General features: G+C 63.2%; 52 protein-coding genes, 1 other RNA gene and 1 pseudogene (2 of these 54 cut by a window edge). 40 read left to right on the plus strand and 14 right to left on the minus strand.

Going from position 1 to position 57671, the window contains the following annotated elements:
* Together A9K68_RS14675 and A9K68_RS14680 are read right to left on the minus strand one after the other, a co-directional pair.
* On the minus strand, positions 1-829 hold the 5' portion of the coding sequence (locus A9K68_RS14675; protein WP_065010465.1) for a lytic murein transglycosylase. It extends 350 nt beyond the left edge of the window; 829 of the gene's 1179 nt are visible here — the first part of the coding sequence; the start codon lies at positions 827-829; the stop codon falls past the left edge of the window.
* A gap of 80 nt (positions 830-909) precedes the next feature.
* Entirely contained in the window at positions 910-1701 is a 792-nt protein-coding gene (locus tag A9K68_RS14680) for a GH25 family lysozyme (RefSeq protein WP_065010327.1), read from the minus strand.
* A 310-nt stretch (positions 1702-2011) separates the two neighbouring features.
* On the opposite strand from A9K68_RS14680, the gene A9K68_RS14685 reads away from it, so the two are divergent.
* The gene (locus A9K68_RS14685) at positions 2012-3391 is read left to right on the plus strand and encodes a serine hydrolase (RefSeq protein WP_065010464.1); all 1380 of its coding nucleotides are present in this window, start codon (positions 2012-2014) and stop codon (positions 3389-3391) included.
* 3 nt (positions 3392-3394) lie between these two features.
* On the opposite strand, the gene A9K68_RS14690 is transcribed toward A9K68_RS14685, so the two are convergent.
* The 3 genes from A9K68_RS14690 to A9K68_RS14700 all read right to left on the minus strand — a co-directional run bounded on the left by A9K68_RS14690 (position 3395) and on the right by A9K68_RS14700 (position 9330).
* Positions 3395-4081, minus strand: a complete 687-nt coding sequence (locus A9K68_RS14690; protein WP_065010326.1) for a class I SAM-dependent methyltransferase — start codon at positions 4079-4081, stop codon at positions 3395-3397.
* Entirely contained in the window at positions 4078-5325 is a 1248-nt protein-coding gene (locus tag A9K68_RS14695) for a DUF3419 family protein (RefSeq protein WP_065010325.1), read from the minus strand. The genes A9K68_RS14690 and A9K68_RS14695 overlap by 4 nt, the downstream gene beginning before the upstream one ends.
* 81 nt (positions 5326-5406) lie before the next feature.
* Entirely contained in the window at positions 5407-9330 is a 3924-nt protein-coding gene (locus A9K68_RS14700) for a hydantoinase B/oxoprolinase family protein (RefSeq protein WP_065010324.1), read from the minus strand.
* 200 nt (positions 9331-9530) lie between these two features.
* Between A9K68_RS14700 and A9K68_RS14705 the strand changes: the two genes are divergently transcribed.
* The 6 genes and pseudogenes from A9K68_RS14705 (at position 9531) to A9K68_RS14730 (ending at position 13365) form a co-directional block, all read left to right on the plus strand.
* Positions 9531-9722, plus strand: coding sequence for a hypothetical protein (locus tag A9K68_RS14705; protein WP_029351485.1), 192 nt, complete (start codon positions 9531-9533; stop codon positions 9720-9722).
* Positions 9723-10013: 291 nt separating this feature from the next.
* The gene (locus A9K68_RS14710; RefSeq protein ID WP_065010323.1) at positions 10014-10733 is read left to right on the plus strand and encodes a DnaJ family molecular chaperone; all 720 of its coding nucleotides are present in this window, start codon (positions 10014-10016) and stop codon (positions 10731-10733) included.
* Positions 10730-11491, plus strand: coding sequence for an N-acetylmuramoyl-L-alanine amidase (locus A9K68_RS14715; RefSeq protein ID WP_065010322.1), 762 nt, complete (start codon positions 10730-10732; stop codon positions 11489-11491). Before A9K68_RS14710 ends, A9K68_RS14715 begins: the two co-directional genes overlap by 4 nt.
* A 184-nt stretch (positions 11492-11675) precedes the next feature.
* Positions 11676-12455 carry a transglycosylase SLT domain-containing protein gene (locus A9K68_RS14720; protein WP_065010321.1) on the plus strand — a complete coding sequence of 260 codons (780 nt, stop codon included), beginning with the start codon at positions 11676-11678 and terminating at the stop codon, positions 12453-12455.
* 58 nt (positions 12456-12513) lie between these two features.
* Positions 12514-12912: RNase P RNA component class A (gene rnpB, locus A9K68_RS14725), an RNA gene on the plus strand.
* A gap of 178 nt (positions 12913-13090) precedes the next feature.
* A pseudogene (locus A9K68_RS14730) lies at positions 13091-13365 on the plus strand (type II toxin-antitoxin system ParD family antitoxin).
* A 291-nt stretch (positions 13366-13656) separates the two neighbouring features.
* Here the strand turns inward: A9K68_RS14730 and A9K68_RS14735 are convergent.
* Positions 13657-14772, minus strand: a complete 1116-nt coding sequence (locus A9K68_RS14735) for a cystathionine gamma-lyase (RefSeq protein ID WP_065010320.1) — start codon at positions 14770-14772, stop codon at positions 13657-13659.
* Positions 14773-15200: 428 nt separating this feature from the next.
* Here A9K68_RS14735 and mraZ point away from each other — a divergent pair, with 428 nt between their 5' ends.
* The 23 genes from mraZ (at position 15201) to A9K68_RS14850 (ending at position 42280) form a co-directional block, all read left to right on the plus strand.
* Positions 15201-15659: a division/cell wall cluster transcriptional repressor MraZ gene (gene mraZ / locus A9K68_RS14740; RefSeq protein WP_065010319.1), complete on the plus strand. Its 459-nt coding sequence runs from the start codon at positions 15201-15203 to the stop codon at positions 15657-15659.
* On the plus strand, positions 15656-16687 hold the full coding sequence (rsmH, locus tag A9K68_RS14745; protein ID WP_065010318.1) for a 16S rRNA (cytosine(1402)-N(4))-methyltransferase RsmH: 1032 nt from the start codon (positions 15656-15658) through the stop codon (positions 16685-16687). The genes mraZ and rsmH overlap by 4 nt, the downstream gene beginning before the upstream one ends.
* A gap of 4 nt (positions 16688-16691) precedes the next feature.
* A complete protein-coding gene (locus A9K68_RS14750; RefSeq protein ID WP_065010317.1) occupies positions 16692-17087 on the plus strand; it encodes a hypothetical protein in 396 nt (131 codons plus the stop codon).
* Positions 17084-18808, plus strand: a complete 1725-nt coding sequence (locus tag A9K68_RS14755) for a penicillin-binding protein 2 (RefSeq protein WP_203546908.1) — start codon at positions 17084-17086, stop codon at positions 18806-18808. Before A9K68_RS14750 ends, A9K68_RS14755 begins: the two co-directional genes overlap by 4 nt.
* 54 nt (positions 18809-18862) lie before the next feature.
* Positions 18863-20317 carry a UDP-N-acetylmuramoyl-L-alanyl-D-glutamate--2,6-diaminopimelate ligase gene (locus tag A9K68_RS14760; RefSeq protein ID WP_065010316.1) on the plus strand — a complete coding sequence of 485 codons (1455 nt, stop codon included), beginning with the start codon at positions 18863-18865 and terminating at the stop codon, positions 20315-20317.
* Positions 20314-21747 (plus strand): UDP-N-acetylmuramoylalanyl-D-glutamyl-2,6-diaminopimelate--D-alanyl-D-alanine ligase, encoded by a 1434-nt coding sequence (locus tag A9K68_RS14765; RefSeq protein ID WP_065010315.1) that lies wholly within the window; start codon positions 20314-20316, stop codon positions 21745-21747. Before A9K68_RS14760 ends, A9K68_RS14765 begins: the two co-directional genes overlap by 4 nt.
* Before the next feature lie 24 nt (positions 21748-21771).
* Positions 21772-22854 (plus strand): phospho-N-acetylmuramoyl-pentapeptide-transferase, encoded by a 1083-nt coding sequence (gene mraY, locus A9K68_RS14770; RefSeq protein ID WP_065010314.1) that lies wholly within the window; start codon positions 21772-21774, stop codon positions 22852-22854.
* Positions 22855-22862: 8 nt separating this feature from the next.
* Positions 22863-24266: a UDP-N-acetylmuramoyl-L-alanine--D-glutamate ligase gene (gene murD, locus A9K68_RS14775; RefSeq protein WP_065010313.1), complete on the plus strand. Its 1404-nt coding sequence runs from the start codon at positions 22863-22865 to the stop codon at positions 24264-24266.
* Positions 24266-25417, plus strand: coding sequence for a putative lipid II flippase FtsW (gene ftsW, locus A9K68_RS14780; protein ID WP_065010312.1), 1152 nt, complete (start codon positions 24266-24268; stop codon positions 25415-25417). The genes murD and ftsW overlap by 1 nt, the downstream gene beginning before the upstream one ends.
* Before the next feature lies 1 nt (position 25418).
* Positions 25419-26546: an undecaprenyldiphospho-muramoylpentapeptide beta-N-acetylglucosaminyltransferase gene (gene murG / locus A9K68_RS14785; RefSeq protein WP_065010311.1), complete on the plus strand. Its 1128-nt coding sequence runs from the start codon at positions 25419-25421 to the stop codon at positions 26544-26546.
* Positions 26543-27949 (plus strand): UDP-N-acetylmuramate--L-alanine ligase, encoded by a 1407-nt coding sequence (murC, locus tag A9K68_RS14790; protein WP_065010310.1) that lies wholly within the window; start codon positions 26543-26545, stop codon positions 27947-27949. Before murG ends, murC begins: the two co-directional genes overlap by 4 nt.
* On the plus strand, positions 27946-28911 hold the full coding sequence (murB, locus tag A9K68_RS14795; RefSeq protein WP_065010309.1) for a UDP-N-acetylmuramate dehydrogenase: 966 nt from the start codon (positions 27946-27948) through the stop codon (positions 28909-28911). Before murC ends, murB begins: the two co-directional genes overlap by 4 nt.
* 305 nt (positions 28912-29216) lie before the next feature.
* Positions 29217-30143 (plus strand): D-alanine--D-alanine ligase, encoded by a 927-nt coding sequence (locus A9K68_RS14800; RefSeq protein WP_065010308.1) that lies wholly within the window; start codon positions 29217-29219, stop codon positions 30141-30143.
* Complete coding sequence (locus A9K68_RS14805) at positions 30131-31072, plus strand: cell division protein FtsQ/DivIB (RefSeq protein WP_065010307.1); 942 nt, start codon at positions 30131-30133, stop codon at positions 31070-31072. Before A9K68_RS14800 ends, A9K68_RS14805 begins: the two co-directional genes overlap by 13 nt.
* Positions 31069-32376, plus strand: a complete 1308-nt coding sequence (gene ftsA, locus A9K68_RS14810) for a cell division protein FtsA (protein WP_065010306.1) — start codon at positions 31069-31071, stop codon at positions 32374-32376. Before A9K68_RS14805 ends, ftsA begins: the two co-directional genes overlap by 4 nt.
* A gap of 67 nt (positions 32377-32443) precedes the next feature.
* Positions 32444-34108 (plus strand): cell division protein FtsZ, encoded by a 1665-nt coding sequence (ftsZ, locus tag A9K68_RS14815; protein WP_065010305.1) that lies wholly within the window; start codon positions 32444-32446, stop codon positions 34106-34108.
* 272 nt (positions 34109-34380) lie between these two features.
* Complete coding sequence (gene lpxC, locus A9K68_RS14820; RefSeq protein ID WP_029351446.1) at positions 34381-35328, plus strand: UDP-3-O-acyl-N-acetylglucosamine deacetylase; 948 nt, start codon at positions 34381-34383, stop codon at positions 35326-35328.
* 203 nt (positions 35329-35531) lie between these two features.
* The gene (locus tag A9K68_RS14825) at positions 35532-36401 is read left to right on the plus strand and encodes an outer membrane protein assembly factor BamD (RefSeq protein WP_023798747.1); all 870 of its coding nucleotides are present in this window, start codon (positions 35532-35534) and stop codon (positions 36399-36401) included.
* Positions 36402-36414: 13 nt separating this feature from the next.
* The gene (gene recN, locus A9K68_RS14830) at positions 36415-38085 is read left to right on the plus strand and encodes a DNA repair protein RecN (RefSeq protein WP_065010304.1); all 1671 of its coding nucleotides are present in this window, start codon (positions 36415-36417) and stop codon (positions 38083-38085) included.
* Between the two features lie 138 nt (positions 38086-38223).
* Positions 38224-40431 carry an NAD-dependent DNA ligase LigA gene (gene ligA, locus A9K68_RS14835; RefSeq protein ID WP_065010303.1) on the plus strand — a complete coding sequence of 736 codons (2208 nt, stop codon included), beginning with the start codon at positions 38224-38226 and terminating at the stop codon, positions 40429-40431.
* Positions 40431-41123 carry a TIGR02453 family protein gene (locus A9K68_RS14840; RefSeq protein WP_065010462.1) on the plus strand — a complete coding sequence of 231 codons (693 nt, stop codon included), beginning with the start codon at positions 40431-40433 and terminating at the stop codon, positions 41121-41123. Before ligA ends, A9K68_RS14840 begins: the two co-directional genes overlap by 1 nt.
* A 135-nt stretch (positions 41124-41258) precedes the next feature.
* Complete coding sequence (locus A9K68_RS14845; protein WP_065010302.1) at positions 41259-41987, plus strand: AzlC family ABC transporter permease; 729 nt, start codon at positions 41259-41261, stop codon at positions 41985-41987.
* On the plus strand, positions 41984-42280 hold the full coding sequence (locus A9K68_RS14850; RefSeq protein ID WP_065010301.1) for an AzlD family protein: 297 nt from the start codon (positions 41984-41986) through the stop codon (positions 42278-42280). The genes A9K68_RS14845 and A9K68_RS14850 overlap by 4 nt, the downstream gene beginning before the upstream one ends.
* 29 nt (positions 42281-42309) lie before the next feature.
* Here A9K68_RS14850 and A9K68_RS14855 read toward each other — a convergent pair whose 3' ends face one another.
* The gene (locus tag A9K68_RS14855) at positions 42310-44154 is read right to left on the minus strand and encodes an aminopeptidase P family protein (RefSeq protein WP_065010300.1); all 1845 of its coding nucleotides are present in this window, start codon (positions 44152-44154) and stop codon (positions 42310-42312) included.
* A gap of 266 nt (positions 44155-44420) precedes the next feature.
* Here A9K68_RS14855 and A9K68_RS14860 point away from each other — a divergent pair, with 266 nt between their 5' ends.
* A complete protein-coding gene (locus A9K68_RS14860; RefSeq protein ID WP_029351430.1) occupies positions 44421-44606 on the plus strand; it encodes a hypothetical protein in 186 nt (61 codons plus the stop codon).
* Between the two features lie 35 nt (positions 44607-44641).
* Here the strand turns inward: A9K68_RS14860 and A9K68_RS14865 are convergent, their stop codons facing one another.
* Positions 44642-45514: a 50S ribosomal protein L11 methyltransferase gene (locus tag A9K68_RS14865; RefSeq protein WP_065010461.1), complete on the minus strand. Its 873-nt coding sequence runs from the start codon at positions 45512-45514 to the stop codon at positions 44642-44644.
* 65 nt (positions 45515-45579) lie between these two features.
* On the minus strand, positions 45580-46158 hold the full coding sequence (locus A9K68_RS14870; protein ID WP_065010460.1) for an SCO family protein: 579 nt from the start codon (positions 46156-46158) through the stop codon (positions 45580-45582).
* Positions 46159-46362: 204 nt separating this feature from the next.
* Here A9K68_RS14870 and A9K68_RS14875 point away from each other — a divergent pair, with 204 nt between their 5' ends.
* The 3 genes from A9K68_RS14875 to A9K68_RS14885 all read left to right on the plus strand — a co-directional run bounded on the left by A9K68_RS14875 (position 46363) and on the right by A9K68_RS14885 (position 48089).
* Positions 46363-46866 carry a CreA family protein gene (locus A9K68_RS14875; RefSeq protein WP_065010299.1) on the plus strand — a complete coding sequence of 168 codons (504 nt, stop codon included), beginning with the start codon at positions 46363-46365 and terminating at the stop codon, positions 46864-46866.
* Positions 46867-46935: 69 nt separating this feature from the next.
* Positions 46936-47577, plus strand: a complete 642-nt coding sequence (locus A9K68_RS14880; protein WP_029351421.1) for a DapH/DapD/GlmU-related protein — start codon at positions 46936-46938, stop codon at positions 47575-47577.
* Between the two features lie 83 nt (positions 47578-47660).
* Positions 47661-48089, plus strand: coding sequence for a low affinity iron permease family protein (locus tag A9K68_RS14885; RefSeq protein WP_065010298.1), 429 nt, complete (start codon positions 47661-47663; stop codon positions 48087-48089).
* A 3-nt stretch (positions 48090-48092) separates the two neighbouring features.
* Here A9K68_RS14885 and A9K68_RS14890 read toward each other — a convergent pair whose 3' ends face one another.
* Positions 48093-48959 (minus strand): SDR family NAD(P)-dependent oxidoreductase, encoded by an 867-nt coding sequence (locus tag A9K68_RS14890; protein WP_065010297.1) that lies wholly within the window; start codon positions 48957-48959, stop codon positions 48093-48095.
* Positions 48960-49093: 134 nt separating this feature from the next.
* On the opposite strand from A9K68_RS14890, the gene A9K68_RS14895 reads away from it, so the two are divergent.
* Complete coding sequence (locus tag A9K68_RS14895; protein ID WP_029351415.1) at positions 49094-49375, plus strand: hypothetical protein; 282 nt, start codon at positions 49094-49096, stop codon at positions 49373-49375.
* Positions 49376-49481: 106 nt separating this feature from the next.
* Here the strand turns inward: A9K68_RS14895 and A9K68_RS14900 are convergent, their stop codons facing one another.
* The 3 genes from A9K68_RS14900 to A9K68_RS14910 all read right to left on the minus strand — a co-directional run bounded on the left by A9K68_RS14900 (position 49482) and on the right by A9K68_RS14910 (position 51612).
* Positions 49482-50057 carry a TMEM175 family protein gene (locus A9K68_RS14900; RefSeq protein WP_065010296.1) on the minus strand — a complete coding sequence of 192 codons (576 nt, stop codon included), beginning with the start codon at positions 50055-50057 and terminating at the stop codon, positions 49482-49484.
* A 143-nt stretch (positions 50058-50200) separates the two neighbouring features.
* Positions 50201-50590, minus strand: coding sequence for a hypothetical protein (locus tag A9K68_RS14905; RefSeq protein WP_163602973.1), 390 nt, complete (start codon positions 50588-50590; stop codon positions 50201-50203).
* Entirely contained in the window at positions 50587-51612 is a 1026-nt protein-coding gene (locus A9K68_RS14910; protein WP_065010294.1) for a LacI family DNA-binding transcriptional regulator, read from the minus strand. The genes A9K68_RS14905 and A9K68_RS14910 overlap by 4 nt, the downstream gene beginning before the upstream one ends.
* A gap of 196 nt (positions 51613-51808) precedes the next feature.
* On the opposite strand from A9K68_RS14910, the gene A9K68_RS14915 reads away from it, so the two are divergent.
* From A9K68_RS14915 to A9K68_RS14935, 5 genes are all read left to right on the plus strand, one after another.
* Positions 51809-52843: a Gfo/Idh/MocA family oxidoreductase gene (locus A9K68_RS14915; RefSeq protein ID WP_065010293.1), complete on the plus strand. Its 1035-nt coding sequence runs from the start codon at positions 51809-51811 to the stop codon at positions 52841-52843.
* The gene (locus A9K68_RS14920) at positions 52840-53748 is read left to right on the plus strand and encodes a sugar phosphate isomerase/epimerase (protein ID WP_065010292.1); all 909 of its coding nucleotides are present in this window, start codon (positions 52840-52842) and stop codon (positions 53746-53748) included. The genes A9K68_RS14915 and A9K68_RS14920 overlap by 4 nt, the downstream gene beginning before the upstream one ends.
* Before the next feature lie 103 nt (positions 53749-53851).
* Positions 53852-54865 (plus strand): substrate-binding domain-containing protein, encoded by a 1014-nt coding sequence (locus A9K68_RS14925; RefSeq protein WP_065010291.1) that lies wholly within the window; start codon positions 53852-53854, stop codon positions 54863-54865.
* An 89-nt stretch (positions 54866-54954) separates the two neighbouring features.
* A complete protein-coding gene (locus A9K68_RS14930) occupies positions 54955-55752 on the plus strand; it encodes an ATP-binding cassette domain-containing protein (protein ID WP_065010290.1) in 798 nt (265 codons plus the stop codon).
* Positions 55749-56798: an ABC transporter permease gene (locus A9K68_RS14935; RefSeq protein ID WP_065010289.1), complete on the plus strand. Its 1050-nt coding sequence runs from the start codon at positions 55749-55751 to the stop codon at positions 56796-56798. Before A9K68_RS14930 ends, A9K68_RS14935 begins: the two co-directional genes overlap by 4 nt.
* An 18-nt stretch (positions 56799-56816) precedes the next feature.
* On the opposite strand, the gene A9K68_RS14940 is transcribed toward A9K68_RS14935, so the two are convergent.
* Positions 56817-57671 carry the 3' portion of a UvrD-helicase domain-containing protein gene (locus A9K68_RS14940; RefSeq protein WP_065010288.1) on the minus strand. The gene runs 1806 nt beyond the window's last position, so 855 of the gene's 2661 nt are visible here — the last part of the coding sequence; its start codon lies off the right edge, out of view — the gene reads right to left on this strand; the stop codon is at positions 56817-56819.

Raw genomic sequence — 57671 nt, forward strand, 5'->3', positions numbered from 1 at the left:
TTAGGCCGTTGTCGACAAGCGGCGTGCCGTTGGGGTTGGTGACACCCCACTGGGCCCACTGCGTCAGCGGCAGCTTGTTGGTGCGGCCGGTCTGGTCCCATGGCATGTCCTCGGGCACGCGGACTTCCTCGATCCAGGGCTGGTCGCGTTTCCAGCCGCGCGACATGATCTTGTTGGCGGTGGTCATGATCACATCCGGCGCGCTGCTGCGCAGGTCGACCAGACCGTCGCCGTCGCCGTCGACGCCGCGGCCGAGATAGTCGGACGGCAGCATCTGTGTCTGGCCGATTTCCCCCGCCCAGGCGCCGGTGACATCGGCCGGCACGACGCCGCGATCGATGAGGGTCAGCAGCGGCGTGATCTGCGGGCGAAAGAGTTGCGGGCGGCGGCAATCATGCGAGAGCGTGACCAGTGCGTTCAGTGTGTGGAAATCGCCCTGCACGGCGCCGAAATCGGTTTCCAGCGCCCAGAAGGCGGCGATGATCGGCGGTTGGACGCCGAATTCCTGGTCGGCGCGGGCAAAGACGTCGGCGTATTTTTTCAGATTGGCGGCGCCCTGCTTCAGCCGGTAAGCCGAAATCATCCGGTTCGAGAACTCGATGAAGGTCTGGGTAAAGACGCTTTGGGCGCGGTCGCGCGCCAGCACCTTTTTGTCGGCGGTGGCCTTTTCCAGCGCCTCAAGGCCGGCAGTGCCGACCCCGGCGTTCCTGGCCTCCGCCGCTACACCCTGCTTCCATGCCTCGAAATCGCCGCCGCATTGCTGTGCCACCGCCGGCGCCGCCGTAGCGGCCAGAAGCAGCGCCGCGAGAATTTCCAAGCGCAATCGCATCGCCATCCCCCAAGAAGATCACCAGCGGTTGCAAGCATCCTTCATTTGGCTGTGTCGAAAAGCAGGCGGCAGGCCCGCTGTCAACGGGTGTTCTGCCGCAGCCACTTGTTCCAGGCGGCTTCGGTGCCGTTGAACACGTTGATATCGGCCTTGCCGGGGATGCCCGGCACAATACCGGTTCCGGTGTACTGCCAGAAGGTGAACGGGTGACTGCCGTATCTCTTGCGCGGGTGGCCGGCCACCGAACGCAGCCAGTAGGGATAGCCACGGAAGGCCGATAGGCCGTTGTCGTCGAAGAAATCGATCGAGGTGTAGATGATCGGCTTCTTGCCATAGTGTTTTTCGACGATTTCGAGGAATGTGCTCATCTCGCTGCGCACCGTGGCCGCATCGGGCCGCAGCTTGCAGGTCGGCGATTGCGGGTTCCATTCCATGTCGAGAACCGGCGGCATCGCCGAACGGTCTTTGGGCACGTTCTTGATGAACCACCGCGCTTGCGTGGCGGCCGGCGTGCAAAAATAGTAGAAATGATAGGCCGCGCGGGGGATTCCTGAGGCTTTCGTGCGGCTCCAATGCTCATTGAAATAATCGTCGAAGCGATCGCCGCCTTCCGTCGCCTTGATGAAAACGAAGGAAATGCCGCTGGCCCTGGCCGCCGGCCAATCGACCGAGGTCTGGTATTTCGAGACGTCGGTGCCGTGAACGGCATAGCTCCACGGCGCGCCGCTTTCCCACTTATGGGGGTCGGAGTCGTCAAAACGAGGTGCGCGCACCGTAACGGTCGGGGCGCTCGGCAGCGACGGCGCAAGATCGTCGACGGTCGAGCAGGCGCCCAGCAGCGTCAGCATGATGAAAGCCGCGAAACGGCGCATCGCTACTCCTGAACCGGTTTCAGCCGGCCGCTGATGGGTTGTTGCTGCAGGTGGGCCCCTCGACCGTACCCCCAAGCGATCGCCCCACAGGACCGCTCCCATATTAAAGCGCGCGCTTCGACGCGCTTTAACCTTTGTTTTTTATGCGTGTCGTTATCCCAGAACCGCTGCGCACTTTTGGGCGACACGCATCAGTGATCGCCGATCATGGTTGATATTCCGTTGACGGCGCTCGACAGGAAACGCGATTTTGCCGAAGCAATGGCGGCAAATCGATGGCATACATGAGCGTCCGGGGGGAGTCGGAAAAGTGCAGATTGTTCTGAGGCTGGTGAAATGGCTGCTCGGGCTGGCTGTGCTGGCGGTCGCAGCACTGGCCGCCTGGCTTTACATCGCCCCGCCGGAACTGATCCGCGTCGGCTCGGGTTATACGGCCAAGATCGTCTGTTCGAATGTCTTTATCGCCGGACGCGATGCCGACAAGGTGCTCGCCATCGACGTGCAGGCGCCGGGCCATCCGTTGCTGCGGCTGATGAGGGTCTCCGTCGACAAGGAGCAGGGCACCGTCTCGGCGGGGCTGTTCGGCGTGTTCGGCAAAAGCGTCGCGGTCGTTCGTGACGGGCTCGGCTGTGCTTCGGTTCCGGATGGCGACATCGCCACGGCCAAAGCGGTCGCCGGGCCGGCGCTGACACCGGCGCCGCCGCTCGATGCACTCTGGCCGGAGGGCGACAAGGTCGATGCCTCGCAGAACCCCGAAATCGCGAAAATCCTCGACGACCCTGCCATGACCGGCGCCGGTATGCGGGCGGTGGTAGTAGTCAAGAACGGCCGCATCATCGCCGAGCGTTATGGCGACGGCTTTGCCGAAAAGACGCCGCTGCTTGGCTGGTCGATGACCAAGACGGTAAATGCCGCGATCGTCGGCACGGTGATGAAGGACGGTAAGATGGTGATGACGAACCAGGGCCTGTTCGGACCCTGGAAAGCGGACGGCCGCGCCGCCATCAGTCTCGCCGACATGATGGCGATGTCGAGCGGGCTGGAGTTCAACGAGGACTATGGCGACGTCACAGACGTGACGCGGATGCTCTACCTCGAGCCTGATATGGCGGGCTTTGCCGGATCCAAGTCGCTGACTGGCGAGGTAGGCAAAATGTTTTCCTATTCGAGCGGCACTGCAGTGATGCTGTCGCGGCTCTGGCAGGATGCGATCGGCGACAAGAACAAGGCGCTGGCGTGGCCGAGAGTTGCGCTGTTCGACCCGCTGGCCATGCAGAGCGCGGTGCTGGAGGCCGACGAGTACGGCACCTTCGTCGGCTCGTCCTATCTCTACGCCACCGCGCGCGACTGGGCGCGCTTCGGCCAGTTCCTGCTGCAGGATGGTGTATGGAACGGCCAGCAGATGCTGCCTGGCGGCTTCGTCGCCTGGATGCGGGAAGCCGCACCGGCCTCGAAAGTCTACGGCAGGGGCCAGCTGTGGATCGAGGGGCCGGGCGACGAGCAGAGCCCCGGCGCCGGCATGGCTGCGGGCCTGCCAAGGGATACCTACTGGATGGAAGGCCATGACGGACAGACGGTCGCCATCATTCCCTCGGAGCAGATAGTGGTGGTGCGGCTCGGCCTGACGCCGGCCACGTTCGGCTATCGGCCGCAGATCATGGTGGCAGCGCTGGTGAAGGCGCTGCATTAGCTGCTATTTGCGCGGTCCGATCACTGCGAGCCACGCATAGCCGCGGTACAGTGTTCTGAATCGAAAGCTTGCAACGATCCGCTCGGATTCCGATGCCATAACCGCGCGCAGGGCCTCACGAGGCTCGACATGGAATTTTCTCAGCCAGCCGCGCAGCAATGTGCCAAACCAGCGGGGCAGGGCCTCCTGCTGGCCGAAATCGACGACGTGCAGCGAGCCGCCAGGTGACAGGGCTGCAAGAGCCGCGCAAACGGTCTTCTCCCAACCTGGGATCATCGACAGCGAATACGAGACAAAAATGCGGTCGAAACTTTCGATAGAGAACAGCGCTTTCGCGTCGAAATCGGTGGCGTCGCCGCGCGCCAGCTTGACGCGGCCGGACAGGCCTTCGCGGGCAATGGCAGCAGTGGCCGTTTCCAGCATTTCGGCCGAAATATCGAGACCGAAGAAGCGGGCGTCGGGATAGCGGCGGGCGGCGAGAACGATGTTGCGGCCGGTGCCGCAGCCGAGTTCGAGCACGGTGCCGCCTGTGGGCACATCAAGCCCTGCGATCAGCCGGTCGCGGCCGAGCAGGTAATATTTGCGGGTCAGGTCGTAGATGTGGCGCTGCCAGCGGTAGACGCCGTCCATCAGCTCGGCGTGCCTAGCCGGCGGTTCGGCGTGCCTGGCCGGCAGTTCGGTCGTGCTCATGTGGCCTGCTTCACATAGAGATGGAAGCCGCCATAGATGGCCGACCGGTCGCGGGCCGAGAATTCGCGCGACGCCTCGTCCGCATAATTCCACTGGTCGAGCAGCGAATTCGAGACCCGGCCGGGCAACAGGCTGGGTTCGGCCGCGGTGCGGAAGATGACGCGGGCATCAGTCGACGCGGTCCGGGTGATCTCGGCCCACAGCGCATTGAGCTGGTCGTCGGTCATCCAATCCTGTGCGTCGAGCAGGACGAAGCGGTCGACCGAACCGGCATCCTTGCCGGCGAGGAATTCGATCAGATTGGCATGGCGAATGGCGACGCGGTCGACATTGTTGCGGATCGTCTTGTAGTTGCGCTTTTCGAGATAGGCGGGCAGCGCCGCCTCGCCGGGGTTGGGATAGCGGCGGGCAAAAGCCTGCCAGGCGAAATAGTTGTTCTGTAGCGGAAAATCGCAGGCGAGCTTTTCCAGCCGGGCCTTCAGGACGCTGGCCATGGTGCCGTCGCCCGAGGTGATCAGCGAATCGTACTGGGCCGGCGGAATGCCGAGGCCGAACAGCGAGGCTTTTCGGGAGGTGGCCCATTTCAGCAACGGCTTTTCGAAGATCGGCGCCAGTTCCTCGTCGAAGAAGCGGCGCTGGTCGGCGAGGCTTTTGGCTTGCATGATGCCGGCCGGATCGACACCGAAGAATTTGGCGGTGCGGTGACCCATGGCGATAAACAGCCCGAGCAGCCCGGTCTGGTAGAAATTACGGTCGAAGACGGCGATGCGGCGACGGCCGAGCCAGTTGCGATGTTCCCAGTAATGGCGGCTGACTGGGTCGAGATGCGGCGCGATGAAGCGGTCGTAGGCTTGCGAATTGTGACAGGTCTCGGCAGCGCCGAAGAAACGGAACAAGTCACCCTGGGACGGCAGATGGCGCACCGCTTCGAGCTTCATCCGGTTCAGCGCGATGTGGGCGGCGTTGAGATCGACGGCGTCGATCCTTTCGGGCGACCGGGTGAGATAGGCGAGGATGTTGCAGCCGCCCGAGGCGATAGTGACGACGCGATGGCCCTGGCCAAGCTGCATCGCGTCGATGTCGACATCGGGGTCTTCCCAGATCTGCGGATAGACGAGGCCGGAAAACAGCAACGCGAAGAGCCGTTCGGAGAGGCCGGCCTTCGACAGCGGGCGGTTCTGGTAGACGGCTTTGCCAACTTCCTTGCCGCGGCGAAAAACCAGTTCTCCGGAAAGATCCGTCATGACAAGGCGATTCCCGTTTGCTCTGGCGCAAGCGGGTAGCGCAGGTGGATGACAGGCGGGTGACAGCTTGTTGAGATGAACTCAGGCCTCGCCAAATCCGCCTGGCGTCGGTGTCGTCACAATGACGGCTTCACTGGCCTCCAGCACCGTCTGGTCGCACGCCTTCAGGATTTCGACGCGGCCATTCTTGCGGCGGACCGTGGTCGAGCCGGCCTCGCCATCGCCGCCGCCACCCAGGCCTTGCGGCGGGCGATCGCGGTGCGAGGACAGGATGGCGCATTCCATCTTTTCGAGGAAACGGATGGTGCGCTTGGTGCCGTCGCCGGCACTCCATTTGCCTTTGCCGCCGGAGCCTTCGCGGATGTGGAAATCCTCAAGCAGGACGGGAAAGCGCAATTCCAGCACTTCCGGATCGGTCAGGCGCGAATTGGTCATGTGGGTGTGGACGCCGGAGGTGCCGGCAAAGCCGCGGCCGGAGTTCATCCTGCCTGCCGGCGAGCCGGAGCAGATCGTCTCGTAATACTGGTACTGCTTGTTGCCGAAGGTGAGGTTGTTCATCGTGCCTTGCGCGTTGGCCATCGCGCCCATGGCGCCGAAAAGCGCATTCGTGACATGCTGGGAGGTCTCGACATTGCCGGCGACGACCGCCGCCGGATAGGCGGGTTTCAGCATCGAGCCATCGGGGATGATGATGTTGATGGGTCTCAGACACCCGGCATTCATCGGGATCATGTCCTCGACCATGACGCGGAAGACATAGAGCACGGCTGCGCGGGCGACCGGCTCGGGGGCGTTAAAATTGTTCTTCATGGCCGGCGAGGTACCGGTGAAGTCGACAGTCGCCCCACGCTTTTTCCGGTCGACCGAGATCTTCACCTTGATGACTTGGCCGGTGTCGGTCGGATACTCGTATACGGAACTGTCGGGCAGTCGCTCCAGTACGCGGCGCACGCTTTCGGCCGCATTGTCCTGGACGTGACCCATGTAGGCCTCAACGACGTCGAGGCCGAAATGCGTGACCATCTTGCGAAGTTCGGCGACGCCCTTTTCGTTAGCGGCAATCTGCGCCTTGAGGTCTGCGATGTTCTGATGCGGATTGCGTGCCGGGTAGGGGTGGTCGGTGAGCAGCGTCTCCAGTTCCTTCTCGCGGAACCGGCCGCGATCGACGATGCGGAAATTGTCGAACAGCACGCCTTCCTCGTCGACCGTGGTGGCGAGCGGCGTCATCGAGCCAGGCGCGGTGCCACCGATGTCGGCATGATGACCGCGTGAAGCGACGTAGAAGAGGATTTTTGGCGATTGGCCGATTTCCCCCCCTGCGGGGGAGATGCCCGGCAGGGCAGAGGGGGGCAACGTCGAGCGCTCAGCTTCGCGATACGCCGCCTCGCCAATTGGAGGCGTTGGCGGGGCAGCGCCCCCCTCTGTCGGCTTCGCCGACATCTCCCCCACAAGGGGGGAGATTGGTCGCTCTTCCTCAAACACGGGCGTCACCACGGTGATATCAGGCAGATGCGTGCCGCCATTATAAGGCGCATTCAATGCAAAGACGTCGCCGGGGTGAATGTCGCCCGAGTTGAGCCGGATGATGGTTTCCACCGAACGGTCCATGGAGCCGAGATGCACCGGCATATGCGGCGCGTTGGCGACCAGCGCGCCATTGCGGTCGAAGACGGCGCAGGAGAAATCCAGCCTTTCCTTGATGTTGACGGAGTAGGCGGTGTTCTGCAGCGTCACGCCCATCTGCTCGGCGATCGACATGAACAGGTTGTTGAAGACCTCCAGCATTACCGGATCGGCTTCGGTGCCGAGCGCTGCCTGCCGGCGCTTTTTCTCGACGCGGCGCAACAGCACATGGTTCTTGGCGGTGATTTCGGCTTGCCAGCCCGGTTCGACGACGATGGTCTGGTTCGGTTCGATGACCAGGGCAGGACCGGCAACGCTGTGCCCCGGCTTGAGCGCCTCGCGGCGAAAGATGCCGGCGTGACGCCAGATGCCGTCGGCGAAGATCTGCCGTTTCTCCGAAGGGCTTGGGGTTATGTCCTCAAGAACTGAATCGCTTTCCTCGCAGCCGGCGTCGCCGGTGTCGGTGCCTTCGACGCCGACCGATTCGACGATCATCGGCTTTTTGTCATAGACGAAGCCGAACTGCGCCTTGTGGGCCGTTTCGAAATCGCTCTTGGCTCGTGAAATCGAGCGGTGCTGGAAATTCACCGGCAGTGCGGTGTCGGTGCCGTCATAGCGGACCTGCAGCACCGGTTTCGAGGCGACGGTGTCCTCGGCGATGCCTTGTGCGGCGAGCTCGTCGATGACGGCTTTGCGCAATGTCGCGATAAGCTCGTCGATCGCCGGCTTGGAGTCTTCCGCCAGTGGTTTCAGCAGCGCCTGCTGGCGCGACGAAAAAGTCGAGGACAACCCAATGCCATAAGCCGACAGCAGGCCCGAGAACGGATGGATCAGCACCGCTTCCATGCCGAGTGCGTCGGCAACGAGGCAGGCGTGCTGGCCGCCGGCGCCACCAAAACAGTTCAAGAGATATTCGGTGACGTCGTAGCCGCGCTGCACGGAAATCTTCTTGATCGCGTTGGCCATGTTTTCGACGGCGATGGTGACGAACCCTTCGGCCACCGCCTCCGGCGTGTGGCCGTCGCCGATTTCGGCGGCGAGTGCTGCGAATTTTTCGCGCACGGTTTGCACGTCGAGCGGCTCGTTCTGGCCGGGTCCAAAAATGGCCGGGAAGAAGTCGGGCTGCAGCTTGCCCAGCATGACATTGGCGTCGGTGACGGCCAGCGGGCCGCCGCGCCGGTACGCGGCCGGGCCGGGATTGGCGCCGGCCGAATCTGGCCCGGCGCGGAAGCGGCCGGCCTCGTAATGCAGGATCGAGCCGCCGCCGGCGGCGACGGTATGGATGCGCATCATTGGCGCGCGGATGCGCACGCCGGCAACCTCGGTGTCGAAGGCGCGCTCATAGTCGCCGTCATAATGGGCGACGTCGGTGGATGTGCCGCCCATGTCGAAGCCGATGACCTTGTCGAAACCAGCGAGTTTCGCCGTCTCGACCATGCCGACGACGCCGCCGGCAGGACCGGACAGCAACGCGTCCTTGCCCTGGAATATATCGGCGGCGGTGAGACCGCCCGACGACATCATGAACATGAGGCGGGGGGATTCCGTCCCCCTCGAGGGGAGGGTGGCGGCGAAGCCGCCGGGTGGGGTCGTTGCGGCAGTGCTCGACGTTCCTTGAGGCCTCGCGCTGCCTTGGGCGACCCCCTCTGGCCGCTTCGCGGCCATCTCCCCCTCGAGGGGGGAGGAAACGCCCAGCTCTTCAGCCACCCTCTGCACATAGCGCGACAGGATCGGCGACAGATAGGCGTCGACCACGGTGGTGTCGCCGCGGCCGACCAGCTTGATGAGTGGCGAGACCTCGTGGCTGACCGAGACTTGGCGAAACCCCAGTTTTCTGCAGACTTTTGCAGCCGCCTTTTCGTGGTCGGGATATTTCCAGGCATGCATGAAGACGATCGCCACGGCGTCGATACCGTCGGCCTTGGCCTGTTCGATGGCTGGGCGCACGGCGGCGATGTCGAGCAGCCGATCGACGCAGCCGTCGGCGCGCACGCGCTCGTCGACCTCGATGACGCGCTCGTAGAGTTGTTCGGGAAGAATGATCTCCTTGGCGAAGATGTCGGGCCGCGCCTGATAGGCGATCCTCAGCGCGTCGCGAAATCCCCTGGTGATGAGCAGCAGCACGCGGTCGCCCTTGCGCTCCAGAAGCGCGTTGGTGGCAACGGTAGTGCCCATCTTGATGTCGCCGATCAGGCCGGACGGGATCGGCGCGCCGGATTTTAATTCGAGCAGATCGCGAATGCCATGGATGGCGGCGTCGGTATAGGCTTCAGGATTCTCGGAAAGCAGCTTGCGCGGGTGCAGCCCGCCTTCCGGATCACGGCCGATGACATCGGTGAAGGTGCCGCCGCGGTCGATCCAGAAATCCCATTTGGCGGTCACGGCAGCTCTCCCAGGCATTTTATTGATTCAATATGTTAATTCGCCATGGCTTGGTGTTAGTTCGCCAGGGCTTCGCCGGCAACGGCAAAAGCAGATGATGTTACATGCGGAAACGCAACGTTATGAAACTCATAAGCGCCTGATGCATTCTGTCCTCGCTCGTCACCCGGTAGCGGGGGCGTGATTAGAGGAGAGATGTCATGAAGAAACTCATTCTTGCGTCGGTTTCGGCGCTTGCCCTGCTCGGCGTTGCGGCTTGCAGCGACAGCGGCACGGGCGGGGACGCCACAACCACGCAGAGCACCAATCCGCCAGCGAACGAACAGCCGATGCAGCCGGCTCCTGACGCGACGAAGCCGGCCGAGCCGGCTCCGGCTGCGCCGGCGCAGTAGTTCTCAGGTGATGAACAGAAGGCCGGCATCATGCCGGCCTTCTGACTTCAGGACACGCTCCTTGTGGCCGCCGCCGCAAGCGCAGTTTCGCCCGTTCCTTTTTCGCCCAGAGAAGGGGCCGAACGGCAAGGCGACGAAGGCTTGCAGTTTCGCTCGCTGTGGCCGCCGCTGCCGCCTGCTGATTTTCCATGATCGACGGTTACGCCAGCTGGTCAGGCGGCCGCGAAATCGGCTGCCCTGCGGCATTGTCTTCGCTTGATAGCGGTGGCCAGTTAGCCCTAATAGGTGCCCATGTCGATTTGGGATCGCCTTGGCGACTTCATCACGCGCGTTTCGTCCTCAACCTCGTCCGGCGTCGCCGACGTGGTCGAGGCTGTGCGCACGGTTTTCTCCGGCGACCCGGATCTGCGCCGGCGCGTCGCCTTCTCGGTAGCGATGATCGCGCTGTCGGCCAAGATGGCCAAGGCCGACGGCATCGTCACGCAGGACGAGGTGCGCGCCTTCCAGCAGATATTCGATGTGCCGAAGGACCAAACGCGCAATGTGGCGCGGCTCTACGATCTGGCCAAGCGCGACATTGCCGGGTTCGAGACCTATGCCGCGCGCATGGCGCAGCTTTGCGGCTCCGGTCATTCGAACTGCAAGATGCTGGAGGACATTCTCGACGGGCTGTTCCACATCGCCAAGGCCGACGGGCTGGTCCACGAGCGCGAAGGGCAGTTCCTGCATCGTATTGCCGAGATCTTCCGGATCGAGGAGGCGCATTACCAGAGCATTCTAGCCCGGCACGTCGACCTGGGTGCGGCCGATCCCTATGTCGTGCTTGGCATCGAGCGGGGAAAAACGTTCGAGGAGGTCAGGAGGCGTTATCGCAAGCTGGTTTCGGACAACCATCCCGACCGGCTGATCGCACGCGGGCTGCCGCAGGAATTCATCAAGATCGCAACGAGCAGGATAGCGGCGATCAACGCGGCCTATGAGATGATCGAACGAGGCCTGCGGCACGCATGAGCGGCTTCCCGCCCGACGAGCCGAGCGCCGAGGTAAGGGTATCGCCGAATTTCGGTCCACGACGCGAGAAGCCCGACATGATCGTGCTGCACTACACCGGGATGGAGACTGGCGCCGGCGCCGAAGCATGGCTGTGCGATCCGGCCAGCGAGGTTTCGTCGCATTATCTCGTCCATGAGGACGGCCGCATCGTCCAGATGGTCAGGGAAAGCGACCGTGCCTGGCATGCCGGCAAGAGTTCCTGGTTCGGACGCAGCGACATCAACTCCTGTTCGCTCGGCATCGAGATCGTCAATCCGGGGCATTCGCTGGGCTATCGGAATTTTCCGAAACCGCAGATCGATGCCGTCATCGGCCTGTGCAAGGGAATTGTTCAGCGCCATACGATTCCAGCCCAACGGGTGCTCGCCCATTCCGACGTGGCGCCGGGACGCAAGATCGACCCCGGCGAGAAATTCCCTTGGAAAGCGCTGTTCGAGGCCGGTGTCGGCCATCTCGTCGAAGCGGCACCCCTCAGGCGCGGCGCGGTGCTGAAGGCCGGCGATGCGAATGCCGAGGTCGAGGCGTTGCAATCGATGCTGGCGCTCTACGGTTATGGCGTAGAGATATCAGGCAATTTTGACCGGCATACCGAAATCGTGGTCGAGGCTTTTCAACGGCATTTCCGCCAACGCAAAGTGGATGGCGTGGCCGACGGATCGACAATCCGCACGCTGGAAAGGCTGCTTGCTTCCGTGAGGGCAGTTCCGCCCAAGTAGTCTTTTCCTAGCTGTTCAGTTACAGCCTGTCACTCAAAGTGACTTGCCTCGCCCTTTTTGCCGCCAATTCGGCCGTCAAAGGCGATCCGTGCAAATTGTCGGACCTAGAGCGCCCAGATGTTCCGATGTTGATTTAGCGTAGCTGCGTGAACTTCTTCGCGCGGTTCAAACAGAACAGGATCCCATGCAGAAATTGACCGTTTTAACGGCAGCTGTTGCTGCCGGCGTACTGACTTTCGCCATCGGTGCCGCCCATGGCGCGCCGCTGAGCCAGCGGGCCGACCAGGGTTTCATTACCGTGTCCGATAAAACCGCCACGCCGAAAGCCGGCCAAGATGCAAAGGAAAAAAGGACAGCCTCCGCAAAGGCGGTAAAAGCTGCTGCGGTAAAGGTGAAAAAGCCAGCATCCGCAAAGGCGGAAAAAGCTGGGGTAAAGGTAAACAAGCCAGCCTCCGCAAAAAATGCAGTCTCCAAACGGCACGTGAAGCGCAACAGGACCCGCATCGACCAGGCGACGACGGCGTCGATCGGCGGGAAAAGCCGGGCAGCGGCGCCGAACGCGGCGGCCGCTGGCGGCAGTGGCCAGTATTCGGCGATCATCGAGCGTCATGCCGCCAGCAATGGTGTGCCGGTCTCGCTCGCCAAGGCCGTCATCATGATCGAAAGCAGCTTCCGGCCGAACCAGGTCGGCAGCGCCGGTGAGATCGGCCTGATGCAGATCAAGCCGTCGACGGCGCGGATGATGGGTTACAGCGGCTCGATCAAGGGCCTCTACGATCCCGAGACCAACATCAAATACGGCATGAAATACCTCGCCATGGCGCACAACCTCGGCGGCGGCACGACCTGCGGCACGATTCTCAAATACAATGCCGGCCATGGCGCCAAGCGGATGAACCCGATTTCCGCGGCCTATTGCGGCAAGGTCAAGGTGCAGTTGGCCGCGCTTGGAGCGCCGGCGTAATAAGCCCGAACCTGCTTTTTTCTTGCGTTTTCGGCCTTGAACCCCTTTATACGCCTTGCCAGCTGGCCGGGCGGCCGCACCCGCGAAGCCGAAAGGCTGCGGGTGAGGAAAGTCCGGGCTCCATGGAGACACGGTGCCGGTTAATGGCCGGCGGGGGCGACCCTAGGGAAAGTGCCACAGAAAGCAAACCGCCACGGTTCTACCGTGGTAAGGGTGAAAGGGTGGGGTAAGAGCCCACCGCGCGACTGGCAACAGGAGCGGCACGGTAAACCCCACCGGGAGCAAGACCGAATAGGGACGGTGCGAGGGGAAACCCTCGAGGGCTGTTTCCGGCTCACCGTCCGGGTAGGTTGCGTGAGGTGCATGGCAACATGCGCCCAAGATGAATGGCCGCCACGTTCTCGCGCCGCAAGGGGCGAGGGCCATACAGAACCCGGCTTACAGGCCAGCTGGCAATTTCTTCCAGATACTACAAGGACATCCCCTGATATCAGCAGGTTGCGTCATCGGGCGCCTGCTGGTTCAGGCGCTTTACTACTGAACCGGCTTTGCTGGGCAGTGGGCGTAACAAGCGTTTCTTGAAGTCGGTGCGATTAATCGTACCATATAGGCGCGGGCAATATCAGGAGCGCATCATGGGTCAGGTCGACAAACGCAGCATCACGCTTTCGCCGGAACTGGCGGCGGCGGTCGACGTTGTGGTCGCCGCCGGCGAATATGCTCGGCGAGCGAGGTGATCCGCGACGCGCTCAGGCAATGCAAGGACCGCCGCGACCTGCACGGCTATACGGTCGAGGAGTTGCGCAAGCTGGTGCAGGAGGGAATTGACAGCGGACCGGGTCGGTTTGCGTCGATCGACGAAATCAAGGCCGAAGGGCGCAGACGATTGAAATCCGATAACGCGGCATGAATTTGCTGCCCATCATCCGAACTGCAATGCAGAAGAGGATTTGATCGCGACCTGGCTCCATGTTGCGCGAGACGACGAGGCTGTAGCGGACCGGCTGCTCGACCGGAAGCCCGCTGGCGGCAACTGGCGACTTATCCCTTCTCAGGCGCACCGCGCTAAGACATTCGCCCGGCATCCGCCATCTGGTCGTCGGCGCGTATCTCACCTTGTATCGTGTCAGCGAGGATCCTGCGCGGGCTGCATGGCCGGCGCAATATCGAAGCCGACGATCTGGCTCCGTGATCGGTTCGTTCAGCCGCTGATACCGTCCAGCGACGCTTCGATCGCTTGCCAAAGCTCTTCCACCGGTTCGCAGCCGACCGACAGGCGAACGAAGCCGGGCGGAACAGCGTCTCCTCTTTTTGCTCGCCGTTCCGCCGACGTATGCACGCCTCCGAACGACGTCGCCGCCTGCATCAATAAGCAGTTGTTGATGAAATCCTCGGCCTTGTCCTCCGATGCCAGCACAAACGAGATGAGAAAGCCGAAGCGCTCCATCTGGGCGCGGGCGAGATTGTGCGAAGGGTCGCCTACCAGACCCGGAAAGCGCAAGCCGCTGATCGCACGATGGCTCTCCAGACGCCGCGCTATCACCTCGGCGGAAGAACACATGCGGTCGAAACGCACGTCGAGCGTTTCCAAGCCGCGATGCACAAGCCACGCCTCGAACGGCCCGGGAATGGCGCCCGACGTCTCGCGCCAGCCGGACACGGCGGCGATGATGTCGGCATTGCGGCTGGCGACATGGCCGAACAGCACGTCGGAATGGCCATTGGGTGCCTTGGTGTCGGCGGCAATGACGATGTCGGCGCCGAGATCGAGCGGGCGTTGGCCGAAGGGCGTCATTGTCGTGTTGTCGACCACCAGAATCGCCCCCGCTTTGTGCGCCGCTTCGGCGACCGCCGTAATGTCGCAGATATCCAGTCCCGGATTTGCGGGAGTTTCGACGAAGGCCAGTCGATATCCATCGAAGCCGCCGTCGAGGAAAGTCGATGTCGGCCGGATATCGTAGGCGACGCCGAAAGGTTTTAGGAAACCCTCCGCCAGGGCCCGCGTGGTGTGATAGCCGTCCGACGGCAGCAGGATACGGTCGCCGGATTTGAGCAATCCAAAAAACACCGCCGAGATTGCAGCCATTCCAGAGGGGAAGGCGACGCATGGCGCCCCTTCCAGATGCGCCAGCATGTGTTCGACCGCGTCCCAGGTCGGATTGCTGAAGCGGCCATATTGATCGAACCCGGTGGCGTCGCCGGGTGCATGATAAATGGCGGCCATAGTCAGCGGCAGGGGAATTGGGTCGCCCATGGCAAGCCTGCCACGACGCAGATGGGGAAGTGCCGCGGCGCGCGATCTGGCTGTTTCGGACATGGATTTCAACCTTGTTTCTGACCGAGAAAAGAATCTGTTTCTGACCGGGAAAAGACGGGCTGACGCTATGCGCGGTGGCGATCCGCGGCAAGCGGCCTCCGGTAGGCCAGGCGCTCTAAACGCTTCGTTAGGCTTAATGGAGCATAAAGACGGGAGTGCCGTCAGAGCTGCTCTCATCGGTTGTGGCGCGCGCGTTTGTGAAGCCTATTCCCGTTGACGCCCATAGCGCCCCATGATATCCCATTTCGATATTCAAGCCTTCGTTCCGCGTCAGGGTGAAGCGTACGCCAATCGGGCAGCCGCGGCGGCTGCGCGTTCGCCTGTTTTCGCCTTTCAGAACGAAGTGAGTTTTGGGCAGGGCCCGCGCCGCGGCGGCGCGGGCGGGAAGATGCAGAGGGGTGCGGCGGCGCAAGCGGCCGTAACGCGTAATGGACCGGTTTCTGTCAAGCGCGGTGAACAGGATCGATGCGAAGGGGCGGGTGTCCGTTCCGGCGCATTTCCGTGCGGTTGTGCAGAAACGCGGCTATTCGGAACTCTATGCGCTGCGCTGCCTGGACCGTCCGGCGATGGATGTCGGCGGGCTCGACCTGCTCGACCGCTACGAGCAGCGCATCGCGCAGGAAGATCCTTTCCTGCAGGCGGCGGACGACATGTCGTTCTTCTGCCATGGCGATGGAACCTTTCTCAAGCTCGATCAGGACGGCCGCATCTCGATGACCGATTTCATCCGCGAGCACACCGGCATTTCCGCGGAAGCAGCGTTTGTCGGCCGCGGCAATTTCTTTCAGATCTGGGAACCTGGACGGCTCGCCGCCTATGGGGCGCAAGCACGCGCCCGGCTTTTGCAGCTTCGGCAGGGGACGAAGCCTGGGGAGCGGCCGGAATGATGGCGGGCTACGGCGATGACCCTCACGCCGCTGGCGGACCGGCCCGTCACATTCCGGTCCTCCTTGCCGAAGTGCTGGAGGCGCTTTCGCCTAAAGCGGGCGAGGTGATCGTCGACGGCACCTTCGGCGCCGGCGGCTACACCAAAGCCATCCTGGCATGCGGCGCCTCGGTCGTCGCCATCGACCGCGATCCGGATGCGATTGCTACCGGTCGTGCCCTCGAACAACAATCGGGCGGCAGGCTCCGGCTTGTTCAGGCGTCATTCTCGACGTTGGACGAGCATGTCGAAAGCGCCGAGGGTGTCGTGCTCGACATCGGCATCTCATCCATGCAGATCGACCAGGCGGAGCGCGGTTTTTCGTTCCGGGCCGACGGACCGCTCGATATGCGCATGGCCCAGGCTGGTCTCAGCGCCGCCGATGTCGTCAACAGCTTCAAAGTGGGCGACCTTGCCCGCATCTTCGGGTTCCTTGGCGAAGAGCGCCATGCCGGCCGCATCGCCCGCATGATCGAAAGCCGTCGCGAAAAACATGCGTTCGAGCGCACGCTCGACCTTGCCGATGCCATCGAGACGCATGTCGGCCGCGCGCCGAAGGACAAGATCCATCCGGCGACCCGCGTCTTCCAGGCGCTGCGCATTTTCGTCAACGACGAACTCGGCGAACTGGCCAAAGCGCTGTTTGCGGCTGAACGCGTGCTGAAACCGGGCGGGCGGCTGGCCGTCGTGACGTTCCACTCCCTGGAAGACCGTATCGTCAAACGCTTCATCGCTGATCGCGCCGATGCGGCATCCGGATCGCGGCACCTGCCCGAGGCGCAGGCGCGCAGCGCCACCTTCAAAAAGGTGGGCAGCGGCGTGACGCCTGATGAAGCCGAGATATCAGCCAATCCGCGGGCGCGCTCGGCAAGGCTGCGCGCTGCGATCCGCACCGACGCACCGCCGCGCACCGGCGACTTTTCGATTTTCGGGCTTCCTAAGCTTCCTGAGCCAAAACTTCCCGGCGTCAATCGGCCGGGAGAGAGGTGAGCACGTGTTTCGTACCAGCGACATAGTCCTGATCGCCGTCATGGTTTCGGCTGCGGCCTTGACCTACAAGACCAAGCGCGAGGCCGAAGAACAATTGGCGGCGGTGCACAAGATCCAGGCGCAGATCCGCTACGAGGAGGATACGATCGATCTCCTGAAGGCGGACTGGAGCCTGCTGACGCAGCCGTCGCGCCTGCAAAAGCTGGCCGAGATCTATAGATCGCAACTCGAGCTCGAGCCGGTCAGCGCCCGCCAGATCATCGGGCTGGACGATCTGCCGGCAAAACCCCTCACCATCGAGGACCTTTCGTCCGAGCGACTGGGTGGCATGGCCGACAATTCTGGCAAAGGACCCTTGGGTGGCAAGGACCCTGTGGTCACCGGAGGCATCGTCCAATGATTCCCAGACTTCCATTGATCGCCAGACTGCTGAAGCGCCCCGCCAAGTCGGAAGACGGATCGATTGTGGTCGAAGGCGCCCGCAAAGCGACCGGCGGCAAGGGCAGGACCCGCATCGTGATGACGATGGCGGTATTCTTCGGCATCTATTCGATCATCACCGGGCGGCTGGTCTATCTGGGTTTCCAGAACCCCGACCTGTCCGGCGGCCCGCAGAGCCGGGTGACGGCGTCTCGGCCCGATATCGTCGACCGCAACGGCGAAGTTCTGGCGACGGACATCAAGACGGCGTCGCTGTTTGCCGAACCGCGCCGCATTGTCGACGCCGACGAGGCGATCGAAAAGCTGGCGACGGTGCTTCCCGAAATCGACTACGAACAGACCTACCATAAGCTGAAGAGCGGCGCCGGCTTCGTCTGGCTGCAGCGGCAACTGACGCCCAAGCAGCAATCGGATATCATGCAGCTCGGCATTCCCGGCTTCGGCTTCCGCACCGAAAAGCGCCGCTTCTATCCGGCCGGCGAAACCTCGTCCTACATCGTCGGGCTCACCAACATCGACAATCAGGGCATCTCCGGCATGGAGAAATACATCGACGAACAGGGGCTGAGCGACCTTCAGGCGTCGGGACTTGCGGTGGCCAAGGACCTGAAGCCGGTGCAGCTCTCGATCGACCTGCGCGTCCAGCATATCGTGCGCGACGAGGTCGCCGCCGGCATGGAGAAATACCGCGCAATCGCAGCGGGCGCCGTCGTTCTCAACATCAAGACCGGCGAAGTGATGGCGATGGCCTCGGTTCCGGATTTCGATCCAAACAACCCGTACAATGCGCAGGACAAGGACCGCTTGAACCGCATGTCGGCCGGCCTTTACGAAATGGGTTCGACCTTGAAGAGCTTTACCACCGCCATGGCGCTCGATTCCGGCAAAGTGACGCTGGAAAGCCGTTTCGACGCTTCGCGCCCGATCAGGATCGGCCGCCAGACCATCCATGATTTTCATGGCAAGGCCCGGGTGCTGTCGGTGCCCGAAGTGTTCATCTATTCGTCCAATATCGGTTCGGCCAAGGAAGCCGAAGCGGTCGGCATCGAGGGGCACCGCGAATTCCTGCATCGCCTGGGCATCCTCGAGAAGATGCAGACGGAACTGCCTGAAGTCGCCCGCCCGACCGAGCCCAAAGTCTGGAAACAGGTCCATTCGATCACCATCGCATTCGGTCACGGCGTGTCGACGACGCCGCTGCAGACGGCGGTCGGCTGTGCCGCGCTGGTGAACGGCGGCTATCTGATCCAGCCGACATTCCTGAGGCGCGCGCAGGTACAGGCGATGTCGGTGGCCAAGAAAGTTGTCAGCGACAAGACCTCCGAGAGCATGCGCTATCTCTACGCGCTGAACGCCGAGAAAGGCTCAGGCAGGAACGCCAGGGTTCCTGGTTATCGCGTCGGCGGCAAGACCGGAACGGCAGAGAAGGTTGTCAACGGCCGCTACTCAAAGGACAAGAATTTCAACGCCTTCGTCGCGGCTTTCCCGATGGACGATCCGCAATATATCGTGCTTACGATCGCCGACGAACCGCAGCCGGAGAAACCCGGCATGGGTGCAACGGCCGCCTCGAATGCTGGTGTCATGGCTGCAAACATTATCCGACGTTCGGCTTCCATGCTTGGCGTGAAGCCAGATTTCAGCCATGAAAATGGCGCAACGCTGGTTTCCTATCAGTGATTCTTGGGGCGCGCCGGCAACTGCGCGCTATTTTGTTGCTATGAACGGGGTTCGATGAAGCTGAAAGATCTAGCCGGTATCCTGTCTGTCGAGGGGACAGCTTCCTTCGATACGGAGGTTACCGGGATTTCGTCGGATTCCCGCCAGGTAGCACCAGGCGTGGTCTTCTTCGCGCTCACTGGCACCAAGGCCGATGGCACGGCCTATGCCGCCGATGCCGCCAGTCGTGGCGCAGTGGCAATCGTGGCCGGCAAGGGCAGCGCCGTCGCCGGACTGCCGGTGCCGGTTCTCGCCGTCGACGATCCGCGCCTTGCGCTGGCGCTGAGTGCCGCCCGCTACTTCGGCAGGCAGCCGCAAACCATGGTCGCGGTGACCGGTACCAGCGGCAAGACATCGGTTGCGGCCTTCACAAGGCAGATATGGGAGCAGTCAGGGTTTGCCGCTGCTTCGATAGGCACGACCGGCGTGGTGGCGCCGGGCCGCAACGAATATGGCTCGCTGACCACCCCCGACCCGGTAGATCTGCACAGGCTGCTGAGGGAACTGGCGGATGCCGGCGTCACCCACGCATCGATGGAGGCCTCCAGCCACGGCCTCGACCAGCGCCGGCTCGACGGCGTGAAGCTCGCAGCCGGCGGGTTCACCAATCTCGGCCGGGACCACATGGACTATCATCCGACAGTCGAGGACTATCATCGCGCCAAGCTGCGCCTGTTCGACGCGCTGCTGCCGAAGGGCGCGCCGGCCGTCATTTTTGCCGACGATCCGTGGTCGGAGCCGACGATCCGGGCGGCGAGGGCGGCAGGACTGGACGTGCTGACGGTCGGCCGCCACGGCGAGTTCCTGAGACTGAAGCGGGTCGAGCACGAGCGCCACCGCCAGCGCGCCGAAGTGGAAGTCGATCGCGTTCTCCACGAGGTCGACCTGCCGCTGGCCGGGGATTTCCAGATCGCCAATGCCCTGGTTTCGGCTGGCCTCGCCATTTCTACTGGAACGCCAGCCGCCAAAGCCCTGATGGCGTTGGAGAAATTGAAGGGCGCGCCGGGTCGGCTCGACCTTGTTGGGACAACATCCCATGGTGCGCCGGTCTATGTCGATTATGCGCACAAGCCGGACGCGCTGGAAAACGTGCTGGCGTCGGTGCGGCCGTTCACCACCGGCCGAGTCATCGTCGTGTTCGGCTGTGGCGGCGACCGCGACCGGGGCAAGCGTCCGATCATGGGTGAAATCGCTACGCGGCTCGCCGATGTCGTTATCGTCACCGACGACAATCCGCGTTCGGAAGTGCCTGAAACGATCCGTGCCGCGATCCTTGCCGCTGCACCCGGCGCTATCGAGATCGGCGATCGGCGCAAGGCGATCCACGAGGCAGTCGCCATGCTCCATGCCGGCGACACGCTGATCGTGGCCGGCAAGGGCCATGAGGAAGGCCAGACCATCGGCGCCGAGACGCTGCATTTTTCCGACCATGAGGAAGTCCGCGCCGCGCTTCAGGAGCGCGCCGCATGAGCTTTCTGTGGACCTCCGAGGATCTCGTCGCCGGTATGGGCGGACGACCCCTTGGCCCGATGCCGGAGGGTATCAGCGGCATCTCGATCGACAGCCGCAGCCTTGAGCCGGGCGATGCTTTCTTCGCCATCAAAGGCGAGGCGATGGACGGCCATGATTTCGCGACCGCCGCCATCAAGGCCGGCGCCGGCGTGCTGGTCGTCGCCGAGGGCAAGCTGCCGTCGCTCGGGCGGCTGACCGCGCCGATGATCGTCGTGCAGGACGTGCTGGCCGCGCTGGAAAAGCTCGGGCTGGCCGCCCGCGCGCGCTCGAACGCCAAGATCATCGCGGTGACCGGTTCGGCGGGCAAGACCACCACCAAGGAAGCGCTGCGCCATGTGCTGTCCGCGGTCGGCAAGGTGCACGCATCGGCCCAGTCTTTCAACAACCACTGGGGCGTCCCGCTGACGCTGGCGCGGATGCCGGTGGATTGCGACTATGCCGTGTTCGAGATCGGCATGAATCATCCCGACGAGATCCGGCCGCTGGCCAAGATGGTCCGGCCGCATGTCGCCATCGTCACGCTGATCGCCGCGGCACATCTCGGCTTCTTCCGCAATCTGGACGAGATCGCCAGGGCCAAGGCCGAGATTTTCGAGGGGTTGGAACCGGATGGTGCTGTCCTTCTCAACCGCGACGACCCGCGCTGGAAGCTTCTGGACAAGATGGCAAGAGCCGCCGGTGTCGAGCACATTTACGGCTTTGGCGAGAATGCCCGGGCGACATTCAAACTGCTCGAATGCGCGCTGCATGCCGATCATTCTATCATCACCGCCAAGATTGGCGGTCAGGAAATCACCACCAGGGTTGGCGCGCCGGGCCGACATATGGTGCAGAACGTGCTGGCCGTGCTGGGCGCCGCGCATCTGGTCGGCGCCGACATCGCCAGGGTGGCGACGGCGCTGGCCGATCTTTCGGCCGAACGCGGACGCGGCAAGCGCCACGTGCTGCGTCACCCGAAAGGTCCGATCACGCTGATCGACGAGAGCTACAACGCCAATCCGGCGTCGATGAGCGCTGCAATGGCGCTGCTCAATGCGACGCCGGTGTCGGGCGAAGGGAGGCGCATCGCGGTGCTCGGCGACATGCTCGAACTCGGAGACCATTCCGCGAAGCTGCACGCAGCCCTTGCCGATCTCATCGCCGGCACCGAAACGCGCACGGTCTTTCTCGCCGGCCCGGAAATGCGGGCGCTGGCCGACACCCTTCCTGATGAGATCGAGACGGAGTATCGCGCCGGCGCAGAGGATCTGAAACTGGTGCTTCTGTCGGCGCTGAAGCCTGGCGACGTGGTGATGATCAAATCGTCGAAAGGCATCGGGTTCTCCAAATTGGTCGACGCATTGCTCAGCAAATTTCCGGCGGTAGCCACAACCGCCAAACAGGCCTAGAGCCAGGTCCGGGGACCGAATCGCATGTTCACACTGCTCGTCGAATTCGCGGACAAGATCTCGGTCTTCAACGTCTTTCGCTACATAACCTTCCGTACCGGCGGCGCGCTGATCACCGCGGCGCTGATCGTCTTCATCTTCGGGCCGGCTATCATCAATTCGCTGAGGCTGCGGCAGGGCAAGGGCCAGCCGATCCGCGCCGATGGGCCGCAGACGCATTTCAAGAAGGCCGGCACTCCGACCATGGGCGGGCTGATGATCCTGTGCGGCATCATCGGCTCGTCGCTTTTGTGGGCGAACCTGTCCAGCATCTATGTCTGGGTGGTGCTGCTGGTGACCCTGGGTTTCGGCTCGATCGGGTTCTACGACGATTATCTCAAGGTGACGAAGCAATCGCATCTTGGGTTTTCCGGCAAGGCGCGGCTGGGGCTTGAATTCGCCATCGCCGGCATCGCCGCCTGGGTGATCATGCACAATGGCCAGGCGCCGTTCTCGTCGTCGCTGACTTTCCCCTTCGCCAAGGAATTTCTCATCAATCTCGGCTGGTTCTTCATCCCGTTCTCGTGCTTCGTCATCGTCGGCGCCGGCAATGCGGTGAACCTGACCGATGGCCTCGACGGGCTGGCGATCGTGCCGATCATGATCGCAGCGGCGTCCTTCGGCGTCATCGCCTATCTCTCCGGCAATGCGGTGTTCGCCGAATATCTGCAGATCCATTTCGTTCCTGGTACCGGTGAATTGGCGGTGGTCCTCGGCGCAGTGATCGGCGCCGGCCTCGGCTTCCTGTGGTTCAACGCACCGCCGGCGGCGATCTTCATGGGCGATACCGGCTCGCTGGCCCTGGGCGGCCTGATCGGCACGGTCGCAGTTGCCACCAAGCACGAGATCGTGCTGGTCATCGTTGGCGGCCTGTTCGTCGTCGAGATCCTGTCGGTCATCATCCAGGTCGGCTACTTCAAGATGACCGGCAAGCGGGTGTTCCTGATGGCGCCGATCCACCATCATTTCGAAAAGCTCGGCTGGACCGAAAGTCAGGTGGTGATCCGCTTCTGGATCATCGCCGTCATCCTGGCGCTGGTCGGCCTGTCGACCCTGAAGCTCCGGTAGGAGGCCGCTTGATCCCCGCCACATCCTTCGCAGGTAAGCGCGTTTCGCTCTTCGGGCTCGGCGGCTCGGGGATCGCCACGGCGCGCGCGCTGATCGAGGGCGGGGCGGACGTGCTCGCCTGGGACGACAATCCCGGCAGTGTCGCCAATGCCGCGGCCGTCGGGATCGCGACCGGCGATATGCGCGCCGCCGACTGGGCGAAGTTCTCGGCCTTCGTGCTGTCGCCCGGCGTGCCGCTGACGCATCCGAAGCCGCACTGGACAGTGGAACTGGCGCGCGCTTCAGGCGTCGAGATCATTGGCGACATCGAGCTCTTCTGCCGGCAGCGGACGTTGCTGGCGCCGGCAGCGCCCTTCATCGCTATTACCGGCACCAACGGCAAATCGACGACGACGGCGCTGACAGCGCATATCCTGAAATCGGCCGGACGCGACACGCAGATGGGCGGCAATATCGGCCGCGCGGTGATGACGCTCGATCCACCGGAGCCTGGGCGGCATTATGTCGTGGAATGCTCCTCCTACCAGATTGACCTGGCGCCCTCGATCGATCCGACCGCCGGCGTCCTGCTCAATCTGACGCCGGATCATCTCGACCGTCATGGCACGATGCAGCACTACGCCGCGATCAAGGAACGGCTGGCGGCCGGCAGCGAAACGGCAATCGTCGGTATCGACGATTCCTGGTGCGCCCAGCTCGCCGACCGGCTGGAGCGGGCAGGCCGGCACGTCATCCGTATTTCCAAGCGCCTGCCACTGACCGACGGCTATTTCGCCGACGGCACCGATCTGATGGAGGCGGTGCATGGCCGTTACAGCCGCGTTGCCTTTCTCGAAGGCATCGGCTCGCTGCGCGGCCAGCACAATGCGCAGAATGCATTGGCCGCTATCGCCGCCTGCCTCAAGGTCGGGCTCGAGCTGGGCGAGATCCAGTCGGGACTGGAGAGCTTTCCCGGGCTGGCGCACCGTATGGAGCAGGTCGGCCGCAAGGGCCATGTGCTGTTCATCAACGATTCCAAGGCGACCAATGCCGATGCGGCAGCGCCCGCATTGTCCAGCTTTCCGCGCATCTACTGGATTGCCGGCGGGTTGCCGAAAGAGGGTGGCATCGAGCCGTTGCGCGGCCTCTTTCCGCGCGTCGCCAAGGCCTATCTGATCGGTGAGGCCGCACCAGCCTTCTCGGCGACGCTCGGCGAGGCGGTGCCTTACGAGATCTCCGGCACGCTGGCCGCAGCAGTCGAGCATGCCGCAAGCGACGCGGCCAAGGATGATGACAACGGCGAGGTGGTGGTGCTGCTTTCGCCGGCCTGCGCCAGTTTCGACCAGTTCAAGAATTTCGAAGTGCGCGGCGAAGCCTTCAGGCAAGCTGCGAGCACTATTGATGGCGTGAAGCTCATCGGAGGGGCACGATAATGCAAAGCCGTCTCGACAAAAGCCCGGTCGCCACCTGGTGGTGGACGGTCGATCGCTGGTTCCTGGCTGCGTTCCTGTCGCTGATGGGACTCGGCATCGTACTGTCTTTCGCGGCAAGCCCGGCGGTGGCCCAGCGCATCGGTCTGGACAGTTTCCACTTCGCCACACGGCAGATCATCTTCACCATTCCCGCACTTGGCGTGATGCTGGCCGTCTCCTTCCTGGAATCGCGGCAGATCAGACGCATGGCCCTGGCGATGCTGTGCGTCATGCTGGTGCTGATGGTGGCGGTACTCTACATCGGCGTCGAGGTGAAGGGCGCGCGGCGCTGGGTGTCGCTCGCCGGCGTGTCGATCCAGCCGTCGGAATTCCTGAAGCCGGCGTTCGTCGTCATCTGCGCCTGGCTGTTTGCCGAACACAAGCGCCAGCCCGACATTCCAGGCAATCTGTTCGCCATGCTGCTGCTGGCCCTCGTCATTTCGCTGCTGGTGGCGCAGCCTGATTTCGGCCAGACAATGCTGGTGCTCGGCACCTGGGGGGTGATGTTCTTCATGGCCGGACTGCCATGGCTGTGGATCATCGCGCTGGGCGCTGCCGGCATCGGCGGCGTGTTTGCCGCCTATACGGTGTTCCCGCATGTCGCCGGCCGCATCGATCGCTTCATGACCGGCGAGGGCGATACGTTCCAGGTCGACATGGGCCGCGATGCGCTGATCAATGGCGGCTGGTTCGGCGTCGGGCCGGGCGAGGGCACCGTCAAGCGGGTCATACCCGACAGCCATGCCGATTTCGTCTTCTCGGTGGCCGGCGAGGAGTTCGGACTGATCATGTGCTTCTTCATCATGACCATCTTCGCCTTCATCGTGCTGCGCGGCCTCAGCACCGCGCTCAAGGAACAGGACGATTTCACCCGCTATGCGGTTGGCGGCCTGGTCACCGTTTTCGGTCTGCAGTCTGTCATCAACATGGCCGTCAATCTGCAGCTGATGCCTGCCAAGGGCATGACCTTGCCGTTCATCTCCTATGGTGGCTCCTCGCAGATCGCCATCGCAATCTCGATGGGCATGGTGCTGGCGCTGACCCGCAAGCGGCCGGAAAAGCGCAAGCAGTTGGGCTTCGTACCGTCGCAGCGCGCCATGCCGGCGGAGTGAAATGTCGAAGGGCTCGATCCTTCTGGCCGCCGGCGGCACGGGCGGGCATCTCTTCCCGGCCGAGGCGCTGGCGCATGAGCTGATCAGGCGCGGCTGGACGGTGCATCTCGCCACCGATGCTCGTGCCGAGCGTTTTGCCGGTCAGTTTCCGGCCGCAGGCATCCATCCGATCCAGTCGGCGACGATGAGTTCGAAAAATCCTTTTGCCTTGCTTGCCGCCTTCTGGAAAATCTGGGGTGGCGTGCGGCAGGCATCCGCCGTGATCGGCCGGATCAAGCCAGCCGTCGTGGTCGGTTTCGGCGGCTATCCGACGCTGCCGCCGCTCTATGCGGCGACGCGGCGCAAAGTGCCGACGATGATCCACGAGCAGAACGCGGTGATGGGGCGTGCCAACCGGGCGCTCTCCGGCCGCGTTGATGCCATCGCTGGCGGGTTCTTGCCGGAAGATTCGAGCGCTGCAGGCGCCAAGACAGTGACGACAGGTAACCCGGTCAGGCCGCAAGTGCTTGAGGCGGCAAAGATGCCCTATGCGGCGTCGACCGGGAAGCAGCCGTTCCGCTTCCTGGTGTTTGGCGGCAGCCAGGGCGCACAGTTCTTTTCCGACGCAATGCCGGCTGCGATTGGAAAGCTTTCCGACGCGCAACGCAAGCGGCTGGTGATCACCCAGCAGGCGCGTGCCGACGATGTCGAGCGGGTGAAGGCGGCCTATGCCGCCCTTGGCGTCGAGGCTGAGGTATCGCCCTTCTTCACCGACATGGCGGCGCGCATGGCTGCAGCGCATCTTGTGATGTCGCGGTCCGGCGCATCGACCGTATCGGAAATCGCGGTGATTGGCCGGCCAGCGCTGCTGGTGCCCTATCCGCACGCGCTCGACCACGACCAGGCAGCCAATGCTGCGGCATTAGCAGCGGCAGATGGCGCCGAAGTGCATCCGCAATCCTCGCTCTCGCCCGAGCGCATCGCTGCGCTCGTCGGCGCGTTGATGGACGATACGGAGCGGCTGACCACAATGGCAGCGGCGGCGAAATCGGCCGGAAAACCGGACGCGGCACGGTTGCTCGCCGATCTGACAGAGGCTATTGCGTCGAAGAAAAGCGTATCGGCATTCAGGAAGGAGACGCACGCATGAAGATGCCGCAGACGATAGGCCTCGTGCATTTCATCGGCATCGGCGGTATCGGCATGAGCGGCATCGCCGAGGTGCTGCACAATCTCGGCTATAAGGTGCAAGGATCCGACCAGGCCGACAGCGCCAATGTGCAGCGGCTGCGCGACAAGGGCATCGAGTGCTTTGTCGGTCATCACGCCGATAATGTCGGCGAAGCCGAAGTGGTTGTCGTCTCGACGGCGATCAAGAAATCCAATCCGGAGCTGAAGGCGGCGCGCGAGAAACTGCTTCCCGTTGTCCGCCGTGCCGAGATGCTGGCCGAACTGATGCGCTTCCGGCAGGCGGTGGCCATCGGCGGCACGCATGGCAAGACGACGACGACCTCGATGGTGGCGACGCTGCTCGAAGCCGGCGGGCTCGATCCGACCGTGATCAATGGCGGCATCATCAATGCCTACGGCACCAACGCCCGGATGGGCGACGGCGAATGGATGGTGGTCGAAGCCGATGAGAGCGACGGCACCTTCCTGAAGCTGCCGGCCGAGATTGCCGTCGTCACCAACATCGATCCCGAGCATCTCGATCATTACGGCTCCTTCGACAAGGTGCGCGAGGCCTTTCGCCAGTTCGTCGAGAACGTGCCGTTCTACGGCTTCGGCGTCATGTGCACCGACCATCCGGAAGTGCAGGCACTGGTCAGCCGCATCGAGGACCGTCGCGTCATCACCTATGGCGAGAACGCGCAGGCCGATGTGCGTTTCACCAATCACCGCATGGACGGCCCGACCTCGGAATTCGACGTGGTGATCCGCGACCGCAAGACCCGCGGCCAGTCGACGATATCAGGCCTGCGCCTGCCGATGCCCGGCCGTCACAATGTCGCCAATGCGACGGCGGCGATCGCCGTCGCGCATGAGCTCGGCCTTTCGGCCGAGGCGATCAGGAAGGGCCTGTCGTCCTTCGCCGGCGTCAAGCGGCGCTTTACCCGTACCGGTTCGTGGAACGGCGTCGATGTGTTCGACGATTACGGCCACCATCCGGTCGAGATCGCGGCGGTGCTGAGGGCGGCGCGCGACGCCACCAAGGGCCGCGTAATCGCCATTGCCCAGCCGCACCGCTTCACCCGGCTGCATGATCTGTTCGGCGAGTTTTCCGTCTGCTTCAACGACGCCGACACGGTGATGGTGGCGCCGATCTATGCGGCAGGCGAAGAGCCGATCGACGGGGTGACGTCCGAGGCATTGGTGTCGCGCATCCGCTCCGGCGGCCATCGCGACGCGCGCTACATCGAAGGCCCCGCGGCGATTGCGCCGGTTATCCGCGACCTGGCGAAACCAGGCGATTTCATCGTCTTCCTCGGCGCCGGCAACATCACGCAATGGGCTTACGCGCTGCCCAGGGAACTCGGCGGTACCGCCTCATGATGCGTGGCCAGGCATTGATCGACAAGCTCGGCGGCCGGCTTGACGGCCTGCGCGGCCGCATTACGCCCAATGCCGAGATGGACAAGATCACCTGGTTCCGCGCCGGCGGGCTGGCCGACGCACTGTTCCAGCCGGCCGACGAGGACGACCTCGCCGCGTTCCTGAGGGCGGTACCCGAGGAGATACCGCTGAGCATCGTCGGCATCGGCTCGAATTTGCTTGTCCGCGACGGTGGCATTACTGGCTTCGTCATCCGGCTTTCGGCCAAGGGCTTTGGCGAAACCGAAGTGATTGCGCCGACCACGATCAAGGCGGGCGCCGCCACGCCCGACAAGCGCCTTGCCGCTGTCGCCTATCAGGCTGGTATAGGCGGCTTTGAATTTTACCACGGCATTCCGGGTGCCGTCGGCGGTGCGCTGAGGATGAACGCCGGCGCCAATGGCGTCGAGACGCGCGAGCGCGTCGTCGAGGTGCGGGCGCTCGATCGCAAGGGCGACCTGCATATGCTGAGCAACGCCGATATGGGCTACGCCTATCGCCATTCGGCAGCCCCTGCCGGGCTGATCTTCACATCAGCTGTGTTTGAAGGGGTCTTGGCAGACAAGGCCGCTATCAAGGCGGCAATGGACGCCGTCCAGCACCATCGCGAGACCGTGCAGCCGATCCGCGAAAAGACCGGCGGCTCGACCTTCAAGAATCCGGAGGGCACCTCGGCCTGGAAGGAGATCGACAGGGCGGGCTGTCGGGGGCTGATGATCGGCGGCGCGCAGATGTCGCCGATGCATTGCAACTTCATGATCAACACGGGAACCGCGACCGGCTACGATCTCGAATATCTCGGAGAGACCGTGCGCACGCGCGTGCTCGAACGGTCGGGCATCCGGCTGCATTGGGAAATCAAGCGCATCGGTAATTTTCGGCCGGGGCATGAGGTCCAGGAATTCCTCGGACAGTTGCTCTAAGGACTCACAACACAGTTTTCGCTGCCCTTTTTGCGGAAAGTGAATCTCTCGGAATCGTAAGGACTTGCCAGCGATTCAACTCTCTGATTCTCTGCCCTGAAGCGTTTCCTGATTTGAGTCGTTTCGACGCGTCACCAGCGTTTTTTTCGTCAGGGCAACCTGCCGGGAGGCTCGGGGACTCGATGTTGCGGAAATCATGGGGGCAGGGACTGCTCCGAGCGTTTGAGTGTGTGGCCCTTTTGGGGGGGGGCATGTGAGATGCAGACCACCGTAAGAGGGCCCGCCGTGACAGGGAATGACGGGAAATGAAAAGCAAGCACGTGGCCGTCCTTCTGGGTGGATTCTCGTCCGAGCGGCCCGTGTCTTTGTCTTCGGGGAAAGCCTGTGCTGACGCGCTCGAGAGGGAAGGCTACCAGGTCACTCGCGTCGACGTCTCTCGCGATGTCGGATCGGTGCTGGCTGAGCTCAAGCCTGATGTTGCCTTCAATGCGCTGCATGGCCCTTTCGGCGAGGACGGCACCATCCAGGGCATCCTGGAATATCTTGCCATCCCCTACACACATTCCGGCGTGCTCGGCTCGGCGCTTGCCATGAACAAGGAACAAGCCAAGAAGATCGCCAAGTCCGTCGGCATCCCGGTTGCCGAATCGAAGGTGGTTAATCGCTTCGCCATCCAGAACAAGCACCCGATGAAGCCGCCCTATGTCGTCAAACCGGTCAATGAGGGATCGAGCTTCGGCGTCGTCATCGTGCACGAAGGTCAGTCGCATCCGCCGCAGGTCATCGGTTCGTCCGACTGGAAGTATGGCGATACCGTCATGGTGGAGCGCTATGTGCACGGGCGGGAATTGACCTGCGCGGTAATGGGCGACGTGGCTCTCGGGGTTTGCGAGATCATACCGACCGGCCATTCCTTCTACGACTATGATTCAAAATACGTCGCGGGCGGATCAAAACACGAATGCCCTGCAAAAATTTCACCGAATATTTACCAAAAAATACAGACACTGACGCTCAAGGCTCACCAAGCTATCGGCTGCCGGGGCGTTTCCCGGTCGGACTTCCGTTATGATGATCGACACTCCGAGAACGGTGAAATTGTCTGGCTCGAGATCAACACTCAGCCGGGCATGACGCCGACATCCTTGGTGCCTGAAATCGCCGCGCAGGCGGGACACTCGTTCGGCGATTTGTTGAGTTGGATGGTGGAGGACGCTTCGTGTCTGCGTTGAAGTGGGGACAGGGCAAGGGGAAGGGCGCGGCCGGGCCGACGCTGTTCGGTGTGCCGTTGTCGTTCGACCATTTTGTGCTGCCGCGTCTGCTTCGCCGGCCGGCGCGCGTGCTGGCGCGCCTGGGCGAGGGCGACTTCGAGGTGCCGCCGTTTTCCGCAGCCGTGCTGTCGGCGGCGCTGATCGTATCGGGCAGTGCCTATGGCGCCTATCTCGGCGGACATGTCGACGGTGTCGTCCAGGGCATCACTGCCCGCACCGGCTTTGCCGTCGACCAGATCAAGGTCGTCGGCAACCGCGCAACCTCCGAGATCGACATTCTCGACAGGATGCAGCTCGATGGCTGGACGTCGCTGATCGGCTTCGATGCCGAAGCCGCGCGGGGCCGCATAGCCACGCTGCCCTGGGTCGAGGTTGCGGCGGTGCGCAAGGTCTATCCGCACACGCTGGAGGTGCGCATCGAGGAGCGTGAGCCTTTTGCGCTCTGGCAGCAGGGCAACGAGCTTTCCGTCATCGAGCGGTCCGGCGCCGTGATCGCGCCATTCTCCGGCGGCAAGCAGTCGCTGCTGCCGCTGATTGTGGGCACCGGCGCGCCGGCCAAGGCGCCGGATTTCCTGGCCAGGATCAAGAAATATCCAGAGCTTGCCGCACGGATCAAGGGCTATATCCGCATCGGCGAACGGCGTTGGGACCTGAAGCTGGAAAACGGCATCACGGTCAAGCTTCCCCAGGATGGCGAGGACCAGGCGATCGCCGATCTGGTCAGGATGGACCGAGAGAACGGGCTGCTGACGCGCGATATCGCCGCCGTCGACATGCGCCTTTCCGATCGCCTCGTCGTCCAGTTGACGCCCGAGGCGGCAACGCAGCGTCAGGCCGCACTTAATGAAAAGCCGAAAATGCCGAAGCGCAAGGCGGAGACGAAGATATGAGCTGGCTTGGCGGCAACAGCGATGCCTCGTCGCGCCGGTCCGGCATCATGACGGTGCTGGATGTCGGCTCGAGCAAGGTCTGCTGCGTGGTGGCCAAGCTCAAGCCGCGCGAGGACGGCATGCTGCTGCGCGGGCGCTCGCATCGCATCCAGGTGATCGGCATCGGCCACCAGAAATCGCAAGGCGTGAAATCGGGTGTCGTCATCGATCTCGACAGGGCCGAGCACGCCATCCGTCTTGCCGTCGATGCCGCCGAGCGCATGGCCGGGCTGACCGTCGATTCACTGATCGTGAACATGACGGCGGGCCGGCTGAAGAGCGAAAGCTTCTCGGCAACCATCAACCTCGGCGGCCATGAGGCCGACGAGGCCGACATCAAGCGTGTGCTTGCCGCCGGCGCCAAGCAGGCGCTGCGGGCCGAGCGCGAGGTGATCCATTCGCTTCCCGTCGGCTTTTCGCTGGACGCCGAGCGCGGCGTGCGTGATCCGCGCGGCATGGTCGGCGACCAGCTCGGCGTCGACATGCATGTGCTGACGGGCGATGCGGCACCCTTGCGCAATCTGGAGCTTTGCATCAACCGTTCGCACCTCTCGGTCGAGCGCATGGTGGCGACCCCCTATGCCAGCGGGCTTGCAGCACTGGTCGACGACGAACTCGAAATGGGCGCGGCCTGCATCGACATGGGCGGCGGCACCACAACGATCTCGGTGTTTTCGGAAGGCAAGTTCGTTCATGGCGACGCTATCGCCATTGGCGGCAACCACGTCACACTGGACATGGCCAAGGGCCTGTCGACCTCGCTCGACGCCGCCGAGAGGCTGAAAGTGATGCATGGATCGGCGCTGCCCGGCAGTGCCGACGACCGCGACCTGGTCTCGATACAGCCGATCGGCGAGGATGGCGAGGTGCCCCTGCAGATACCGCGTTCGGTGATGACGCGCATCATCCGGGCGCGCATCGACGAGACGCTCGAACTGTTGCGCGACCGGCTGAACAGGTCCGGCTACGGCAACGCCGTCGGCAAGCGCGTCGTGCTGACCGGCGGCGCCAGCCAGCTTTCCGGCCTGCCCGAGGCAGCGCGCCGCATTCTCGGACGCAATGTGCGCATCGGCCGTCCGCTCGGTGTGGCGGGCCTGCCGGAGGCGGCCAAGGGGCCGGCTTTCTCGACGCCGGTCGGGCTTCTGATCTACCCGCAGATGGCGAATTTCGAGAGCCATCCGGCGAAGGGAATTTCTGGTCTCAGGATGACCGGAACGGGCGGAAAACTGCATCGAATGAGTCAGTGGTTGAGAGACAGTTTTTAAATTGACGGGGACAGCCCCATAGGCGGCCGCAGCGGCGAAGCGGCGGGAAAGGCAAAGGACGGAGACAATGACCATCAATCTGCAGAAGCCGGATATCACCGAGCTCAAGCCGCGTATCACCGTGTTCGGTGTCGGCGGCGGCGGCGGCAATGCCGTCAACAACATGATCACTGCTGGCTTGCGCGGCGTCGAGTTCGTGGTCGCCAATACCGACGCGCAGGCGCTGACCATGTCCAAGTCGGACCGCCTGATCCAACTCGGCGCGCATGTCACCGAGGGCCTGGGTGCGGGATCGCAACCGGAAGTCGGGCGCGCGGCGGCGGAGGAATGCATCGACGAGATCGTCGACCACCTCTCCAACACCCATATGTGCTTCGTCACTGCCGGCATGGGCGGCGGCACCGGCACGGGGGCCGCGCCGGTCGTTGCACGTGCTGCGCGTGAGAAGGGGATTCTCACCGTCGGCGTCGTCACCAAGCCATTCCATTTCGAAGGCCAGCGCCGCATGAAGACGGCGGATCTGGGCATCGAGGAATTGCAGAAATGCGTCGATACCCTCATCGTCATCCCCAACCAGAACCTGTTCCGGCTGGCCAATGACAAGACGACCTTCGCCGACGCTTTCGCCATGGCCGACCAGGTGCTCTATTCCGGCGTCGCCTGCATCACCGACCTGATGGTCAAGGAAGGGCTGATCAACCTCGACTTCGCCGACGTCCGCTCGGTCATGCGCGAGATGGGCAAGGCGATGATGGGGACGGGCGAAGCTTCCGGCGAGGGCCGCGCCATGGCCGCCGCCGAAGCCGCGATCGCCAACCCGCTGCTCGACGAGACCTCGATGAAGGGCGCCAAGGGCCTGTTGATCTCGATCACCGGCGGCCGCGACCTGACCCTGTTCGAAGTCGACGAAGCGGCGACCCGCATTCGCGAGGAGGTCGACCAGGAGGCCAACATTATTCTGGGTGCGACGTTCGACGAGGACCTCGAAGGCGTCATTCGCGTCTCGGTGGTCGCGACCGGCATCGACAAATCGGCGGCCGAAATCGCCGCCGCGCCGATCGCCATCCGCACGGCTCCGCCAAAGCCGGTCAGTCGCCCGGCCGCTCCGGTCACGGAAAACCGACCGGCGCCTGTCCAGCAGGCGGGCTACGAGCCACGCGCCGTCGATCCTGTAGCAGAGGCAATCCAGCTCGCCGAGGCGAATGCCGCGGCGATGGCGCGTCCCGCGCCAGCTGCCCAGGCGGAAGATTTTCGTCCGCAGAGCAAGATCTTCCAGGCTCCGCCGGCCCAGCCGCAGCCGATGGTGCAGCCAATGGTTCAACAGGCGATGCAGCCTGCCCCGCAGCGTGAAGTGCTTCAGCCGGCAGCCGCAGCGCCCCAGCGCATGCCGCGCGTCGAGGACTTTCCGCCGGTGGTCAAAGCCGAGGTGGAAGCCAAAAGCCGTCCGGCCGACCACGAGAACAGCGGACCGATGGGACTGCTCAAGCGCCTGACGAACGGCCTTACCCGCCGCGAAGAAGAGCCCGCACGACTGCAGCCGGCGCAGCCGCGCGAGCCGAAACTGCGCCAGGCGGCACCCGAAGTGCGCCGCCTTGCCAGCCAGGATCCGCAGCTTTACGCGCCACGCCGCGGCCAGTTGGACGACCAGGGCCGGCTGACGCCGCAGAGCAGGGCTGTCCAGGAAGACGACCAGCTGGAGATTCCGGCGTTCCTGCGCCGCCAGGCGAATTGATCTGATAACGGTCCGTAACAGTTATTAACAGGCAGACAAAAAGTTGTTTGCCTGTTAATCTTAAAAGCGATTGCAAAACAGGGTGTTACGAGACTATACCCGCTCCGGATCGCGGTTACACAAAGTAAGAAACCGTGATTTGGAGACTTCCTGCCGGGCAACTATCTTCGCCCGAGCAATGTCGGTTTGCTGGGATTCGGGGAAGTGGCCCTGCCTGCCGATCAAAGAGCCGCGCCCTCGGGCTGATGAAGCGGACGAAGGCAGCATGGGCTATGGGGTTTGTTTTGCACGACTATCAGACGACACTTAAATCGCGTGCGACGCTGACCGGCACCGGCGTTCACAGCGGCAATTCCGTTACCGTTCATTTTCTGCCGGCAGACGCTGATACAGGTGTCGTGTTCCAGCTTTCGAATGGAAGCGAAGACCGGGAGTTCCGTGCGCTCGTTTCCGAGGTCGGCGCTACCGATCTGTGCACCATGCTCGGCGATCCGGCAGGCGAGCACATCGCCACCGTCGAACATCTGATGGCCACGCTTTTCGGGCTCGGCATCGACAATGTCGTCATCGAGATCGACGGCCATGAGGTTCCGATCCTTGACGGCAGCGCCATGGCGTTCGTAGAGGCTATCGACCAGGCGGGCATCGATTCGCTGCCGGTCAAGCGCCGCTATATCAGGTTGGTCAAGCCGGTTCGCATCGAGAACGGTGCCTCCTGGGCGGAGTTCAGGCCCTATGACGGCACGCGCTTCGAAATCGAGATCGATTTCGAAAGCCCTGCGATCGGCCGTCAGCTCTTCGCATCCGACATGAATGCCGATATTTTCCGCCGCGATATCGCGCGGGCCCGCACCTTTGGTTTCATGAAGGACGTCGAGCGGCTGTGGGCAGCCGGCTATGCGCTCGGCTCCTCGCTGGAAAACTCCCTGGTGATCGGCGACGACAACCGCGTGATCAACATGGGAGGCCTGCGCTATCCCAACGAGTTCGTGCGCCACAAGACGATGGACGCCATGGGCGATCTGGCGCTGGCCGGCGCCCGGTTCATTGGCTGCTTCCGCTCCTATCGCGGCGGCCACAGGCTGAATGCGGCAGCGCTGCGCCGCCTTTTGTCGGACCGTTCGGCGTTCGAGATCGTCGAGACGACACGCCGCGAGCGCGGTCGTACCGCCGAGATGAGCGCCGTCTATGCACCTGTCTACGCACCCTGGATGATCTGATTCTTAACGTTTTTCGGGTTTTATGGCCGCCGGCCTGTGTTGCATGAATGCACCATTGGCCGGCGAAATCACGCAAGTGTGCGGGCTGCGCCAGGCTGCCACAAAAATGTGCGATTGGCCGGAGATAGCGTTGCCGGGCACGGCGATTGTGGTTATGCCTGCTGCCGACGACTGAAATGACGCCGAAAGGGCGGAATCCAATCATGTTCTTCAAGCGAATTGGTCAATCGAAAGCGCCGCATCGGGCTGTTTTCCTGGCGCTTTCGGTGGTTGTTCCATCGCTCTTCCTGTCGGCCTGCATGTCGTCCGAGAAGGATGTCGACCTGTCGACCTATGTCGAGCAGACCGAGCCGGCCGACGTTCTCTACAATCAGGGCCTCGCCAATCTGAATGCCGGGCGCCTGCAGGAGGCGAGCCGCAAATTCAGTGCGGTCGACCGCCAGCATCCCTATTCCGAATACGCCCGCAAATCGATGGTGATGGGCGCCTTTGCCGACTATCGCCAGGGCAACTATACCGAGGCGATCGGTTCGGCCAAGCGCTATCTCACGCTCTATCCGTCGACCGACGACGCGGCCTATGCCCAGTACATCATCGGGCTCAGCTACTACCGGCAAATCAGGGATGTCACCCAGGACCAGAAGGAAGCGCGTCAGACCGTGCAGACGATGCAGGATCTGGTGACGCGCTGGCCCGATTCCGAATATGTCGACGACGCCAAGGAAAAGATCCGCTTCGCCAACGACCAGCTCGCCGGCAAGGAGATGCAGATCGGCCGCTACTATCTCGAGCGCCGTGAATACATCGCCGCCGTCAAGCGGTTCCGGGTCGTGGTGGAGACCTATTCCAACACGCGCCATGTCGAGGAAGCGCTCGCGCGCCTTACCGAAACCTATTATGCGATGGGGCTGACATCGGAAGCGCAGACTGCCGCGGCTGTGCTCGGCACCAACTATCCCGACAGCGTGTGGTACAAGGATTCCTACAAGCTCCTGCAGACTGGTGGGCTCGAGCCGCGCGAGAATGCGGGTTCGTGGATCGCCAAAGCCGGGAAGCTGATCACCGGCGCCTGAGCGGCGCGTCACCATGCTTTCCAGACTGTCGATCCGCGATATCGTTCTGATCGAGAAGCTGGACATCGACTTCTCGTCCGGTCTTTCGGTGCTGACCGGCGAAACCGGCGCCGGAAAATCCATCCTGCTCGACGCGCTGTCGCTGGCGCTTGGCGCCCGCGGTGACGCCTCGCTGGTGCGGCATGGCGCGGCACAGGGCCAGGTCATCGCCGTGTTCGACGTGCCGCGCAACCATCCTGCCCGCATGCTGCTTGCCGATAACGCTATCGAGGACGATGGCGACATCATTCTGCGCCGCGTGCAGACGGCGGATGGCCGTACTCGCGTCTTCGTCAACGACCAGCCTTCCAGCGTGACACTGATGCGTGACGTCGGTCACGCGCTGGTTGAGATCCACGGCCAGCATGACGAGCGTGCCCTGGTCGATCCCGGCGCCCATCGCGAATTGCTGGACAGCTTCGGCGGTCATCTCGGCGCTGTGCGGGCGACCGGCGAGGCATGGCGGCACTGGCGGGCGTGCGAGCAGGAATTTTCGCGACATCGCGCCAAGGTGGAAGCGGCCGCCCGCGAGGCCGACTATCTGCGCGCCGCGGTCGCCGAATTGACGAAGCTCGACCCCCAGCCCGGCGAGGAAGCCGACCTTGCCGAACTGCGTGCCTCGATGATGCGAGCGGAAAAGATCGCCTCGGAAATCCATGACGCGCAAGATGTGCTCTCGGGCCCGTCCTCGCCCTTGCCGCAACTCGCCAGCCTGTTGCGGCGACTGCAGCGCAAGGTGACCGAGGCACCCGGCCTGCTCGAAGACGTGGTCAAATCGCTTGATGAGGCGATGCTGTCGCTCGACGCGGCACAGTCGGGGGTGGAAGCGGCACTTCGCGCCACCGAATACGATCCGCGGCGGCTGGAACAGGCCGAGGAGCGGCTGTTTTCGCTGCGCGCCGCCTCACGCAAGCACAGCGTGGCGGTGGACGATCTGGCGCAATTGCGAGACACGATGGCCGCCGATCTCGCCGATCTCGACGCCGGCGAGGAGCGCCTGCACGGGCTGGAGAAGCAAGCTGCCGCCGCGCGCGAGACCTACGACATTTCGGCGGCACAGCTTTCGTCGCTTCGCCATGCGGCGGCGATCGGCTTGACCAAGGCGGTGATGGCCGAACTGCCGGCACTGAAGCTCGAACGGGCAGCCTTCATCGTCGAGATGGCAAGTGAGGCCGAGAGCCGCATGGAAGACGGCATCGATCAGGTAGAATTCTGGGTGCGCACCAATCCCGGCACAAGACCGGGCCCGATGATGAAGGTCGCCTCCGGTGGCGAACTTTCTCGGTTCCTGCTGGCGCTGAAGGTGGCGCTGGCCGACCGCGGCTCGGCGCCGACCTTGGTCTTCGATGAAATCGACACCGGCGTTGGCGGCGCGGTGGCGGACGCCATCGGCCAAAGGCTGGCGCGGCTGTCGAAGCGCGTGCAGGTGCTTTCGGTTACGCACGCGCCGCAAGTGGCGGCACGCGCGGCGACGCATTTCCTGATCTCCAAATCCGGCGGGGCCGATCGTGTCGCCACCGGCATTGCCGAGATGGACCGGGCGGCGCGCCAGGAAGAGATCGCGCGGATGCTTGCCGGGGCGACCATCACCGACGAGGCGCGTGCGGCTGCCGAGCGTCTGCTGCGGGAGAACACCGCAGCATAGCAAGCTCATGCTCGGCGTTGTGGATCGAGTCAGGATGTGGCTCCATCCCGCTGTTCAGGAATGATTTTCTCGTCCCGGTCTCTCCCTCATGGGAGAATCCTGTTCTATTGTGTCGCGCCACCGGGAAGGGAGCAATGCATGGCCGAAAAACCAGTTGATTCGCTCAGCGAAAGCGAGGCCGCAAGCGAGCTAAAGCGGCTGGCGGCGGAGATCGCCGAGCACGACCGGCGCTACCACACCGAGGACGCACCTGTTATAACGGACGCGGAGTATGACGCGCTAACGCAGCGCAACCTCGCCATCGAACAGCGCTTCCCCGCTTTGGTGCTAGAGGATTCGCCATCGCGCCGAGTGGGCGCGCCACCGGCGGAAGGCTTTGCCAAGGTGCGCCATGCGGTGCCGATGCTCAGTCTTGCCAAGGCCTATACCGACCAGGATGTCGCCGACTTCATCGAACGCGGCCGGCGTTTCTTTAACCGCGACAAGGATCTGGACATTGCGTTCACGGCTGAGCCGAAGATCGACGGGCTATCGGCTTCGCTGCGTTATGAAGGCGGTGTGTTCGTGCAGGGAGCAACGCGCGGTGACGGCGCCGTCGGGGAGGACATCACCGCCAATCTCAGGACAATCGCCGACATCCCCAAGCACCTTAAAGGCTCGGGCTGGCCTGATGTGATCGAGATACGGGGTGAGGTCTATATGACCTATGCGGAGTTCGAGGCTTTGAAGGAACGGTCGGCGGCGGTTGGCGGCCAGGACTATGTCAATCCGCGCAATACGGCGGCCGGATCCCTGCGTCAGAAGGATCCGTCCGTTACCGCCAGCCGCAACCTCAAGTTCTTAGCCTACGCCTGGGGCTACACGTCAGAGGATCCCGCTCCGACGCTATACGATTCAGTGCAAAAATTCGCTGAGTGGGGGTTCAAGATCAGTCCGCTGATGGTGCGGGCGAAGTCGGTCGACGATCTGGTCGCGCACTATCACCTGATCGAGGCCCAGCGCTCGTCGCTCGGCTACGACATCGACGGCGTCGTCTACAAGGTCGACCAGTTGGAATTGCAGCGCAGATGGGGTTTCGCCACTGGCGAACCACGCTGGGCCATCGCTCATAAATTTCCTGCCGAACAGGCAATGACGACCGTGCTCAGGATCGACATTCAGGTCGGCCGCACCGGCACCCTGGCGCCCGTTGCACGGCTTGCGCCCGTCACGGTTGGCGGCGTGGTGGTCGAAAATGTCACGCTTCACAATGAAGACTACATCAAGGGTCTCGACAGCAACGGCCAGCCAATCCGCGACGGCTGTGACGTGCGTATTGGCGACTCAGTCGTCATCCAGCGGGCGGGCGACGTCATTCCGCAGATCGTCAGCGTCGTTATCGACAAGCGCCCCGCTGACGCCGTGCCCTACGAATTCCCGCACACCTGTCCAATCTGTGGCTCACCCGCAACGCGCGAGATCAACGAAAAGACCGGCAAGGAAGATTCCCGCCGACGCTGCACCGGCGAACTGATCTGTCCCGCGCAGGCCGTGGAAGGATTGCGCCACTTCGTGTCACGTGGCGCCATGGATATCGAAGGCCTGGGCGCCGAAAACATAGACCTGTTCTTCAATGCGGGATTGATCAAAACAGCCGCCGATATCTTTACTCTTAGGGATCGCCGTCCCGCCGTGACCAAGGCGCTGGCTGAGCGGCGCGAGGAGCAGGCCAGGCAGCGCGAGGCCGCATCGGGCAAGACGCGCAAGAATGTGCGCGGTGTGGAGGAACGCAACTTCGAAGGTCTCGACAAGCTGTTCGCCGCCATCGACGCTCGCCGCGAACCGGAACTCGATCGCTTTATTTTCGCACTGGGTATCCGCCATATCGGCGAGACCACGGCCGCTGTACTTGCCCGAACCTTCTCAACCATTGAGGAGTTGATCCGCATCGGCAAGGAGACTGCGGCGGCGGCCGATCCACACACCGTTTTCCCATCGATCAATGGCATCGGCGACACGGTGATAGGCGCGCTTCGCGATTTCTTCGGCAATGAACGCAACGACGACGTGCTTGAAGCCTTGCTCGCGCAGGTCCACCCGAAGCCGTACATTGTGAACGTCTCAGCCGGCAGTGCGGTCGCCGGCAAGACGATCGTGTTTACAGGCACGCTGGAAAAGATGACACGCCCCGAGGCCAAGGCGATGGCTGAACGTCTCGGCGCGAAGGTCGCCGGCTCAGTTTCTGCGAAGACCGATCTCGTGGTGGCAGGCCCAGGGGCCGGTTCCAAGCTGAAGGACGCGACCAAATTCGGCATCGAGGTGATCGATGAGGACGCTTGGTTGCAGCGGATCGGTAAAGGAGCATGATGGCCGCTGCATTTAGCGGTTTCGGACAAAAGGCCATTCCCTTTCTCAAGGCGCTCGATTTTCATCAGAGCCGGGAGTGGTTTCTGGAAAACCGCGACCTCTTCGAACGCGAGCTGCGCGACCCTTTCGGCGATCTGGTCGAAACTCTCTCCGAGCGCTTCACGGCGGCGGGGCTGGGTTTGCGCGGCGATCGCAAGAAGTCGCTGTTCCGCATCAACCGCGACGTGCGCTTTTCCAAGGACAAACGGCCCTACAACAGCCATCTGTCGGCCATCCTGTCGCCGGACGGCACCAAGATGGAGCAGGGCGTGTTGTTCGTTTACATTGGGCTCGACCGTTGCTTTGCCGGCGTTGCCTGGTGGCAGCCTGGCCCGGAGCTGCTTCAGGCCATGCGAAAGGCGATCGCTACGAAACCGGCGGAATTCCGCAGCCTGGTTGGGACACTGAAGAAAGCCGGCCTCGAACTCGACACGGAAGGATGCATGAAGCGCGCGCCACGCGGCTTCGAGCATGTCACGGAAGCCGATCTCGCCCAAGCTATCCGCAACCGGCATTTCGCCGTCCGGCACGAAATCGACCCTGCGGGAATCTATGGGCCGGCATTGGTCGACGAGCTTGTCGATTTCGCCTTGCGGGCCAAGCCGCTGCTCGACTGGGGTAGGGCGATCGAAGCCAGGGTCCCGGTGGATTAATCTCCGAAGGATGGCGCAGGCCTGACGTGCAACATGGCTGCGGCGATCATTTCCGCTGATCGTTTGGCTCAAGCGAATTGGTGTGACAAGGCAGGCGGCGCTACCTACATACGACCATTCTCGAGGGAGTGGCTGATGTCGGCGGAAGCAATCCCCGAAAACGGTGCGAAGAGCGAATTCTGGCAAGGCGTGCGGCTCTCGATGCCTGTCGTGGTGGCGTCGGCGCCGTTTGCGCTGCTGTTCGGCGCTATCGCCGTCGACAACGGTTTTTCGGTGCTGGAAGCCTTCCTGATGAGTGCCATGGTCTTCGGTGGCGCCAGCCAGATGGTCGGCATCGAATTGTTCGGGCAGCATGTCGCGCCATGGCTGATCGTGCTGTCGATCTTCGCCGTGAATTTCCGCCATGTGCTTTACTCAGCGGGTATCGGCCGGCGCATCGCACACTGGCCGCTGGTGCAGCAGGCGGTCGGCTATTTCATCCTGACCGATCCGCAGTTCGCGGTGGCCGAGCGCAAGGCGGAGGCCGGCGAAACCGTCGGCTTCGCCTGGTATATGGGGCTTGGCCTCCCGGTCTATGTGTTCTGGGTGACCGAAAGCGCGCTTGGCGCGGTGTTCGGCAAGCTCATTCCCGATACACATGCGCTGGGCATCGATTTCCTGCTGCCAATCTATTTTCTTGGACTCGTCATGGGCTTTCGCAAACGGCCGTTGTGGCTGCCGGTGGTCGTCGCCAGCGCCGCCGCCTCCATCATCGCCTACAAGACGGTGGGCTCGCCCTGGCATGTCTCCATTGGCGCTGTAGCCGGCGTGCTGCTCGCGGTCATCCTGCCGCCGCACCACAGCGGTGTGGAGGCGCGGCCATGAGCACGACCTTGTGGATCATCATCGCCGGTGCGATCGCGACCTATCTCACCCGCATCGGCGGGCATCTGGTGATCTCGCGCTTCGAAAACATCCATCCGCGCGTCGAGGCCGGGCTGAACGCCGTGCCGGCGGCGGTGCTGACCACGCTGGTGGCGCCGGCGGCACTCGGGGCCGGGTCGGCGGAATGGGCGGCATTGATCGTCGCCGGGCTGGTCTCGCTGCGCGGCGGGCTGATGGCGATGTTTTTGGCCGGCGCCGCCGTGCTTGTCCTCGCCCGGCAGTTCGTCGGGTAGACGAAACCTGCCCACTGCCGCTCCGAGAATCAAATCTTCTGGTCGTGCGGCAGCGGGGCGGTTGCCTTTTCCAGCCAAGCCAGCGTCTCGCCGTCGAGCATTGGTCCGATCTCGGCCAGCACGCGGGCGTGGTATATGTCGAGCCAATGCAGCTCGTCGCGCGTCAATAGGTCGGACCGCACCAGCCTGACGTCGATAGGCGCCAGTGTCAGTGTCTCGAAGCCGTGCATGGCGATGTCGCCGCCCTCTATCGGCTCGGCCGGCGTCACCAGGACGAGATTCTCGATGCGGATGCCGTAAGAGCCTTCCTTGTAGTAGCCCGGCTCGTTGGAAACGATCATGCCTGCCAGCAGCTTTTCGGTGCCGGTCCTGGCGATGCGCTGCGGGCCCTCGTGCACGGCCAGATAGGAGCCGACGCCGTGGCCTGTGCCATGGGCGAAATCGCAACCGTGTTTCCATAGAGCCAGGCGCGCCACAGCATCGATCTCGGAGCCGCGCGTGCCCGGCGGAAAGCGCAGCATGGAAATGCCGATCATGCCTTTTAGCACCAATGTGAAGCGTTCGCGCATTTCCTCGGTCGGCTTGCCGATCGGCACCGTGCGGGTGATGTCGGTGGTGCCGTCCTGGTACTGCCCGCCGGAATCGAGCAGGAACAGCTCGCCAGACTGAAGCTTTCGGCTGGTGGCACGGGAGACACGGTAGTGCATGATGGCGCCGTTCGGACCGGCGCCCGAGATGGTGTCGAAGGAGAGGTCGCGCAGCGGCATCTGCGTTTCCTCGCCGGTGCTGCGGCGGCACTCCTCGAGCTTGGTGACGACTGCGATCTCGTCGAGCTTGCCAGGTTCCTGACGGTCGAGCCAGCAAAGCAGCTTGGCTACGGAGGCGCCATCGCGGCGATGCGCGGCGCGGGCGCCGTTGATCTCGGCCTGGTTTTTCGTCGCGCGTGGAATGCGGGCAGGATCGGGTGCAGTGATGACGGTGCCACCATTGTCCTCGACCAGCATTCTCAGTTTCTCCGCCGCCAGCACCGGGTCCAGCGCGATTCTTGCGCCACCCTTGGCCAATCCTGCGATCGCCGCTTCGAATTCACCGGGTTCGTGCAATTCGGCGAGCTGCGTCAGATAGGCCGCGACGGTCCGCGAAAACTTGCGCTGGTCCATGAAAAGCAGGTGCGACCCGTCGGCGGCGAGCACGGCGAAGCCGAGCGCCAGCGGCGTATGCGGCACGTCGCGGCCGCGGATGTCGAAGACCCAGGCGATGGAGGACGGGTCGGTCAGCACGGTATGGGTGGCGCCATCCTTGCCAATGGCCTCGGCCAGCCGTGCCAGCTTGTCCTTGGCCAGTTCGCCGGCAAACGCGATCGGATGGAGCTCGACTGGCGCCAGCGGTGGTTCGGGTTGGTCCTTCCAGATGGCATCGATTGGATTCTTCTCGAGCGGCACCAATGTCGCCCCCGATTTTTCGGCCGAAGCTTTCAGCGCCTTGACGTCGCCGATCGTCTGCAGCCACGGATCGAAGCCAAGCCGCACGCCCTTGCCGAGATTGTCCTTGATCCAGGTGGGGGGCGGATTGTCGACCAGGCTTTCGATCGAGAAGATGTCGAGATCGACCTCCTGGCGAACCTGCAGCGTGTAGCGCCCGTCGACGAACATGAAAGCACGGTCGCCGAGCACGATGGCGACGCCGGCCGAGCCGCTGAAGCCGGTCAGCCATTTTAGCCGCGCCGAGCGGTCGGCGACATATTCGCCCTGATGCTCGTCGGCACGAGGCACGATGAAGCCATCCAGCCCGTTGGCCGCAAGCCATTGACGGAGCAACGCAACACGCGGCTTGCCGACGGCGGGGTCGCCGGCGGAATCAAAGGTCTGGAACATATGGCCTCTCCTCGGATGTTGGTGCGACCGTAGCGCATGACCCCGAAAATCGGAATCGACTTTTGCTACGCCGATCTTCGGTCCGGAGAAAATCAGTGCAAGTCAGAGTGCTACAGCGTCAGCCGCCTCACAATCGGTGGGGCTTGGTCAGAGCATCGCTTTTGCGCATAGACGCCATGCAGAATCAGCGATTTTCAAATAGGTCAGCAGACCTTACGTTTTCGACGTGGAGGAACGAGTCTTATTGCCCTGCAAAGGAGACCATCATGTCCACGATTTCAGCCAGACGCGGATTTTTCAGAAGCGCTGTGAATGCTCTCATCGAAGCACGCCAGCGCGAAGCGAGCCGCTATGTGAGCGGCGTTCTGCTTGGCTTTGACGACGAAACGCTGAAGGCGAACGGCTACGATCGCGAAGAACTGAAGAAGGCGGCAAGGTCGCGCTACGTCTGAGCGAATTTACGGCCTGCGTTTGAAAGTGCTGGGCCTCACCGCTTAAGGTGAATCGTCACCCAGCCTTCGCGATGCAACGTCCTGACATGGCGGAACTGCTGGCCGACATAGGCCGAAATCACCGCGTCGCGCTGCCGGTCGAGGATACCTGACAGCACGATCGAGCCGCCCAAAGCGATATGCCTTGCCATTTCGGGCGCCAGCCGCATCAACGGCCGCGCCAGTATGTTGGCAACGATGAGATCGAAGGGGCCGCGCGCGGCAAAAATCGGATGGTGGAATCCCCGCGCCGTCACCGTTTCGACAAGCGCCTTGACGTGGTTGAGCCGCGCATTGGCGGCGGCGACCTTTATGGCGACTGGATCGATGTCGGTCGCCAGCACCGGAATATGGGCGAGCTTGGCCACCGCGATGGCCAGCACCGCACTGCCGGTGCCGAGGTCGAGCGCGTTGCGCGGGCGCTCGCGCCGCACGACCTGTTCCAGCATTTCGAGGCAGCCGGCGGTGGTGCCGTGATGGCCGGTGCCAAAGGCTAGGCCCGCTTCGATCTCGATGGCGAGTTCGCCGCTGTGGCGCTTCCTGCGGTCATGCGCGCCGTGCACGAAGAAACGGCCGGCGCGCACCGGCTTCAGTCCCTCCAAAGAACGCGTCACCCAGTCGATATCAGGCACGGGCTCGCGCGCAATCGGCCTCGACAAGACAAGCCCGGCAAGGATCTCTCTCACACGAGCCTCGACGGCGTCGACATCGCCGTCGGCATAGAGCGACACTTCGTGGATGTCGCGGTCCTCATCGATTTCGAGGATGGCAATCGGCAGACCCTCGTCTTCGAAGGCTGCTTCGAACGCCGCGAAGATACGGTCGGCCTCGATCTTTCCAGTGGTGAAATAGAGCCGCGTTTGGGTCATCAAACGATGGTCTTGTTTGAGCATGATCTTATCCGAAAACCGGTTCCCACTTTCGGGATCATGCACTAGCCTTCCGCCGCCAGCCGCTTGAGCTTGGCGATGGCGGTCTCCGAGCTTTCGCCATAAGCGATGGTGCCGGCGAAGTCGCCCCGGTCGTTGAGCAGCAGCACCGAAGCCGTGTGGTCCATCGTGTAGTCGCCGTTGCCGGGATCGACCTTCTTCGAATATATGCCGAAGGATTTGGCCATGGCGTGGACCTTGTCGGGCTCGCCGGTGATGCCGAGGATGCGGTCAGAGAAGTTGCTGATATAGGCGTTCATGATTTCCGGCGTGTCGCGCTCCGGGTCGACCGAGACGAAATAGGCCCGCAGGTTCTTGCCGTCGTCACCCAGCGTCTTTAGCCAGCCGGCCAGTTCGAACAGTGTGGTCGGGCAAACTTCCGGGCAATGGGTGAAGCCGAAGAAGACGACGCTAGGGTGGCCGCGAAACGCAGCCTCGGTGATCGGGGCGCCCTTCTGGTCGACCAGCGTGAACGGCGCGCCGAACGGCTCACCGCCATAATGCCCGCGGTACCAGTCGAAGGTGAGCCAGCCGATGCCTGCTGCCATCAGGACGAGAATGCCGACCAGTATTGAACGCATCATCAATTGGTGTCCGTCGCGATTTTTATTGGCGCCGTATCGGCGCCATGCAGCTTGTTCGGCGAACACTCTTAACGGTTTGATCTCATCCGCGCAAAGATGTCGCGTTGCCGCAACCGGCTTTCCTGTCAAAGGTGATCCGCTTGCAAAGCGCTGCCGCCCGTCCCACCTGAGATCGGCGAAACTCGAAACCGCAGGAGGCTCCCCTTGCAAAGACTGATTGGGCGAAAACTGATCGGCGGCGCTTTGGCGGGATGCCTCGTCGTCAGTGCCGGCGCAGCCGCCGCTCAGGAGGTCGGCAAGGTCGGCGTCGACTGGCTCGGCAACGACATCATTGTCGAGGCGATCAAGGATCCGAAGGTCGAAGGCGTGACCTGTCACGTCACCTATTTCGAACGGGGGATGATTGACCGCCTGCAGAAGGGCAACTGGTTCGAAGATCCGTCCGATTCCTCGATCTCCTGCCGCCAGACCGGGCCGATCACCATCGGCGAGATCGACATGAGCGAGGCCGGCGAAGAGGTGTTCAAGCAAGGCATCAGCCTGATCTGGAAGAAACAGGTGGTGAACCGCATCTACGACAAGGCCAACGACACCCTGATCTATCTGTCGCATTCGCGCCAGGTGCAGGACGGCTCGGCGAAAATGTCGGTCACCACCGTGCCGCTCTTCGGGCAGAACGTGGTGTGGACCAACGGCAAGCCGAAATAGGCGACCGCAATTGCTCTGACGGATCGGTCCCGCTTGCGGGACCAATCGCTCGGGCGTAAAGCCGCGGGCATGGACCGTCCCGAAAATCTTGTCCCCAAGGATCCTGAGCCGCGCATCCATCCGACAGCGGAATTAAAGGCGTGCAAGCTCGGGCGCTACGCCTCGATCGGCGAGCGGGTCATCCTGCGCGAGGTATCGGTCGGCGACTTCTCCTATTTCGAACGTCATGCCGAGGCGATCTACACGACCATAGGCAAGTTCTGTTCGATCGCCGCCAACAGCCGCATCAACGCGTTGGAGCATCCGATTGAGCGGGTGACCCAGCACAAGGTCAGCTATCGCCCGAACGAATATTTTCGCTGGCTGGGCGTCGACGGGGCGTTTCGGGAAAGGCGGCGGGCGAAGTCCGTCAGCATCGGCCACGACGTCTGGATCGGCCATGGCGCGGTGATCATGCCTGATGTGACCATCGGCAATGGCGCGATCGTCGGCGCCAACGCTGTGGTGACGCGCGACGTACCTGCCTACGCGATTGTCGCCGGCGTTCCGGCCAGGCAATTGCGTCAACGCTTCGCGGCGGACGTCGCCGCGCGGATCGAAAGCCTCGCCTGGTGGGACTGGCCGCCCGAGAGACTGGCCAAGGCAGTCCCCGACATGCAGACGCTGTCCATCGAGGCCTTCCTCGACGTCTGGGATAACGAAATACCCTGATCTTGCGGGCGCGTGCACGGCTATGTCCGTGAAATCCCTCCGTGCAAGGGAACCCGGAGCGGATGCTGGTTGTTTCTCCTGCAATGATAGAGAAGCTTTTCACCAGGATTGCCAACTACGTTGCCCATCTCGCCGGTCTGCCGTCGACATTCGCCGTCTGTTTCCTGATCATTGTTGCGTGGGCGGCAAGCGGACCGATGTTCGGGTTTTCCGATACGTGGCAACTCGTCATCAATACCGGCACGACGATCGTCACCTTCCTGATGGTATTCCTCATCCAGAATACCCAAAACCGTGATGGCGCCGCGATCCAGGCGAAGCTCGATGAATTGATCCGGGTCAGCAAAGCCAAAAACAGCTTTATCGGTATCGAGCACCTGACCGAATCCGAGGTTCAGGAGATCCGCGAAAAATGTGAGCGCGCGGCGAAGCGGCATGACCGGCAGGTCGCCGATATGGCGGTCAAGAAAGCTGCGGCTCAAAAGCCCGGCTCGAAGACGCATGCGGCGTGAGCGTCAGCTTTCCATGAACGCCGCGAACGCTTCCTTGTGGTCCGGGTGCCAACGCGACAGAGCAGGGCGGTTTTCGATGATGTCGCCGATCGCCCAGGCCATGCGCTTTTCGTCCATGGGCCGTGTCGCCTCGTTATCGGGGCACAGGATGTAGAAGTCGCCACGCACCAGCGCGGCCAGCATGAAGTCGATCACCTGCTCGCCGGTCCAGGCGCCGGCGGGTTTTTCGGTCGCACCTTCGGTCAGGCCGGTATAGGTGAACCCCGGAATGAGCAGATGCGCAGCAACTTTTGCGCCGGGCTCGTTGCGCAGCGCGTGTGCCAGGCCTTCGGTGAAGGTCTTCACGCCTGATTTGGAGACGTTGTAGGCAAGGTTGCCGGGCGGCGTGGTGATGCCTTGCTTGGAGCCGGTGTTGACGATCAGGCCCGGCCTGCCGGTCGCCAGCATGCGCGGTGTGAAGGCCTCGACGCCATGAACGATGCCCCAGAAATTGATGTCCAGCAGCCGCTTCCAGGCGTCGCGGTTTTCCCAGGGCTTGCCGGGATTGTTGCCGACGCCGGCATTGTTCATCAACAGGGACACGCCGCCGAAGGCACCTAACGTCTTTTCGGCCAGCCGGTCGAGTTCGTCGGGCTTGGAAACGTCGGTGGCGACAGCAAGCACCGCGCTGTCGCCGGCAATCGTTGCAACGGCGCGGGCAGCCTCATCGAGCGGCGCGCCGCCGATATCAGCCAGCACGATTTTCAGGCCCATCGCCGCCAGTCGCTTGGCCGCGGCAAGGCCGATGCCGCTGGCGCCGCCGGTGATGACGGCAACGTTGCCGGAGGCAAGGGCAGGCAAAGCGCTCTGGATTTCGGCATCGGTGGTCATGGCTATAGCGTCCTCATTCAAGTTGCGCCGAACTTAACGCGGCGCGGGGCTCGCGCAAGCCCGCTTTGGCGTCCTTGGGTTGACCACATCGGCAGGCGCTGCGCATGCTGTCCGCGTAAGAAGGAGATTACCGATTGACCGACTGGATCGAGATCCTGAAAGAACAGACCGCCACCGGCGACCAGATGAGCCGCGAGGTGCCGCAAATGCTTGCCAATCCCGACATCAGCGAAGCGCAAGTGAAGACGCTGTTTTCGGCGCTCGAAAAGCAAGCGGAATTTGTCGAGAAGCTGCGCATGGCGCTGGAGAAATTCGGTCATGATTTTTCGGTGATCAAGGCGGCCGAGCGGCTTGAGGAGCGCTATGCCGACCTTGCGGCCTCGGTGGCGGAAAAGCTGAAGGCGATGCGAGGCTAGAGCGGAACGCATTCTTATTGAATGGGGCATCCTGCTCTATCTGTTTGTTTAGCCGCATTTGTGCGACGCCAAGCGATCCACTTGGCTGCAAAATGCTCCAGCAGGCCTATTTTTCGATCACCCGCTCGAAGCGCCTGTCCGGCACGAACCAGATCATGGCGACCAGGACGTAGATAGCGACGCCGATCCACTGGCTGATGAAGGTCAGCGGAATGGCGGCGATATAGAGGGCCAGCGAGATCCTTCCCTTGCGGTCGCTGCCCAGCGCCCTGGCAAAGGCGGTATCGTTGCTGTGCAGCCGATGCAGCATGACGGCAAGGATGATGTAGGCGGCCGCGCACAGCGCGAGTTCGGCCCCGTAGACGGCGACCGGAACCGGCGCGAAATGGTTTTCGCCCATGAAGGCAGTGGTGACCGGCATCAGCGACAGCCAGAACAACAAATTGAGGTTCGCCCATAGCACGCGGCCGTCGACGCGCTGCACGGTGTGGAACATGTTGTGCAGATTGTTCCAGTAGATGCCGACATAGATGAAGGACAAGACATAGCTGAGGAAGACTGGCCATAGTGGCGCCAGGGTTGAAAAATCCTCGCCGTGCGGCACCTTCAATTCCAGCACCATAATGGTGATGATGATGGCGACGACGCCATCGGTAAACGCTTCGACCCGTCCCTTGCCCATGGATTCTCCCTACCAACGCACTGAAGTCAAAAGATAATTTTGCGCAGCGCCACCGGCAATAGCGTCAAACCTTGTCAGGAGCAAGCTAGGGAATACATGGCCGCCGCTCTCCGGCGGCCGGCGACAGCGTTGTCGCGGCGTCCTCACACCCCGGTGACAAACCCATCCAGCACGCGTTTCTGGCCGGCCTTGTCGAAATCGATGGTCAGCTTGTGAAGGCCGACGGCTTGTCGGCGACGGATTTGGCGACCAGCTCGCCATCGATGGTGCGGCCCTTGATGGAGGTGCGGCCAGCGCCATAGCGTAGAGAGCGCGACGCCGATCCACTGATTGACGAAGGCCAGCGGGATGGCGGCGATGTAGAGGGCAATTGAGATCTTTCTCTTGCGGCCGGTGCCCAACGCTTTTGTGCAGGCCGAAGCGACCGAGTTCGCCCTTGCCGTTGATGCGCTGGATTTTTTCCAACACCCCTCATTTGCCTTCACTTCGTTCAGGTATTTCTTTTCACACAACGAGGGGAAGGCCATCATCAATCGCTGTCTCGTGCGATCAGCTCCAGCGGCCAGACCTCGCGGATGATCCGGGCCCCCTCAGGGCCGGCGAAGGCCGGAATCGACGCCAGCAACATTTCGGCCAGCCGCCGTCCCATCGGCTCCAGGGGAGGGCGGAAGCCGGTCAGCGCCGGTGAGAAATAGCGGCAGAGCGGCGTGTCGACGATGACGATCACCGCAATGTCGTGACCCGGCCTGATGCCCATCTCGGCCAGCGCCTTGCAGCCGCCAAGTGCCATGGCGTCATTGTTGAAGATGATGGCGGTCGGCGGATCCGTTGAGCGCATCACCTCAGGGGTCACCGCGTAGCCGCCGGCCTCGTTGATGAAGCCGTCGGCGACCAGTTCGGGGTCGAATTCGATGCCGTGCCGCCGCAACTCCTTGCGATATCCGGTGAGGAACAGATAACCGAAGTTGAGATCGAGCGACGGGCGGATGGCCGCAATGCGGCGGTGGCCGCGCGCGACGAGACGATCGACCGCGTCAGCCCCGGCTTTTTCGAAGTCGAGGTCGAGCGAGGGGTAGGCATCGCCGCCAGAGCGGCTGCGGCCGAGCGTCGCGAACGGGAAACTTGCCTGGGTCAGATAGTCAATGCGCTCGTCCTCGCGCCGCGTCCAGGCCAGCACCACCGCATCGGCCCGCCGGGTCTCGACGACACGGCGCAGGCGCTCCTGCTGATAGTCGCCCGGCGCGCCCATCACCACGATCAGGTCGAGTCCGCTTTCGGCGAGCTTGGCCTGCAACCCGGTCAGGAACGGAATGAAGAACGGCTCGCCGTATTCCTGATCGCCCGGATGCGGCTGCAGCATGAAGGCGATCGAATGGGTGGCGCCGCGCCGCAAACTGCGGCCGGACTGGTTCGGCGAATAATTCAGCTTCTTGGCCGCATCGAGCACGCGCTGGCGTGTGTCGGCGTTGACGTCGGCGCGGCCGTTGAGCGCGCGCGACACCGTGCCGATCGAAATGTTCAGGTGACGCGCAAGGTCGTGAATGCTGGACGCCAAAGGACAGTTCTCCCCCTTGCTTGGCTAGCACCGGCTGCTCTCCGGGCCAAGCCGACGCCACGATTTTTCACAGCCGGCCGATTGACATTCTACGCCATCGGGTGTGTTGTCGTAAACGTTTACGGAAAAACATTCACAGCCCTGCCGTGAACGCCGTGACGATCGGTCTGGAGGGGCCGAGAGGGAGGAGCACTGGATGATCAATGTCGTCCTGGTCGGCTGCGGCGCGATGAGCAAGGCCTGGCTCGATGCAGCCAGGCAGATCGACGGGCTAGCCATTGTCGGCCTGGTCGATATCGACGTCGAAAGGGCGCGGGCGAGGGCGCGCGAATACGAGCTTTCGAGCGCCATCATTGGAATCGACCTCGACGCCGTGCTCGACCAGACCAGGCCCGACGCGGTATTCGACGTGGTGGTTCCGGCCGCACGCCGCGAGCTTGCGCTTTCCGCCTTTGCCCATCATTGCCACCTGCTGACCGAAAAGCCGCTCGCCGACAGCCCGGGCAATGCGCGTGCCATCGTCGAGGCCGCCCGCAGCGCCGGGCGTATCCATGCCGTCGTCCAGAACCGCCGCTATGTCGCCAATGTCAGGCGCATCCGGCGCTTTCTCGATTCCGGCGCCATTGGTGCGCCAACCAGCATCCATGCCGAGTTCTTCGTCGCGCCGCATTTCGGCGGCTTTCGCGAGGAGATGCGCCATGTGCTGCTGCTCGACATGGCGATCCACACATTCGATGCCGCCCGCTACATGGTGGCCGGCGAGCCGGCCGGTGTCTATTGCCAGGAGTGGGAGCCGGCCAATTCCTGGTATCGGCAAGGGTCGTCGGCAACCGCAAGCTTCGACCTAGGCGGCGGCAAGCTGTTCACCTATGCCGGCAGCTGGTGCGCGGCCGGATTCCGCACCAGCTGGGACAGTACATGGCGGATCGTCGCCGAGCGCGGCAGCATTGTCTGGGACGGCGAGGACGGGCTGAAGGCGGAAATCGTGCAGCCGGTCCGTGAAGGCCTGTTCGACCGCACCGAACCGATAGCCGTGCCGCCGCTCGACCCGGCCGATCGCGTCGGCGGCCATCTCGGCATCATCCAGGATTTCGTCCGCGCCGTCGAGACCGGCACCGAGCCGGAGACGCGCGGCGCCGACAACATCAAGAGCCTGGCCATGGTTTTCGCTGCGATCGAGAGCGCCGAGACCGGGCGCCGGGTCGCCATCGCTGCACAGGAAGGATCATGATGCCAAACCCGCTGCTCGACATCAGGATCGGCACAATGGTGCGGGCCAATCTCGACGACCCGGCCGCCTATATCAAGGCGATCCTGCCGCTCGGCTTCGAGAGCATCCAGCCGTTCTTCTGGCAGACGCTGGGCGGCAAGGACATTCCGCGGCTGGCGGGCGAGATCCGCGAGGCGATCGGCGATGCCGATGTCATCGTCTCGTCGATCGGCGTGTTCGGCAATCCGCTGGAGAGCGGCGAGATCGATCGCGGCGTCCTCCATGCGTGGGAAACGATCATCGACAACGCGCATCTGTTCGGCACCACCATGGTCAGCGGCTTCACCGGCCGGATTCGCGGCAAGCCGCTGCCCGACAGCCTGCCGCGCTTCCGCGAGGTGTGGGAACCGCTGGCCAAACGCGCCGCTGACAAGGGCGTGCGCATCGCCTTCGAGAATTGCGCGATGGACGGCAACTGGGCGAGCGGCGACTGGAACATCGCCCACAATCCGGACGCCTGGGAGCTGATGTTCAACGAATTGCCCGATGACAATCTCGGCCTGGAATGGGAACCCTGCCATCAGCTCGTCTATCTGATCGATCCAATCCCGCAGATCCGCAAATGGGCGCCGCGCATCTTCCATGTCCACGGCAAGGACGCGACGGTGCGCTGGGACGTGATCCGCGAGCATGGCGTGTTCGGCCGCCTGCCATTCGTGCAGATGCGCACGCCCGGCTTCGGCGACAGCGACTGGACGCGGGTGATCAGCGAATTGCGGCTGGCCGGATACAAGGGTGCCATCGACATCGAAGGCTGGCACGACCCGGTCTATCGCGGGAACCTCGAGATTACCGGCCAGGTGCGGGCGCTGGATTACCTCAAGCAATGCCGGGGAGGTGCCAGCTACCTGCCAAATCCGGCTTGAGAATCCGGCCGGCGGGAGGGCCGGTCAGTGAAGCATTGCGGCGAAAAGCCGAAGCATTCGTCGAAACCCCTCGGCTTGCGAGGGAACAATGGGAGGAACGTGCATGAGCATCGCGATGAGAACGACAGTTCTGCGCTCGACCGTCGTGGCGGCCGCCACGGCGCTCGCCGCCGCCATCTCCACCTTGCCGGCGCAGGCGCTCGACGCCCAGTGGTGCAAGGACGTCCATATCCGCTTCTTCGTCGGCGGCGCCGAGGGCGACGCCTTCGGCACCATCGTCTACAATGGCGCCAAGCAGGCGGCGGCCGATCTCGGACCGAAGGTCGACTACATCTTCTCCCAGTGGGACGCCGAAAAGATGGTGCAGCAGCTGCGCGAGGCCGTCGCGGTCAAGCCCGGCGGCATCGCCATGATGGGCCATCCTGGTGAAGCCTCGATCATGCCGCTCGCCGAACAGGCGCACAAGGACGGCATCAAGATGATGTACCAGAACGTGCCGGTGCCGAAGGTGGTGGCGGCGTTCGGCGGCGGCTATATCGGCGCCCAGCAGGAGCAGCAGGGCCGCGCGCTTGGCGCCGAAGCGCTCAAGCTTGCCGGGCTCAAGGCCGGCGACAAGGCGATCATGATTGGCCCCTTCGAGAACGAGGCCCGCGGCGCGCGCGAGCGCGGCACGGTTGCCGTGTTGAAGGAGGCCGGCCTCGAGGTCATCCAGCTCCCCTCGCCGCCGAGCGGAGAATGGGCTTCCGATCCCAATCTGGCCATTCCGGTGCTCACGGCGGCACTGCTCAACAATCCCGACGTCAAGGCGGTCGGCTATCCCGGCGGCCAGATGCTCGGCAACGTCCCCACCTACATGCAGGCGGCTGGACGCAAGCCGGGCGACATCTTCAATTTCGGCTTCGACACCAGCCCGCAGATCGTCGAAGCCTTCAAGGGCGGCTGGGTGCAGCTCACCGCCGACCAGCAGCCCTTCCTGCAGGGCTATCTGCCGATCCTCAGCCTCTGCCAGCAGGTGGTGCTGGGTCTGGCGCCGATGAATGCCGACACCGGTGCCGGCTTCGTCACGCCGCAGAATTACGAGATCGTCGCCGAACTCGCCAAGCAGGCGCTGCGCTGACCTCCCAAGCCGCCGCCGGCCGGGATCGACCCCGGCCGGCGGGACCGCCGGCGGAAAAGGCCGGTAAGCGACAATCAAGCGAGGATCCGATGGCCGAACGCATCATCGAACTGCGCGACATCAGCAAGTCCTACGGTCAGGTCTACGCGCTGGGCGGGGTCAATCTCAGCGTCGACCGTGGCGAGGTCGTCGGCCTGATCGGCGACAACGGCGCCGGCAAATCGACGCTGATCAAGATTCTGTCGGGCGTGGTCAAGCCGACCAGCGGCGAAATCCTGGTGCGCGGCAAGCCGGTGACTGGATGGAGCGCCGCGCGCTCGCGCGACGCCGGCATCGAGACGGTGTTCCAAGACCGGGCGCTCGCCGTGCAGCAGACGATCGTGCGCAACATCTTCATGGGCCGCGAACTCACCGGCTGGCTGGGCTGGCTGAAGGTCAACAAGGAGATCGAGGAGGCGAGCCGGCTGATGCGCGAGATCGGCTTCACCTCGAAGGTGTTCACGCCGCACTCGATCGTCGGCCAGCTCTCGGGCGGCGAACGCCAGGGCGTGGCCATCGCCCGCGCCATCTACAAGAAGGCTGAGCTGATTGTCCTCGACGAGCCGACGACGGCGCTGTCGCTGACCGAGACCGCCAAGGTCTTCCACTTCGTGCGCCAGGTGCGGGCGAGCGGGCGCTCGATCCTGTTCATCGGCCACAACATCCATCATGTCTTCGACATTGCCGATCGCTTCGTGGTGCTCGACCGCGGCAAGGCGGCGTTCACCGCCGGCCGCAGCGAGGTCAAGTCGGCCGAAGACCTGATCAACTTCATGGAAGACCTAGCCCACCCCGGCGGATTGCCCGGGTTGCACGAGGCCGGCGATGCGGGGAGGGCAGCGCGATGAGCAAGACCATGGAACCCGATCTGAAGAGTCCCCTCGGCGGCACGCATAATGAGGCCGCCGGGAAAGAGTGGAGACATCCATCCGACAATTGGCTGCGCGGTTTCATCCTCGACAACCGCGCCGCGCTCGGCACGCTTGCCGTGTTCATCGTCATGATGGCGGTGTTCATGATCGCCAATCCGACCGTTTTCACCACCTGGTATCTCTATAGTTCCGTGCTCACCACGCTGCCGGTGGCGCTGTTCGTGGTGGTGCCGCTGGTGTTCGTCGTCACCTGCGGCGAGATCGACCTGTCGTTTCCGGCGACAATGGGCTTTGCTTCCTGGGTGTTCGCGCTGGTCGTGCAGGCCGGCTACGACCCGTTCCTCGGCATTGCCGCCGCCATCGCCACGGGCACGCTGCTCGGCTTCCTGGTCGGGTCGCTGGTCGTCTATGGCGGGCTGTCGTCGCTGATCGCCACGCTTGGCATGAATTTCCTGCTGCGCGGCCTGATCCAGATCATCAATGAGGGCAGGTCGACGGCGCTGACCAGCCTCGCCGACAGCTGGGCCTACCAGATCTTCTCCAGCCAACTCTATGGCATCCCGGTGCAGATCTTCTGGGCCATCGCTTTCGTCGTGCTGTCGGCGCTGCTCTACAACCGGCATCGCTTCGGCGCGCAGGTCAAGGTGGTCGGCGACAATCCCGACAGCGCCCAGCAGATGGGCATCGACGTCAAGCGCGTCAGGGTGAAGGTGTTCGTCTTCGTTGGCATTGGCGCTGCGATCGCCGGCACGTTTTCGGTGATGATCAACTTCACCTGGTGGCCGACGGCTGGCGACGGATACCTGCTGCCGGTGCTGGCATCGGTGTTCGTCGGCGGCACGCCGACCTGGGGTGGCATCGGCACGGTTGTCGGCGGTGCGATTGGCGCGGTCACCGTGTCGTTCATCCAGACCGGCGTCGTCGCGGCAGGCCTGAGCGGCTTCTATGTCCAGTTCTTCAACGGGCTGATCATCATCCTGTCGCTGCTCGGCCACAAATGGAACCAGGCGCGGTATCGCTAAAGGCAGGGGCAGGACCCCTCACACTCCAGTGACAAACCCGTCCAGCACGCGTTTCTGGCCGGCCTTGTCGAAGTCGATGGTCAGCTTGTTGCCTTCGATGGCCGAAATATTGCCGTTGCCGAATTTCTGGTGGAAGACGCGGTCGCCGACATTGAAGGCCGACGGCTTGTCGGCGACGGATTTGGCGACCAGCTCGCCGTCGATGGTGCGGCCCTTGATCGAGGTGCGGCCGGCGCCATAGCCTGAGTCGGTTTCGCCATAGCCGATGCGCTCGACCTGGTGGCCGGAACGCGAGCCCCAGTTGCGGTCGGTCGCCTCGGTGCGGTTCTGTTGCGCGCGCTGCCAGCCCGGCGTCGCATAGGTGCTGGAGAAGGCGACGGATTTCTCAGTGCCGCCTGTATTGCCGCCCACATTGTCGAAGCGCGACGCGCCATAGGGGTTCTGCCGGCCACCACGTCCCGGGGCAAAAGAACCGCCGCCGTAGGAATTGCCGTAACCACCGTAGCTGTTGCCGCTCTCGGCGACTTCGACATGGGCTTCCGGCAATTCATCGAGGAAGCGCGACGGGATGGTCGATTGCCACAGGCCGTGGATGCGGCGGTTGGAGACGAACCACAAATGCAGGTTCTTCTTGGCGCGGGTCAGCCCGACATAGGCCAGCCGCCGCTCTTCCTCCAACCCCGAGCGGCCACCCTCGTCGAGCGCGCGCTGGTGGGGAAAAAGACCTTCCTCCCAACCAGGGAGAAAAACGGTCTCGAATTCGAGGCCCTTGGCCGAATGCAGCGTCATGATGTTGACGGCGTCGAGCTCGGCGTTCTGCTCGGCGTCCATCACCAGTGCGACATGTTCGAGGAACGAGCGCAGCGATTCGTA

The sequence above is a fragment of the Mesorhizobium sp. AA22 genome (genome assembly GCF_001672375.2).
GTDB lineage: Bacteria > Pseudomonadota > Alphaproteobacteria > Rhizobiales > Rhizobiaceae > Mesorhizobium > Mesorhizobium wenxiniae.

Coding starts and splice junctions, on each gene's coding strand:
- A9K68_RS14680 (WP_065010327.1), bottom strand. CDS start 1,701: ATGCGCCGTTTCGCGGCTTTCATCATGCTGACGCTGCTGGGCGCCTGC.
- A9K68_RS14690 (WP_065010326.1), bottom strand. CDS start 4,081: ATGAGCACGACCGAACTGCCGGCCAGGCACGCCGAACCGCCGGCTAGG.
- A9K68_RS14695 (WP_065010325.1), bottom strand. CDS start 5,325: ATGACGGATCTTTCCGGAGAACTGGTTTTTCGCCGCGGCAAGGAAGTT.
- A9K68_RS14705 (WP_029351485.1), top strand. CDS start 9,531: ATGAAGAAACTCATTCTTGCGTCGGTTTCGGCGCTTGCCCTGCTCGGC.
- A9K68_RS14710 (WP_065010323.1), top strand. CDS start 10,014: ATGTCGATTTGGGATCGCCTTGGCGACTTCATCACGCGCGTTTCGTCC.
- A9K68_RS14715 (WP_065010322.1), top strand. CDS start 10,730: ATGAGCGGCTTCCCGCCCGACGAGCCGAGCGCCGAGGTAAGGGTATCG.
- A9K68_RS14720 (WP_065010321.1), top strand. CDS start 11,676: ATGCAGAAATTGACCGTTTTAACGGCAGCTGTTGCTGCCGGCGTACTG.
- A9K68_RS14735 (WP_065010320.1), bottom strand. CDS start 14,772: ATGTCCGAAACAGCCAGATCGCGCGCCGCGGCACTTCCCCATCTGCGT.
- mraZ (WP_065010319.1), top strand. CDS start 15,201: ATGGACCGGTTTCTGTCAAGCGCGGTGAACAGGATCGATGCGAAGGGG.
- rsmH (WP_065010318.1), top strand. CDS start 15,656: ATGATGGCGGGCTACGGCGATGACCCTCACGCCGCTGGCGGACCGGCC.
- A9K68_RS14755 (WP_203546908.1), top strand. CDS start 17,084: ATGATTCCCAGACTTCCATTGATCGCCAGACTGCTGAAGCGCCCCGCC.
- A9K68_RS14760 (WP_065010316.1), top strand. CDS start 18,863: ATGAAGCTGAAAGATCTAGCCGGTATCCTGTCTGTCGAGGGGACAGCT.
- A9K68_RS14765 (WP_065010315.1), top strand. CDS start 20,314: ATGAGCTTTCTGTGGACCTCCGAGGATCTCGTCGCCGGTATGGGCGGA.
- mraY (WP_065010314.1), top strand. CDS start 21,772: ATGTTCACACTGCTCGTCGAATTCGCGGACAAGATCTCGGTCTTCAAC.
- ftsW (WP_065010312.1), top strand. CDS start 24,266: ATGCAAAGCCGTCTCGACAAAAGCCCGGTCGCCACCTGGTGGTGGACG.
- murG (WP_065010311.1), top strand. CDS start 25,419: ATGTCGAAGGGCTCGATCCTTCTGGCCGCCGGCGGCACGGGCGGGCAT.
- murC (WP_065010310.1), top strand. CDS start 26,543: ATGAAGATGCCGCAGACGATAGGCCTCGTGCATTTCATCGGCATCGGC.
- murB (WP_065010309.1), top strand. CDS start 27,946: ATGATGCGTGGCCAGGCATTGATCGACAAGCTCGGCGGCCGGCTTGAC.
- A9K68_RS14800 (WP_065010308.1), top strand. CDS start 29,217: ATGAAAAGCAAGCACGTGGCCGTCCTTCTGGGTGGATTCTCGTCCGAG.
- ftsA (WP_065010306.1), top strand. CDS start 31,069: ATGAGCTGGCTTGGCGGCAACAGCGATGCCTCGTCGCGCCGGTCCGGC.
- ftsZ (WP_065010305.1), top strand. CDS start 32,444: ATGACCATCAATCTGCAGAAGCCGGATATCACCGAGCTCAAGCCGCGT.
- lpxC (WP_029351446.1), top strand. CDS start 34,381: ATGGGGTTTGTTTTGCACGACTATCAGACGACACTTAAATCGCGTGCG.
- A9K68_RS14825 (WP_023798747.1), top strand. CDS start 35,532: ATGTTCTTCAAGCGAATTGGTCAATCGAAAGCGCCGCATCGGGCTGTT.
- recN (WP_065010304.1), top strand. CDS start 36,415: ATGCTTTCCAGACTGTCGATCCGCGATATCGTTCTGATCGAGAAGCTG.
- ligA (WP_065010303.1), top strand. CDS start 38,224: ATGGCCGAAAAACCAGTTGATTCGCTCAGCGAAAGCGAGGCCGCAAGC.
- A9K68_RS14840 (WP_065010462.1), top strand. CDS start 40,431: ATGGCCGCTGCATTTAGCGGTTTCGGACAAAAGGCCATTCCCTTTCTC.
- A9K68_RS14845 (WP_065010302.1), top strand. CDS start 41,259: ATGTCGGCGGAAGCAATCCCCGAAAACGGTGCGAAGAGCGAATTCTGG.
- A9K68_RS14850 (WP_065010301.1), top strand. CDS start 41,984: ATGAGCACGACCTTGTGGATCATCATCGCCGGTGCGATCGCGACCTAT.
- A9K68_RS14855 (WP_065010300.1), bottom strand. CDS start 44,154: ATGTTCCAGACCTTTGATTCCGCCGGCGACCCCGCCGTCGGCAAGCCG.
- A9K68_RS14860 (WP_029351430.1), top strand. CDS start 44,421: ATGTCCACGATTTCAGCCAGACGCGGATTTTTCAGAAGCGCTGTGAAT.
- A9K68_RS14865 (WP_065010461.1), bottom strand. CDS start 45,514: ATGACCCAAACGCGGCTCTATTTCACCACTGGAAAGATCGAGGCCGAC.
- A9K68_RS14870 (WP_065010460.1), bottom strand. CDS start 46,158: ATGATGCGTTCAATACTGGTCGGCATTCTCGTCCTGATGGCAGCAGGC.
- A9K68_RS14880 (WP_029351421.1), top strand. CDS start 46,936: ATGGACCGTCCCGAAAATCTTGTCCCCAAGGATCCTGAGCCGCGCATC.
- A9K68_RS14885 (WP_065010298.1), top strand. CDS start 47,661: ATGATAGAGAAGCTTTTCACCAGGATTGCCAACTACGTTGCCCATCTC.
- A9K68_RS14890 (WP_065010297.1), bottom strand. CDS start 48,959: ATGACCACCGATGCCGAAATCCAGAGCGCTTTGCCTGCCCTTGCCTCC.
- A9K68_RS14900 (WP_065010296.1), bottom strand. CDS start 50,057: ATGGGCAAGGGACGGGTCGAAGCGTTTACCGATGGCGTCGTCGCCATC.
- A9K68_RS14915 (WP_065010293.1), top strand. CDS start 51,809: ATGATCAATGTCGTCCTGGTCGGCTGCGGCGCGATGAGCAAGGCCTGG.
- A9K68_RS14920 (WP_065010292.1), top strand. CDS start 52,840: ATGATGCCAAACCCGCTGCTCGACATCAGGATCGGCACAATGGTGCGG.
- A9K68_RS14925 (WP_065010291.1), top strand. CDS start 53,852: ATGAGCATCGCGATGAGAACGACAGTTCTGCGCTCGACCGTCGTGGCG.
- A9K68_RS14930 (WP_065010290.1), top strand. CDS start 54,955: ATGGCCGAACGCATCATCGAACTGCGCGACATCAGCAAGTCCTACGGT.
- A9K68_RS14935 (WP_065010289.1), top strand. CDS start 55,749: ATGAGCAAGACCATGGAACCCGATCTGAAGAGTCCCCTCGGCGGCACG.